The 57671-nt window shown below is 71.5% G+C and carries 43 protein-coding genes and 1 riboswitch (1 of these 44 running past the window's edge); of the genes, 27 read left to right on the forward strand and 16 right to left on the reverse strand.

Translation table 11 applies throughout. The annotated features are described in order from the left end of the window. Positions 1-109: 109 nt before the first annotated feature. Positions 110-1282, reverse strand: a complete 1173-nt coding sequence (locus tag ACWD4J_RS30840) for an NlpC/P60 family protein (protein ID WP_451398739.1) — start codon at positions 1280-1282, stop codon at positions 110-112. Positions 1283-1290: 8 nt separating this feature from the next. Continuing rightward, positions 1291-1483, reverse strand: a riboswitch (cyclic di-AMP (ydaO/yuaA leader). Positions 1484-1844: 361 nt separating this feature from the next. On the opposite strand from ACWD4J_RS30840, the gene pcrA reads away from it, so the two are divergent. Then, complete coding sequence (gene pcrA, locus ACWD4J_RS30845) at positions 1845-4307, forward strand: DNA helicase PcrA (RefSeq protein WP_451398740.1); 2463 nt, start codon at positions 1845-1847, stop codon at positions 4305-4307. A 28-nt stretch (positions 4308-4335) separates the two neighbouring features. On the opposite strand, the gene ACWD4J_RS30850 is transcribed toward pcrA, so the two are convergent. Together ACWD4J_RS30850 and ACWD4J_RS30855 are read right to left on the reverse strand one after the other, a co-directional pair. Beyond that, entirely contained in the window at positions 4336-5916 is a 1581-nt protein-coding gene (locus ACWD4J_RS30850; protein WP_451398741.1) for a M23 family metallopeptidase, read from the reverse strand. Positions 5917-6139: 223 nt separating this feature from the next. Then, positions 6140-7021, reverse strand: a complete 882-nt coding sequence (locus ACWD4J_RS30855) for an esterase/lipase family protein (RefSeq protein WP_451398742.1) — start codon at positions 7019-7021, stop codon at positions 6140-6142. A gap of 626 nt (positions 7022-7647) precedes the next feature. Between ACWD4J_RS30855 and ACWD4J_RS30860 the strand changes: the two genes are divergently transcribed. Next, positions 7648-8058: a cobalamin B12-binding domain-containing protein gene (locus ACWD4J_RS30860; protein WP_451398743.1), complete on the forward strand. Its 411-nt coding sequence runs from the start codon at positions 7648-7650 to the stop codon at positions 8056-8058. 248 nt (positions 8059-8306) lie between these two features. Here the strand turns inward: ACWD4J_RS30860 and ACWD4J_RS30865 are convergent, their stop codons facing one another. Next, positions 8307-9989, reverse strand: a complete 1683-nt coding sequence (locus ACWD4J_RS30865; protein ID WP_451398744.1) for a DUF5691 domain-containing protein — start codon at positions 9987-9989, stop codon at positions 8307-8309. 76 nt (positions 9990-10065) lie between these two features. Further along, the gene (locus ACWD4J_RS30870) at positions 10066-11415 is read right to left on the reverse strand and encodes an SWIM zinc finger family protein (RefSeq protein WP_451398745.1); all 1350 of its coding nucleotides are present in this window, start codon (positions 11413-11415) and stop codon (positions 10066-10068) included. 133 nt (positions 11416-11548) lie between these two features. Here ACWD4J_RS30870 and ACWD4J_RS30875 point away from each other — a divergent pair, with 133 nt between their 5' ends. From ACWD4J_RS30875 to sucD, 7 genes are all read left to right on the forward strand, one after another. After that, positions 11549-12700 carry an ATP-binding protein gene (locus tag ACWD4J_RS30875; protein WP_451398812.1) on the forward strand — a complete coding sequence of 384 codons (1152 nt, stop codon included), beginning with the start codon at positions 11549-11551 and terminating at the stop codon, positions 12698-12700. Beyond that, positions 12697-15318 (forward strand): DUF5682 family protein, encoded by a 2622-nt coding sequence (locus ACWD4J_RS30880; protein ID WP_451398746.1) that lies wholly within the window; start codon positions 12697-12699, stop codon positions 15316-15318. The genes ACWD4J_RS30875 and ACWD4J_RS30880 overlap by 4 nt, the downstream gene beginning before the upstream one ends. Then, positions 15315-16559 carry a VWA domain-containing protein gene (locus ACWD4J_RS30885; RefSeq protein ID WP_451398747.1) on the forward strand — a complete coding sequence of 415 codons (1245 nt, stop codon included), beginning with the start codon at positions 15315-15317 and terminating at the stop codon, positions 16557-16559. Before ACWD4J_RS30880 ends, ACWD4J_RS30885 begins: the two co-directional genes overlap by 4 nt. Positions 16560-16668: 109 nt before the next feature. Further along, complete coding sequence (locus ACWD4J_RS30890; protein WP_451398748.1) at positions 16669-17607, forward strand: hypothetical protein; 939 nt, start codon at positions 16669-16671, stop codon at positions 17605-17607. Between the two features lie 162 nt (positions 17608-17769). Then, a complete protein-coding gene (locus ACWD4J_RS30895; RefSeq protein WP_451398749.1) occupies positions 17770-19374 on the forward strand; it encodes a hypothetical protein in 1605 nt (534 codons plus the stop codon). 384 nt (positions 19375-19758) lie between these two features. Next, positions 19759-20937: an ADP-forming succinate--CoA ligase subunit beta gene (gene sucC, locus ACWD4J_RS30900; RefSeq protein WP_451398750.1), complete on the forward strand. Its 1179-nt coding sequence runs from the start codon at positions 19759-19761 to the stop codon at positions 20935-20937. Positions 20938-20958: 21 nt separating this feature from the next. After that, positions 20959-21840 (forward strand): succinate--CoA ligase subunit alpha, encoded by an 882-nt coding sequence (gene sucD / locus ACWD4J_RS30905; RefSeq protein WP_451398751.1) that lies wholly within the window; start codon positions 20959-20961, stop codon positions 21838-21840. 112 nt (positions 21841-21952) lie between these two features. Here the strand turns inward: sucD and ACWD4J_RS30910 are convergent, their stop codons facing one another. After that, positions 21953-23047, reverse strand: a complete 1095-nt coding sequence (locus ACWD4J_RS30910) for an RNA polymerase sigma factor (protein WP_451398813.1) — start codon at positions 23045-23047, stop codon at positions 21953-21955. A 2-nt stretch (positions 23048-23049) separates the two neighbouring features. On the opposite strand from ACWD4J_RS30910, the gene ACWD4J_RS30915 reads away from it, so the two are divergent. Beyond that, positions 23050-24813: a cell division protein PerM gene (locus ACWD4J_RS30915; RefSeq protein WP_451398752.1), complete on the forward strand. Its 1764-nt coding sequence runs from the start codon at positions 23050-23052 to the stop codon at positions 24811-24813. 102 nt (positions 24814-24915) lie between these two features. Here ACWD4J_RS30915 and ACWD4J_RS30920 read toward each other — a convergent pair whose 3' ends face one another. Beyond that, the gene (locus ACWD4J_RS30920) at positions 24916-25740 is read right to left on the reverse strand and encodes a hypothetical protein (protein WP_451398814.1); all 825 of its coding nucleotides are present in this window, start codon (positions 25738-25740) and stop codon (positions 24916-24918) included. A 282-nt stretch (positions 25741-26022) separates the two neighbouring features. Here ACWD4J_RS30920 and purN point away from each other — a divergent pair, with 282 nt between their 5' ends. Together purN and purH are read left to right on the forward strand one after the other, a co-directional pair. Then, positions 26023-26640 (forward strand): phosphoribosylglycinamide formyltransferase, encoded by a 618-nt coding sequence (gene purN / locus ACWD4J_RS30925; RefSeq protein ID WP_451398753.1) that lies wholly within the window; start codon positions 26023-26025, stop codon positions 26638-26640. Further along, on the forward strand, positions 26637-28217 hold the full coding sequence (purH, locus tag ACWD4J_RS30930) for a bifunctional phosphoribosylaminoimidazolecarboxamide formyltransferase/IMP cyclohydrolase (RefSeq protein WP_451398754.1): 1581 nt from the start codon (positions 26637-26639) through the stop codon (positions 28215-28217). Before purN ends, purH begins: the two co-directional genes overlap by 4 nt. Before the next feature lie 106 nt (positions 28218-28323). Here the strand turns inward: purH and ACWD4J_RS30935 are convergent, their stop codons facing one another. Continuing rightward, entirely contained in the window at positions 28324-28917 is a 594-nt protein-coding gene (locus ACWD4J_RS30935; protein WP_451398755.1) for a hypothetical protein, read from the reverse strand. 300 nt (positions 28918-29217) lie between these two features. On the opposite strand from ACWD4J_RS30935, the gene ACWD4J_RS30940 reads away from it, so the two are divergent. Continuing rightward, positions 29218-30075: a bifunctional methylenetetrahydrofolate dehydrogenase/methenyltetrahydrofolate cyclohydrolase gene (locus ACWD4J_RS30940; protein WP_451398756.1), complete on the forward strand. Its 858-nt coding sequence runs from the start codon at positions 29218-29220 to the stop codon at positions 30073-30075. Positions 30076-30673: 598 nt separating this feature from the next. Next, positions 30674-31108 carry a DUF3017 domain-containing protein gene (locus ACWD4J_RS30945; RefSeq protein ID WP_451398815.1) on the forward strand — a complete coding sequence of 145 codons (435 nt, stop codon included), beginning with the start codon at positions 30674-30676 and terminating at the stop codon, positions 31106-31108. A 76-nt stretch (positions 31109-31184) separates the two neighbouring features. On the opposite strand, the gene ACWD4J_RS30950 is transcribed toward ACWD4J_RS30945, so the two are convergent. Beyond that, positions 31185-31580, reverse strand: a complete 396-nt coding sequence (locus tag ACWD4J_RS30950; RefSeq protein ID WP_451398757.1) for a peptidoglycan-binding domain-containing protein — start codon at positions 31578-31580, stop codon at positions 31185-31187. A gap of 376 nt (positions 31581-31956) precedes the next feature. On the opposite strand from ACWD4J_RS30950, the gene ACWD4J_RS30955 reads away from it, so the two are divergent. The 5 genes from ACWD4J_RS30955 (at position 31957) to ACWD4J_RS30975 (ending at position 38710) form a co-directional block, all read left to right on the forward strand. After that, positions 31957-32772, forward strand: coding sequence for a helix-turn-helix domain-containing protein (locus tag ACWD4J_RS30955; RefSeq protein ID WP_451398758.1), 816 nt, complete (start codon positions 31957-31959; stop codon positions 32770-32772). Beyond that, positions 32769-33611, forward strand: coding sequence for a helix-turn-helix domain-containing protein (locus ACWD4J_RS30960; protein WP_451398759.1), 843 nt, complete (start codon positions 32769-32771; stop codon positions 33609-33611). Before ACWD4J_RS30955 ends, ACWD4J_RS30960 begins: the two co-directional genes overlap by 4 nt. Before the next feature lie 686 nt (positions 33612-34297). After that, positions 34298-35377 (forward strand): XRE family transcriptional regulator, encoded by a 1080-nt coding sequence (locus tag ACWD4J_RS30965; protein ID WP_451398760.1) that lies wholly within the window; start codon positions 34298-34300, stop codon positions 35375-35377. Positions 35378-35770: 393 nt separating this feature from the next. Continuing rightward, entirely contained in the window at positions 35771-36760 is a 990-nt protein-coding gene (locus ACWD4J_RS30970) for a malate dehydrogenase (protein WP_451398761.1), read from the forward strand. Positions 36761-36898: 138 nt separating this feature from the next. Further along, a complete protein-coding gene (locus tag ACWD4J_RS30975) occupies positions 36899-38710 on the forward strand; it encodes a sulfatase-like hydrolase/transferase (protein WP_451398762.1) in 1812 nt (603 codons plus the stop codon). Positions 38711-38798: 88 nt separating this feature from the next. Here ACWD4J_RS30975 and ACWD4J_RS30980 read toward each other — a convergent pair whose 3' ends face one another. Next, on the reverse strand, positions 38799-39275 hold the full coding sequence (locus tag ACWD4J_RS30980) for a MarR family winged helix-turn-helix transcriptional regulator (RefSeq protein WP_451398763.1): 477 nt from the start codon (positions 39273-39275) through the stop codon (positions 38799-38801). A 43-nt stretch (positions 39276-39318) separates the two neighbouring features. Here ACWD4J_RS30980 and ACWD4J_RS30985 point away from each other — a divergent pair, with 43 nt between their 5' ends. From ACWD4J_RS30985 to ACWD4J_RS31015, 7 genes are all read left to right on the forward strand, one after another. Further along, the gene (locus ACWD4J_RS30985) at positions 39319-40290 is read left to right on the forward strand and encodes an alpha/beta hydrolase (protein ID WP_451398764.1); all 972 of its coding nucleotides are present in this window, start codon (positions 39319-39321) and stop codon (positions 40288-40290) included. 9 nt (positions 40291-40299) lie between these two features. Continuing rightward, entirely contained in the window at positions 40300-41331 is a 1032-nt protein-coding gene (locus ACWD4J_RS30990) for a questin oxidase family protein (RefSeq protein WP_451398765.1), read from the forward strand. Positions 41332-41769: 438 nt separating this feature from the next. After that, complete coding sequence (locus ACWD4J_RS30995; protein WP_451398766.1) at positions 41770-43272, forward strand: aldehyde dehydrogenase family protein; 1503 nt, start codon at positions 41770-41772, stop codon at positions 43270-43272. 94 nt (positions 43273-43366) lie between these two features. Then, entirely contained in the window at positions 43367-44881 is a 1515-nt protein-coding gene (locus tag ACWD4J_RS31000) for a GMC family oxidoreductase (protein WP_451398767.1), read from the forward strand. Next, positions 44881-46011, forward strand: coding sequence for a quaternary amine ABC transporter ATP-binding protein (locus ACWD4J_RS31005; RefSeq protein WP_451398768.1), 1131 nt, complete (start codon positions 44881-44883; stop codon positions 46009-46011). Before ACWD4J_RS31000 ends, ACWD4J_RS31005 begins: the two co-directional genes overlap by 1 nt. A 1-nt stretch (position 46012) precedes the next feature. Further along, a complete protein-coding gene (locus tag ACWD4J_RS31010) occupies positions 46013-47986 on the forward strand; it encodes an ABC transporter permease (protein ID WP_451398769.1) in 1974 nt (657 codons plus the stop codon). A 1-nt stretch (position 47987) separates the two neighbouring features. After that, positions 47988-48989, forward strand: coding sequence for an ABC transporter substrate-binding protein (locus tag ACWD4J_RS31015; protein ID WP_451398770.1), 1002 nt, complete (start codon positions 47988-47990; stop codon positions 48987-48989). Positions 48990-49058: 69 nt separating this feature from the next. On the opposite strand, the gene ACWD4J_RS31020 is transcribed toward ACWD4J_RS31015, so the two are convergent. The 3 genes from ACWD4J_RS31020 to ACWD4J_RS31030 form a co-directional block, all read right to left on the reverse strand. Continuing rightward, on the reverse strand, positions 49059-49895 hold the full coding sequence (locus ACWD4J_RS31020) for a hypothetical protein (RefSeq protein ID WP_451398771.1): 837 nt from the start codon (positions 49893-49895) through the stop codon (positions 49059-49061). Between the two features lie 13 nt (positions 49896-49908). Next, positions 49909-50661, reverse strand: coding sequence for an isocitrate lyase/PEP mutase family protein (locus ACWD4J_RS31025; protein WP_451398772.1), 753 nt, complete (start codon positions 50659-50661; stop codon positions 49909-49911). Positions 50662-50733: 72 nt separating this feature from the next. Continuing rightward, on the reverse strand, positions 50734-51264 hold the full coding sequence (locus tag ACWD4J_RS31030; RefSeq protein WP_451398773.1) for a carboxymuconolactone decarboxylase family protein: 531 nt from the start codon (positions 51262-51264) through the stop codon (positions 50734-50736). A 47-nt stretch (positions 51265-51311) separates the two neighbouring features. On the opposite strand from ACWD4J_RS31030, the gene pdxR reads away from it, so the two are divergent. Continuing rightward, positions 51312-52727: a MocR-like pyridoxine biosynthesis transcription factor PdxR gene (gene pdxR, locus ACWD4J_RS31035; protein ID WP_451398774.1), complete on the forward strand. Its 1416-nt coding sequence runs from the start codon at positions 51312-51314 to the stop codon at positions 52725-52727. 67 nt (positions 52728-52794) lie between these two features. Here the strand turns inward: pdxR and ACWD4J_RS31040 are convergent, their stop codons facing one another. From ACWD4J_RS31040 to ACWD4J_RS31050, 3 genes are all read right to left on the reverse strand, one after another. Further along, positions 52795-54279 (reverse strand): amino acid permease, encoded by a 1485-nt coding sequence (locus tag ACWD4J_RS31040; RefSeq protein ID WP_451398775.1) that lies wholly within the window; start codon positions 54277-54279, stop codon positions 52795-52797. A 347-nt stretch (positions 54280-54626) separates the two neighbouring features. Continuing rightward, on the reverse strand, positions 54627-55976 hold the full coding sequence (locus tag ACWD4J_RS31045) for a diaminopimelate decarboxylase (RefSeq protein WP_451398776.1): 1350 nt from the start codon (positions 55974-55976) through the stop codon (positions 54627-54629). Positions 55977-56325: 349 nt separating this feature from the next. After that, positions 56326-57671 carry the 3' portion of a PucR family transcriptional regulator gene (locus ACWD4J_RS31050; RefSeq protein WP_451398777.1) on the reverse strand. 376 nt of this gene lie beyond the right edge of the window, so 1346 of the gene's 1722 nt are visible here — the last part of the coding sequence; the start codon falls outside the window, past its right edge — the gene reads right to left on this strand; it ends in the stop codon at positions 56326-56328.

The following is a 57671-nucleotide window of genomic DNA, read 5'->3' on the forward strand; positions in this document are numbered from 1 at the left end:
GTGTGGGGTTGTGCCATCTTGGTTTCCTGTTGCCCGGGGGGGGGGGGGGGGCGCCGGGGGGGGGGGGGGGGGGGCCCCCCCCCCCACCCCCTGCTCCAGGCCGCTGCGGCTACGCCGGCCGCACCACGCTGTGGATCGGCATGTAGTAGATCGACTCGACCCGCACGTACGCGCCCGGCTTGGGCGCGTGGATCATCTCGCCGTTGCCGATGTAGATTCCGACGTGGCTGATGTCGTCGTAGAAGAACACCAGGTCACCGGGCTGGGCATCGTCGACTGAGACGGTCGTGCCGACCTTCACCTGGTCCCAGGTGGTGCGCGGCAGTGACACCCCGGCGGACTTCCACGCGGCCTGGGTGAGGCCGGAGCAGTCGTACGAGTCCGGGCCCGTGGCCCCCCAGACGTACGGCTTGCCTATCTGGGCCTTGGCGAAGTCGATGACCTTGGCGGCCAGCGCGGCGTAGCTGGAGGAACCGGAGGAACCGGTGCTGCTGCCGGACTCGCTCCCGGTGCTCGTCCCGGAACCGGCGGCGGCCTCCTGCGCGGCCTGTTCCTGCTGCCGCTTCTCCTCGGCCTGCTTGGCGGCCAGCTCCTCGGCCTTGCGCCGGGCCTCTTCCTCCTTCTGCTTCTCGATCGCCGCGAGCCGTGCCTTCTCCTCGGCGGTCAGCTTCGACAGCAGCTCGCGCGCCTCGCTGAGCTTCTTCTGGACGTCCTGCTTGCTGGCCTTCAGGTCCGCCTGCGACTTGGTCAGCGTCTCGAGGGACTCCGTCGCCTCCTCGCGCTTCTTCGTCGTCTCGAGCTGCTGCGTCTGGTAGGCGTCGACCGCTTCCTTCTCCCGGCTGGTGAGCCGGTTCATCAGCTGGCTCTGGTCGAAGTACTCCTGGGGGTCGTCGGCGAGGAGCAGCGTGGCGGTGCCGGAGACGGCCGACCCGGTGCGGTACTGGGCGGCGGCGAACGAGCCGAGCTCCTGGCGGGCCTCGTTCATCTTCTCGGTGTGCCTGGCCACGTCGTCGAGCAGGCCGTCGACGGTCTTGCGCTGCTTGTCGGCGCTTTCCTTGGCCGCGTTGTACTTCTGGGTGGCGACACCCGCCTGACGGTAGAGGTCGTCCACCTTCTTCTGGACCTCTTCGAGGCTGGGGTTCGGCTCGGCGGGCGCGGCGATCGCCGTCTGGGACATGAGCGCCACGGAGGTGAGGGCGGCGGCGGTGAAGCCGACCGCGGGGGACGTACGGAGGCCGGCGACGAGCTGGCCGGTGGTCCGCGACTTGCGGTGCGACGCCAAGGGAGGCGACTCCTTCCGTGGACCGCCTACCGGGTTAGCTGTCGGGTTCGGGCGGGTGGTTCGGAAGGTTGCCCTACGGCCCGTCGCCTCCTGCGCGCGGCCTGCCGCGTGCAGTCGGTACGGGGCCGATTCACCCCAAGGTCAAAGTGGGTCCCCGGCTCCGGCTGCCGTGAGGCGCACCGGACTCGGCGCGGGCGACCCGTCCCGGCGTCGTTCGCCGGCGGGGGTACGGGCAGCCCGCCGGGCACGCTAGCCAACTCGTGTGGCCGCTGTGAAGGTTGATGTTCGATATGCCCGATACATTTTCGTGACCTTGACCGTTCGGCGGGGTCGTAGGGGTTGTTTCCCGGCAAAGCAGAAGAATCGCTGATGTCCGTATCTGAGGTGACCTACTCCACTTTTCCGGGCCGTGATCAGGGCCGGGCCGCGATCCGGACCATGATCCGGGCCGTGGAGTCCCGGATTCGGTTTCGCGAAGCGGCGGCCGAGTGCCCAAGGTTGCCGGGGCCGAGTTCCCGAGGCGGCCGTGGGTGTCGGTGCGGCGGCCTAGACTCGAGAAGCGATGAGCAGCCTCTTTGACGACAGCTTCCTGGCCGATCTCCAGCGCGCGCGGCACGCGGACGAGGAGCCCCCGCCGCCGCCCGAGGACAGTGTCCCGGAGGACATCCCGGACGACCTGTTCGAGGGCCGGTTCGACGCGCCTCCGCCGCCCCGCGACGCGTACTACCGGGACGGCGCGCCCCGCCCTGCCATCGATTCGGCGGCGCTGCTCCACGGGCTGAACGACCAGCAGGGCGCCGCCGTCGTGCACTCCGGCTCCCCGCTGCTCATCGTGGCCGGCGCCGGCTCCGGCAAGACGCGCGTGCTGACGCACCGCATCGCGTATCTGCTGGCCGAGCGCGGCGTGCACCCCGGGCAGATCCTGGCGATCACGTTCACGAACAAGGCCGCTGGCGAGATGAAGGAGCGTGTCGAGCAGCTCGTCGGCCCGCGCGCGGGCGCGATGTGGGTGATGACCTTCCACAGCGCGTGCGTGCGCATCCTGCGCCGCGAGTCGAAGAGGCTGGGCTTCACCTCGAGCTTCTCGATCTACGACGCCGCGGACTCCAAGCGCCTCATGGCCCTGGTCTGCCGGGATCTGGACCTCGACCCGAAGCGCTATCCGCCGAAGTCCTTCAGCGCCAAGATCTCCAACCTCAAGAACGAGCTCATCGACGAGGAGACCTTCGCGGGCCAGGCCGCCGACGGCTTCGAGAAGACCCTCGCGCAGGCCTATGCGCTGTACCAGTCGCGCCTGCGCGAGGCGAACGCGCTCGACTTCGACGACCTGATCATGACGACGGTCCATCTGCTCCAGGCGTTCCCGGACGTCGCCGAGCACTACCGCCGGCGCTTCCGCCACGTCCTGGTCGACGAGTACCAGGACACCAACCACGCGCAGTACGCGCTCGTGCGCGAGCTGGTCGGCCAGCCGGGCGGCGAAGGCGACCCCGAACCGGCCGAGCTGTGCGTCGTCGGTGACGCGGACCAGTCGATCTACGCCTTCCGCGGCGCCACCATCCGCAACATCCTCCAGTTCGAGGAGGACTACCCGGACGCGACGACGATCCTGCTCGAGCAGAACTACCGCTCCAGCCAGACGATCCTGAGCGCCGCCAACGCCGTCATCGAGCGCAACGAGAGCCGCCGCCCGAAGAACCTGTGGACGAACGCAGGCGCGGGCGCGATGATCACCGGCTATGTCGCCGACACCGAGCACGACGAGGCGCAGTTCGTCGCCGACGAGATCGACCGGCTGACGGACGCGGGCGACGCGACCTCGGGCGACGTCGCCGTCTTCTACCGCACCAACGCCCAGTCCCGTGTGTTCGAGGAAATCTTCATCCGCGTCGGGTTGCCGTACAAGGTCGTCGGCGGCGTCCGCTTCTACGAGCGCAAGGAGGTCCGGGACGTCCTCGCGTATCTGCGCGTGCTGTCGAACCCGGAGGACTCCGTCCCGCTGCGCCGCATCCTGAACGTCCCCAAGCGCGGCATCGGCGAACGCGCCGAGGCGATGATCGACGCCCTCGCACAGCGCGAGAAGATCAGCTTCGCGGGGGCCCTGCGCCGCGTCGACGAGGCGTACGGCATGGCGGCCCGCTCGACCAACGCCGTCAAGCGGTTCAACACGCTGATGGAGGAGCTGCACACCATCGCGGAGTCCGGCGCGGGCCCGGCGACCGTCCTCGAAGCCGTGCTCGAACGGACCGGATACCTCGCCGAGCTGCAGGCCTCCACCGACCCGCAGGACGAGACCCGCATCGAGAACCTGCAGGAACTCGCCGCCGTGGCGCTGGAGTTCGAGCAGGAGCGCGCCGAGGGCGAGGCGAGCTCGCTGTCCGACTTCCTGGAGCAGGTGGCGCTCGTCGCCGACTCCGACCAGATCCCGGACGAGGACGAGGAGGGCAGCGGCGTCATCACGCTCATGACCCTGCACACCGCCAAGGGCCTCGAATTCCCGGTCGTCTTCCTGACGGGCATGGAGGACGGCGTCTTCCCCCACATGCGCTCGCTCGGCCAGACCAAGGAGCTCGAGGAGGAGCGGCGCCTGGCGTACGTCGGGATCACGCGCGCACGGGAGCGCCTCTACCTGACGCGGTCCACGATGCGCAGCGCCTGGGGCCAGCCGGCGTACAACCCGCCGTCGCGCTTCCTGGAGGAGATCCCCGCCCACCACATGGAGTGGAAGCGGACGGGATCCACCGCCCCCATGTCCTCCGGCCCGGCCGCCGGTGTCGCCGCCTCCCTCTCCTCGTCGCGCTCGCGCAGCGCGGCCTCCGGAGCCTCCGGGTTCGCCACGCGCCGGGCATCGGAGAAGCCGGTGGTCTCGGTCGCGGTCGGGGACCGGGTCACACACGACCAGTTCGGCCTCGGCACGGTGGTCGCGGTGAAGGGGACGGGCGCGAACGCCGAGGCGACGATCGACTTCGGCGACACCAAGCCGAAGCGACTGCTGCTGCGGTACGCACCGGTGGAGAAGCTGTAGCGGGAGACGGGCGATCTCAACCCGACGGCTACGTCGGGTTGAGATCGTGACTCCGAAGCCACGGCAGCGGATCGATCGCCGCACCGCCACCGGGCCGCACCTCGAAGTGCAGGTGAGGACCGGTGGAGTTGCCGGAGTTCCCGGAGTACGCAATCACCTCACCGGCCTTGACCGGGCCGCTCGAGATCTTGTGGCTCGAGAGGTGGCAGTACCACGTCTCGGTGCCGTCCTTGGCGGTCACGATCGCCATGTTGCCGTAGGCGCTGTTCCACTGCACGCGTACGGTGCCGTCCGTCGCGGCCATCACGGGTGTGCCGTAGGAGACGGGGAAGTCGATGCCGGTGTGCACGGACATCCAGTTGACGCCGGCCTGACCGAAGTAGGCGCTGAGCCCGTGCTGGGTCACCGGCAGCGCGAACTTCGGCCGCAGCCGCTCCTTGCGCGCCGCTTCCTCCGCCGCCTTCTTGCGCTCGGCCTCCTGCTCGGCCTTGAGGTCGATGCGTTCCTGGGTGCGGCTCGCCCTGTCGGCGAAGTCGCCCGCGTCGGCGGAGAGGTTCTGCAGCTGCGTGTCGAGCTTGTTGTTGGCGACGGACGGCTTCACGGAGCCGGTGTCCGAGGCCGCGGCCGTCGTGCTGTCGTCGCCGCCCATGTTGCTCACGGATGCGGCGGCGATTCCCGCGACCCCCATCACGCACGCGGACGGCACAGCGACGGTGAGCAGTGCCGAACGCTTGGCGGGGGAGCGGCGCCGGGACCGCGCCCGGGGCACTCGGCCCTCGGATCGCACTGCACGCACCGGCGGTTCAGCCGCTTTCTCGCCCGACGGTGCCTCGTCGAGCGGCAGATCGCGATCACGGTCGGGGTCGGTGCCGGCGTCGCCGCCGTGATCGGACTCGTGGCCCCGGACGTCCTCCTCGGAGACCAACCCGGCTTCGGCGGAATCGTGTTGCTCGTACTCGTACGACGTCGAGCCGCCGTCGGAGTTCCACGCGGTGGCGTCGTACGTGCCCGTGTCGAAGCTCTGGTCCCCGAAGGCGCCGTTCGTGAAGGTCTGCGTCGCCTGCGTCTCCCACTGGCCGGTCTGGCCGCCGACGGCCCAGGCCGTCGAGTCCCACTGGCCCGTGCCGTCGGCGTCCGGGCTGGTGGCCTGCGCGGGGATGTGGGCGGCGAGCTGCTCATATCCGGCGGACGCCCAGACCGCGGTCGTGTCATAACTGCCGGTCTCGTACACGGCATGGTGCTGCGCCGCATACGGGTCGTAGTTCAGCGTCTCCTGCGCGGTGACCGTCTGGGTCTGATACGTGCCGGTGCCATCGGTACCGGCGGCGGCGCCCAGTCCGGACCACTGGCCGCTGTCGTACGCCCCGCCTGAGATGTCACCGAACAGCGGATCGGTCGCGAAACCGGGGCTGGTGTAGGTGCCGGTGTCGTAGGAGTCCGTGGCGTAGGAGCCCGTGGAGTACGTGTCGGTGGAATAGCCGTCGTACCCGGTGTAGCCGCCGTGCTGTGCGCTCTGCCCGTCGTAGGAGGCGTAGTCGTAGCGCGCATAGTCGGCGTCTGTGGCCGGTGTCGGGGGAGTTGCGGTCCCCGACGGGTGACGGTCGTTCACCAACTTCTCTTTCGCCTCGACAGCAGGAGCTGGGGTCTGAACCCGCGGCGCTGGCCGCTGAAGTCACACGGTCCCAGGGGCTGAGCAGTGCGGCGACTGTACCCGGCGGTATGCGGGCGCGACAATCTTCGGCAGGTTTCGCGCTCGCAAGAAACGGGCAATCAGGGCGCTTTCGGCGAACGGTGGGCAGAGCTTTGGGTCTGCGTTCGACTGGTGTTCGAGGTCAGGCCACTGTCAGACCACCAGCTCGGCCGGCCGGCTTGGTCTCCGTCGCTCCCGCTTCCGCCCCTGCTGTCGCCTCCGCGTCGAGCGCCTGCCGGATGCCGTTGGCCACTGCGGGGTGCACCGGCAGGGCGAGATGCCCGATTCCGCTCACCTGCACGTTGCGCGCGGTCAGATCCGGGTGGTCGAGGCAGGCTGTGTCGAGCGGGTCCATCATCTGGTCGAGGTCGCTCCAGAAGCTCACGAACTGCGTGTGGCAGTCGGGTGAAGGCTGCCTCAGCTCCTCGATGACCTCGGAACCCGGCCGCATCTGCCGGACGATCGGATGCGCGTCCAGCAGCGGCGCGATGCGGGTGCCCGAGTGCGGCGTACCCAGGGTGACCAGCGTGCGGACCCTTATGTCGCCGCCGAGCCGCTGCACGTAATAGCGGGCGATCAGTCCGCCGAGGCTGTGCCCCACGATGTCCACCTCGCGGTGGCCGGTGCGCTCGCAGATCTCCTCTATGTGGCGGCCGAGCAGTTCGGCCGCGGTGCGGATGTCGCAGGTCAGCGGGGAGTAGTTGAGGGACTCCACGTGCTGCCTGCCGTGCTGCGCCAGTGAGCGCCGCAGCAGGACGAAGACGGAGCGGTTGTCGATGAAGCCGTGCAGCAGGACGACGGGGAGTTTCCTCTCCGTCGGCAACTGGGGGGTGCCCGGCCGGGGCAGTGCGGGGGCGACTCTGCGCTCCTGAGTGATGCCCGAGGGGTACAGCAGGAGGTGGCCGGCCAGTATCGCGATCTCGAGGGCGGTCGCCTTCAGCAGGGTGATGGAGAGCCCCGCCAGCCTCCAGGGAAGGAGGCGCTGACAGAGCGGAAGAATGGGCAGAACCGTCGTGGCCTTCATGGTCGACCGACCTCCCGTCGGCACACGAAGGACGGCTCTGTCCCCCGTATGCCCTAGTGGGCAGCCGCGATGGAGGAGGCCGGCAGTGCACAGGCTGCGTCGTGGTGCTTTTGTCCCGTCTGTGGTGCGTGTAATTCCATTTTTTTCTGACTGATGCGGCTCTTGTGGTGGCTCTCTGTAGCGCTTCTGTGGCTCCCTGTGCGATAGCCGATGCGCTGCCTCGTCGCGCCGTGCGGCCGGGCGGCTGACGGCGTGAGGCCGGCGACCTCTCAGGCGGCTCCCCTGACGCCTGCCCCGGTTACGGCCTGTGTGACGCCGGATGCGGAGCAGTGCGCGGCGAACGTGTCCCACCGTGTGATTTCCCCCTCGGTGACCACCGTAAAACTGCCTGTTGCGGGATGCTGGCGATAACGTTCGTTCACTTCCTCGGGCCCACTCGGGTGAGGTCGGTGCCGGGCGGGGCGGCCGTAGCCGTTGATCTGTTCGCTCTCGCGTGCTCGTGCACTTGCGTCCGCGGGGCAACGGGGCATGGGTGGGCCGGGTGGGCGGTTGCAATCGGTGCCGCCGGTGCAGTCGGTGGTGCAGTGGGTACATGCCGGATGGCATGTCGGTACATGGAGGCAGTGATGGGTGTGGCAACGGGGCCGATCCGCGTGGTGGTCGCCAAGCCGGGGCTCGACGGCCATGATCGCGGGGCCAAGGTGATCGCGCGGGCGCTGCGTGACGCCGGTATGGAGGTCATCTACACCGGTCTGCACCAGACTCCCGAGCAGATCGTCGACACCGCGATCCAGGAGGATGCCGACGCGATCGGTCTGTCCATCCTGTCCGGCGCGCACAACACGCTCTTCGCGCGCGTGCTGGAGCTCCTCAAGGAGCGCGACGCGGAGGACATCAAGGTCTTCGGCGGCGGCATCATCCCCGAGGCGGACATCGCCCCGCTCAAGGAGAAGGGCGTCGCGGCGATCTTCACCCCTGGCGCCACGACGGCCTCGATCGTGGACTGGGTCCACGCGAACGTACGCCAGCCGGCCTAACGTCAGGGCCGCCGTGGAGGCCTGGGTCGCCAGGCCTCCACGGCGCCTTGCCGATCAGCGCGCCCTGCGGAGTACCGGCCCGTTCCGCGTGGGCTGTTCGAGTGACTGGGTCAGGCGCCCTGCGGCAGGCCGTCACCCCGAAGGGCCGTAGCGGTGGAACCGCTGCGGGCGGTGCGGTGTGTGTCGTCTGTCGCCAACGTCGCGGGACAGCACACCTTGGCCGTTGGCGTGACCGTGTATGCCCGAGCTCAGCGAGCCGTGAGCTCCTCCCGCATGGCTGCTCGCAGGCGAAGTGTGCCCACGAGGCGTTGGAAGGCTTCCGTCCAGTAGCCCACGGAGCCCGGGGACGCGTCCTCCGGCTCATCGGGTATGGACGTGAGTCCGTCAAGGCGGGCGGCCGTCGCCGGGTCCAGGCAGCGCTCCGCGAGCCCCATCACACCGCTGAAGCTCCACGGATAACTGCCGGCATCCCGTGCGATGTTCAGCGCGTCCACCACCGCGCGGCCCAACGGCTCGGCCCACGGGGTCGCGCACACCCCGAGCAGCTGGAACGCCTCCGACAGGCCGTGCGCCGAGACGAACCCCGCTACCCATTCGGCCCGTTCGCCCGCCGGCAGCGCGGCCAGCAGCTTCGCGCGCTCCGCGAGGGACACCGCGCCAGGACCACCCGCGCCCGGCGACGCCGGAGCGCCGAGCAGCGCCCGGGACCAGGCCGCATCCCGCTGCCGTACCGCGGCCCGGCACCACGCCCCGTGCAGCTCGCCCTGCCAGTCGTCGGCGACCGGCAACGCGACTGTCTCCTCCGGCGTACGCCCCCCGAGCCGCTCCGGCCAGACGGCGAGCGGTGCCGCCTCGGCCAGCTGGCCCAGCCACCACGACCGTTCCCCCCGGCCCGCAGGCGGCTTGGGCACCACACCGTCCCGCTCCATGTCCGCATCGCACTCGTGCGGAGCCTCGACCACGATCGTCGGTTGCCCCTGCGTGCGGTCGAGGGACACGCAGGAGGCGGCGCGTGCCGCCATGCGCGCGGCGAGCGCCGAGCGCGGCAGTGCGGACAGCAACTCGGCTGCAGTGGCCCGGACGTTGCGGCTGCGGTCGGTCAGCGCCGTCTCCAGGAACGGCTCGTCCGCGTCGCACAGCCCCGTGCGCAGTGAGTCGAGGAACATCAGCCTGTCCTCGGCGCGCTCCGTGGACCAGGTTGTGGCCAGAAGCTCGCGGGCCGCAGAGGGGTCGTGCGCCCTCATCGCGGCCAGCAGCGCGACCCGTTCGGCGAACAGCCCCTCCTGCCAGAGTCGTTCGACCTCCGCCGGGTCGCCGAGGGCGGGCAGTGCGGCGCCGCCGCCGGGGGCGGAGCGCAGTGCGAACCTCCAGTCCGGGTTCAGCCGCGCAAGCCATGTCGCACGCGGTCCCGCGAAGGCGAGCGCCTGCGGACGCAGATCCGTACGCCCCCTGGCCGCGTCGAGGAGCGCGGGCAGGAGCTCCGGCGGGGCTGCGTAGCCGTGCTGGTTCGCCGTGGCGAGCCACTGGGGCAGCAGCTCCATGAGGTCGGGGGCCGTTCCACGGCGGCCGCCGCTGCCCGTGCCCGGGCGGTCCGCGAGCAGCATCGCGAGCCGTCGCCTGGCCGCCGGCGGCAACGCGGGCCGGGGATCGCGCGCCGAGGGCTCGGGCAGCGCGGCGGCGGGCGCAGCCCGGAGCCCTGCTCTGCGCCGCACGGTCTGCACGGCAGCCGCGTCCAGCAGGGCGGTCGGCGCCTCTTTCCCGGCGCCGCCGACCGGAGGCGTGCGCCGCTCCGTACCGAGCAGTGCAGCCGTGACCAGCTCCTCCCAGGAGGACTGGGAGGGCCCGGAGGAACGGGAGGCCTGGGAGGACTGGGAGGACCGGGACGACGAGAGGGGCCAGGAGGCCTCCGTCATGCCGGGGTGCCTGTTCATGCGCGTCTCCTTCCGTTGGGGACGAGCTGGACCGGGGCGGGTGTGGGATTGCGTTGCGTCCGGGGCGGGTGTCGGCTCAGCACAGCGGCACCGGCTCTCCCGGCCCCTCCGGCCAGACCGCGAGCGGGGTGAAACCGCGGTGCCCGCACTCACCGAAGACCGTGATGGGAGCGCCGCCCGACACGGCGACAAGGCGCCACAGCCGGGAGCCGGACAGCGCGGGGGCCGCCAGAGGCAGCGCGAACTTTCCGTCGGTGTCGGCCAGTTGCCAGCCGTCTCCGTCCGGGGCCGGTATAACGCCCTCCAGCGTCACGGGCCAGGACTCCAGCCAGGGGTCGTCCCGCAGCGCCTCGCCGTACCGCGCCAACGCCTGCGCCGGGCCCACTCCTCCCGGCCGCACCGCCGTGGGCGCAGGAGGTGCGAACTGCTCACCGAGATCGGCCCTCAGCTGCCCGGCGCCCGGATACGAGGACACCTCCGCGTCGAGCGCCAGGCCCACCGGCAGAGCGAGCGCGGGCGCCCGCCCCGCTGCTCCGTACGACAGCAGCAGCACGGTGTGTCCGGACTCCTCGCCGTGCAGCCATATCCGACGGGTCGTCAGATGGTCGTCTGCCGTGTCGTACTGCGCGAGGACCAGCCAGCGGTCACGCACTGCCGTCCCGCTCGCCGCCGCCGACAGGCCGACGCGTGAACGGACCGTGGCCGCGAGGGACTCCGGCAGTCGCTCGCGGCGCAGCCAGCCCTGGTCGAGGAGATGGATGAGCGCACACTCCTCCAGCAGCCGCATTGGCCAGCCGGACCCGGAGGACGGTATGGCCCCCAGCTCCCGGACCCGCGCGGCCAGCCCGGGCGCCTGGGCGTCGACCATGCGGGCCGCGGTCTCCTCCCACAGGGCGTACCCGCCCTGCTCCGCCGAGGCGACCCCGGACCGCAGCAGATCCGCCAGGCGCTGCTCCAGCTCCACCGCGCCGGCGGTGATCCGCTCAGCCCGCTTCTCCGTGCGGCGCCGTGCCGCCTCCGGATCACCGGACCGGGCCGGTGCCGCCCCAGCTGTCCGTTTCCGCTCGGTCCGTTGTCTGCGACTCGCTGTCCACTGCTCCGCCCACTCCGGCGCCTGCGCATCCGGCACGCCGTCGTCCCCGCCCGCCCAGAGCAGCAGCAGCCCAAGCGCGTGCTTGCACGGGAACTTGCGGCTCGGACAACTGCACTTGTACGCCGGGCCGGCCGCGTCCGCGATGTCGACGACCGTCTGATACGGCTTGCTGCCGCTGCCCTTGCACAGCCCCCACACCGTCCCTTCGCCGGAACTGCCCGTCCCCGACCACGGCCCGGCCGCGCCGAGCCTGCTTCCCGCCTTGCGTGACGCCGCGTCAGGTGCCAGTGCCAGCACCTGGTCCGCCGTCCAGCGCACCCCCTGCTGAGTCATGTCGTCGAAGGTAGGTCCCGCCACTGACAATCGACCTTCGCCGGGCTGTCTGCGCAGGTCAGAGCCGATTGTCAGTGGCGTGGTGCACGGTGGGGACCAGATCGAGCAGGCCGAGCTGGAGGGGGACCACGCCATGTCCGTGTCCGTTGAACCGACGCCCGTCGACCCGAACTTGAACCAGTCCGCGAGCACATCGGCAGACGCGGCCGAGGCGCTGCGCCCGCATGCGGAGACCGCGTTCGCCGACGAGCTCGCGGCGCTCGCCGCACAGGACGACCGGCCGCGTCCGGCCCGCTGGCGTCTGTCGCCGTGGGCGGTCGCCACGTATCTGCTCGGCGGCACACTCGACGACGGCACGGTGATCACGCCGAAGTACGTGGGGCCGCGCCGCATCGTCGAGGTGGCCGTCACCACGCTCGCCACCGACCGCGCCCTGCTGCTGCTCGGTGTGCCCGGCACGGCGAAGACGTGGGTGTCCGAGCACCTGGCCGCCGCGATCAGCGGCGACTCCACACTGCTGGTGCAGGGCACGGCCGGGACACCGGAGGAGGCGATCCGCTACGGCTGGAACTACGCGCGGCTGCTGGCGCACGGGCCCAGCCGGGACGCGCTCGTTCCGAGCCCCGTCATGCGGGCCATGGCCGAAGGCATGACGGCGCGGGTCGAGGAGCTGACCCGCATCCCGGCCGACGTACAGGACACGCTGATCACGATCCTGTCGGAGAAGACCCTGCCGATACCGGAACTGGGTCAGGAGGTGCAGGCCGTCCGCGGCTTCAACCTGATCGCCACGGCCAACGACCGCGACCGCGGCGTCAACGACCTGTCCAGCGCGCTGCGCCGCCGTTTCAACACCGTGGTGCTGCCGCTGCCGGAGAGCGCCGACGCCGAGGTCGACATCGTGGCCCGCCGCGTCGACCAGATCGGGCGCTCGCTGGATCTGCCGTCCGCGCCCGACGGCATCGACGAGATCCGCCGGGTCGTCACGGTCTTCCGCGAGCTGCGCGACGGAGTCACGGCCGACGGGCGTACGAAGGTGAAGTCGCCCAGCGGCACGCTGTCGACCGCCGAGGCGATCTCGGTGGTGACGAACGGGCTGGCGCTGGCGGCGCACTTCGGCGACGGGGTGCTGCGGCCGTCGGACGTCGCGGCCGGAATCCTCGGCGCCGTCGTCCGCGACCCGGCTGCGGACCGTGTGATCTGGCAGGAGTACCTGGAGGCCGTGGTGCGCGAGCGCGACGGCTGGAAGGACTTCTACCGCGCATGCCGGGAGGTGAGCGTATGACCGCGCCCGACACCTCCCGCGCCGGGCGGGGAGGCGGCGGCAGCGGGCCCCTGCTCCTGGGTGTGCGGCACCACGGGCCCGGTTCGGCCCGGGGCGTGCGGGCAGCCCTGGAGGCGGCCCGCCCCCGGACGGTCCTGATCGAAGGCCCGCCCGAGGCGGACGCGCTGATCGCCCTGGCAGCCGACGAGGACATGCGGCCACCGGTCGCCCTCCTCGCCCACGCCGTGGACGAGCCCGGCCGCTCGGCGTTCTGGCCGTTCGCCGAGTTCTCCCCGGAATGGGTAGCCGTCCAGTGGGCCTTGGAGCACGACGTTCCGGCCCGCTTCATCGACCTCCCGGCGACGCACACGCTGGCCTGGCACGAGACGGCGGCCGACTCCCCGCCGCCCGAGCCGGCCGAGTCGCCCGGCCCGGCGGCTCCGCCCGGCACTTCCGGGACCCCCGCGGACCCGGACGCCGAGCAGACCGGGGCGCCGTCGGGCATCCCCGAGGCACGCGCGAGGGAGGACGCGCTGCGGATCGATCCGCTCGCCGTGCTCGCCGGCGTCGTCGGTTACGACGACCCCGAGCGATGGTGGGAGGACGTCGTCGAGCACCGGGCCGGGAGCACCTCCCGGGCCCTCAGAGGACGGGGACAGGGGGAGGACGATCACGCCTTCGCGCCGTTCGAGGCGCTGGCCGAGGCCATGGGAGCGCTGCGCGACGAGTACGGGTCCGGCGGCCATGACCGGGACCTGGTCCGCGAGGCGTACATGCGGATCCAGCTGCGCGCCGCACAGCGCGAGTTCGGAGACGACGTGGCGGTCGTCTGCGGAGCCTGGCACGTGCCCGCGCTGCGGCAGCGGACCACGGCGACCGCCGACCGGGCGCTGCTCAAGGGGCTGCCCAAGGTGAAGGCCGACATGACCTGGGTGCCCTGGACGCACCGGCGCCTGTCCCGCACCAGTGGGTACGGATCGGGGATCGAATCCCCGGGGTGGTACGGGCATCTGTTCAGCGCCCCCGACCGGCCCGTCGAGCGCTGGATGACCAAGGTCGCCGGGCTCCTCAGGGAAGAGGACAGGATCGTGTCGTCCGCGCACGTCATCGAGGCGGTTCGGCTCGCCGGCACGCTCGCGGCGATGCGCGGCCGCCCGCTCCCCGGCCTGTCGGAGACCACCGACGCGATACGGGCCGTCATGTGCGACGGCTCGGACGTACCGCTCGCGCTGGTCCACGACAAGCTGGTCGTCGGCGACGTCCTCGGGGAGGTGCCCGCTTCGGCGCCGGCCGTCCCGCTGCAACGCGACCTCACCCGTCTGCAGCGGAGACTGCGGCTCAAACCGGAGCCGCTGGAACGGGAGCTGGAGCTGGACCTGCGCAAGGAGACGGACGCGGCACGCAGCACGCTGCTGCACCGGCTCCGGCTGCTCGGCATCGACTGGGGCGAGCCCGCGAGGCCGACGCGCGCCGGCACCGGCACCTTCCGCGAGACCTGGCGGCTGCGCTGGGAACCGGAGCTGTCGGTGCGGGTCGCGGAGGCCGGGATATGGGGCACGACCGTGCTCGCCGCCGCCACGGCCAAGGCCGAGTCGGACGCCGTCGCCGCCGAACAGCTCGCCGACGTCACGGCGCTCGCCGAGCGGTGCCTCCTCGCGGAACTCCCCGACGCGCTCCCCGTGGCGATGCGTGTCCTCGCCGACCGGGCGGCCCTCGACACGGACGTCGGCCACCTCGCACAGGCACTCCCGGCACTGGTCCGCTCCCTGCGCTACGGCGACGTGCGCGGCACGGACACCCATGCGCTGGCCGAGGTCGCCGCGGGCCTCGCCGAGCGCGTCTTCGTCGGGCTGCCGCCCGCCTGCGCGTCCCTCGACGCCGATGCGGCGGCGGAGATGCGCCGCCACGTCGACGCCGTGCACGGCGCCGTCGGACTCCTCGACGAGCCCGGCGGAGCCCCGGCAGCGTACGACGGACCCGAGGCGGCGTACGACGGAACCGAAGTGGCGCACGGCGAAGCCGACGCGGCGCACGGCGGTGTCGAGCGGGCACATGGAGGCATACGGACGCGCTGGCACTCGGTGCTTCGCGTGCTCGCCCGGCGGGACACCGTGCCCGGAGTGATCCGCGGCCGCGGTACGAGACTGCTGCTCGACGACGCGCAGGTGGACGGCGACGAGGCCGGACGCCTCATGGCGCTCGCGCTCTCGCCGGGCACACCGCCGGCGGACGCGGCGGCATGGATCGAGGGGTTCGTCGGCGGCGGCTCGGGTGGCGGCATGCTCCTCGTGCACGACGAGCAGCTGCTGGCCCTCGTCGATGCATGGCTCACCGGAGTCTCCGCGGAGGCCTTCACGGACGTACTGCCGCTGCTGCGCCGTACGTTCTCGGCGTACGAACCGGGAGTGCGCCGCACCCTCGGTGAGCTGGTCCGCCGCGGGCCGGCTGGTGCTTCCGGCCCGGCCCACGGTGGCGGTGCGGCACCGCCCGGCTTCGCGCCGGAGCTCGATGGGCCGCGCGCGGACGCCGTGCTCCCGGTGCTGTCTCTGCTGCTCGGGCTGGACGACCCGGCAGAAGCAGACACGCCGATACCCGTGCCCGGCCCTGACGACGTTGCGTTCGCGGAGGCATCGAGATGAGTAAGGCTCTGAACACCGACACCGACACCGACACCGACACCGGTGCCGGCACCGGGACGATCACCGCTGTTGAGCGGACCGAAGAGCGGTTGCGGCGCTGGCGGCTCGTGCTGGGCGGGGATGCGGCGGACGGCACCGGCTGCGCGCTCACCGGGCAGGACGCGGCGATGGACGGCGCACTCGCCGCGCTGTACGGGAACGGTGAGCACCGGAACGGCAACAAGGCGCCCCGCGGCAGGGACCGTTCGGCGGGCCTCGGGGCGTCCGCGCCGTCCGTGGCCCGCTGGCTCGGCGACATCCGGACGTACTTCCCGTCCTCCGTGGTCCAGGTCATGCAGCGCGACGCGATCGACCGGCTGGGCCTGTCCACCCTGCTGCTCGAACCGGAGATGCTGGAGGCCGTGGAGGCCGACGTGCATCTCGTGGGGACCCTGCTCTCCCTCAACAAGGCCATGCCCGAGACGACGAAGGAGACGGCACGGGCCGTGGTGCGCAAGGTCGTCGAGGATCTCGAGAAGCGGCTCGCCACCCGCACCCGCGCCACCCTCACCGGGGCCCTCGACCGCAGCGCCCGGATCAGTCGGCCGCGCCACCACGACATCGACTGGAACCGCACCATCGCGGCCAACCTGAAGCACTATCTGCCGGAGTACCGGACGGTCGTGCCCGAGCGGCTGATCGGGTACGGGCGGGCCTCGCAGTCGGTCAAGAAGGAGGTGATCCTCTGCATCGACCAGTCGGGATCGATGGCGGCATCCGTGGTCTACGCCTCGGTGTTCGGCGCGGTGCTGGCGTCGATGCGGTCCATAGCGACCCGGCTCGTCGTCTTCGACACGGCCGTGGTCGACCTCACGGACCAGCTCGACGACCCCGTGGATGTCCTCTTCGGCACACAGCTCGGGGGCGGGACGGACATCAACAGGGCTCTTGCGTACTGCCAGTCGCAGATCACCCGGCCCCAGGACACGGTCGTCGTGCTCATCTCGGACCTCTACGAAGGGGGAATACGGAACGAGATGCTGAAGCGGGTCGCGGCGATGAAGGCGTCCGGAGTGCAGTTCGTCGCGCTGCTCGCGCTGTCCGACGAAGGGGCACCGGCGTACGACCGTGAGCATGCCGCCGCGCTCGCGGCCCTGGATGCGCCGGCCTTCGCCTGCACGCCCGATCTCTTCCCGGACGTGATGGCCGCGGCGATCGAAAGGCGCCCTCTTCCCATACCGGACATGACTACCCATCGGTAACGGGGGACTTGCGCAACCTCGGGAGTCCCGTGCGAGGATCGGCACATCGCCTGACGGAGCGTTGCGTTCCGGCCCGTCCCCTCGCACGGGAGGACCCTCCCCGATCTTGATGTCCCCAGCAGCTCTGCCCCTTGTCGCCCTGCGCGTTGTGCGCACGGCGGCTGGACGGCGTGCGCTGCGGGTGATGTTCCTGCTCGGGGGGTTGTTCGTGCTGGGTGTGATCTGCGGTGAGCGGGCGCATGCGGCGGAGTCCCGAACCGCCGCAGTCGTCAGCCCTGTTCGGGCACCCGAACAGGCGCTGTCTTCCGGACGAGCGGCGGAACCCGGACACATTCAAGTCTCCCACCAACCCCAGGTCTCCGAGCAGACGTCCTACCAGGCACATCGGGCCGTGCGCCCGGCCGTCAGGCCGGTCGCCGAGTCGGCCCTGGAGACGGTCGGCGGGGCAGTGGACAGGGCAGCCGACGTGCAGACCGGTGAAGGGGCCGGCGAGTCGGCCGCGCGGGCTGTCGGACGGCTGGTGGACACGGTCACGGGCGCGCTCTCCGCAGTGTCGCCGACGGCGGATCCCGACTGGCCGGACCTGCACGGGCTGCACGGGCTGCCTGGGCTCCCCGGGCTGCCGTCCCTGCCTGGTGGGGCGCTGCCCGGAGGCGACCTGGTACAGCCGCCGCAGAGTGGGGCTGCTGAGCAGCCCAGCAGCGAAGCCGCGGTGGAGGACGGCGCGGGGAAGTCGCCCGCGGCCGGGTATGGTCCGGCGTACGGCCCGCGCACCCAGGTCGGCGTTTCGGTCGGCTGTCTGACGGACCGCCACGACGGCGGTGCCGTGCGTCCTGAGCACGCTCCCGCCCGTACACCCGGTGGGGAACCGGCCGGGGCGATCGTCAACCAGTCGCTCTTCGACACCAGTTCACCGCGGCACGGCGATCTGCATGCCGCGTCGGTCGCGGAAGGCGCCCCGTTCCGGCTCGTGCCGGGCGGCATCGCGGCAACGGACGACGCGGACGTCCGCGACAGGCACCGCGACATCAACGAATTCCCCGGCTAGGGCAGCCCTTTCCCCGTTCGAGACCTGCCGCGCGGGGGCGGGACAGGTCTGCCCGCCGTCCGGACACCCCTCCCGTTCACCGGACGGATGCCGTCGGCCCGGTCCAGTTCAACTGACCGGGCCGGAAGAAGAATTCGACCTTCCGAAGGATCTGACGCAAGCATGCACAAGAACATCCGCCGTTCCATCGTGATAGCCGCCGGTGTCACGGGCGCGTGGGCTCTCGGCTCCGCCGTCGCCAGCGCCGACGAGCTGCCCGCGCACTCCCTCTCCGTGGCGGACACGCTCACCGACACGGTCGGGGAGGTCCAGGGCGAGGTCGCCGGTGTGCAGGACACGGTCTCCGATGTCACCTCCGGCACCGTCGCCAAGGCCGAGTCGACCGTGACGGACACCGCCGCCAAGGCGAAGTCCACCGCCGGTACGGCCACCGGTAAGGCGGCCGCTGCCCGGTCCGGCGCGACCGGTGCCGCTGCCGGTACGGCCGCCGGGGCCGAGTCCGCGGTCGCGGACACCGCCTCCCGGGCCGAGGCGAGCGCTCACGCCGAGGCCAAGGCGAAGACCAAGGCCGCCCACGCGGTGACGAACGCCGCGGACCGCGCCGAGCAGGCACGCGCGTACATCGACGCGCAGATCCCCGAGTACGACACGGCCACCTCGGCCGTTTCCCGGCAGGCGACCGCCGCGGAGGCTTCCGTGCACGCCACCGCGGAGGCCGCCACGACCGCGGTCGACGGCACACAGGACGACATCGACTACCTGTTCGGCCCGCTGTCCGCGTTCGCGCCGGAGCTCGAGAAGGCCCTCGCACTCACCCAGGCCCAGGCCCAGGCCCAGGTCCAGGGCAAGGCCGGGCAGGCCGTCTCCGCTGTGCAGAGCGCGGCCGGTCAGGTCGCCCACGAGGCCCAGGGCACTGCCGGGCACGCCGCGTACGAGGCCCGGGGTGCCGCCGGGCAGGTGACCTCCGGTGCGCAGAGCACCGCCGGTCAGGTGATCTACGGCGCCCAGGCCACCGCAGGCCAGGCGGCCCACACGGTCCGGACCACCGCAGGTCAGGCGGTCTACACCGCGCAGGCCACCGCCGCCCAGCTCCCCGCCGACGTGCAGGCCCGTGTCGACGGGGCTGTGGCGGCCGTTCCGGGTCACGTCCGCGGTGCGGTCGTGACCGCGACGCCGATCGTCGACGAGACCGCCGCGTCCGTGCTGCCGCCCGTCGCGGCCACCGCGGTGGACGGTGTGCTCCCGGTCGCCGGGCAGGCCGTCGGGGACGCGACCGTGCTGGCGGGCGGTGTCGTCGGCGACGTCCAGCCGTTCGCGAGCGGGGTCGTCGCCGAGGTCGCGCCGTTCGCGCAGGGTGTCGTGGGCGAGGTCGCGCCCTTCGCGCAGGGCGTCGTGAGCGACGACGTGCAGGCCTTCGTCGGCGGCGCCGTCGGCGCCGTGCGGCCGTTCGTGGAGACCGTCGTCGAGCAGGTGCAGCCCGTCGTGCACGGTGTCGGCAGCAGCGCCGACGGCCTCGCGTGGGGCGTCACGGGCGACGTTCACCCGTTCGCAGCAGGCATGGTCGACCAGGTGGATCCGTTCGCCACCGGCGTGGCCGGACAGGTCCAGCCGTTCGCGCAGGACCTGACGGCGACCGTCACCGCCGACGCGCAGCCGCTCGCCGGGAACGCGGCGACGGGCGCCCAGGGCCTCGCGGAGTCGGTCACCCCGGGCTGGGTGTCCTCCGCGTCCGAGGCCACCGCCGATTACTCCGACTACTCACTGTGATGTCCCGCTGGTACCCGAGTACGCGTCCGGCGCCTCACAGCACGTGACAGTCATGGACTGACCAGGAATTTACGTCCAGGAAACCAGCCTCAGCGGGCTGCGGGCGGCCCCCCGCGACACGGGAACGATGCGGGGGGACCGCCCTTTTTCCTGGCCCTGGGTTGCCTGACGGGCGCAGTCTGTGACCGGTATCACCGCTCGGGTGTGATCTGCGATTTATGGACAGCAGGCCTACGGCGATAACCTGCCAGACGGACATGCCGCGTGCCCGGACACCGTGTACGCCTCCCTAGTGACCCCTAGTGACAGCGGAAGTCACGTTGCCCTTCGCGGCACGCCCACGCAGAAAACGAACCGCGAGATCACTGATAGGGACGGACGCGCGTGGACCTGTTCGAGTACCAGGCGAGGGACCTCTTCGCCAAGCACGGTGTACCGGTGCTGGCCGGTGAAGTCATCGACACGCCTGAGGCGGCGCGCGCGGCGACTGAGCGCTTGGGCGGCAAGTCGGTAGTAAAGGCCCAGGTCAAGGTCGGTGGCCGTGGCAAGGCCGGCGGCGTGAAGCTGGCCGCCACCCCGGACGAGGCCGTCGCTCGCGCGACGGACATCCTCGGCATGGACATCAAGGGCCACACGGTCCACAAGGTCATGATCGCCGAGACGGCTCCGGAGATCGTCGAGGAGTACTACGTCTCCTTCCTCCTCGACCGTGCCAACCGCACCTTCCTCTCCATCGCCTCCGTCGAGGGCGGCATGGAGATCGAGGAGGTGGCGGCCACCCGCCCCGAGGCCGTGGCCAAGACCCCGATCGACGCCAACAAGGGTGTGACCCCCGAGGTCGCCCGCCAGATCGTCCAGGACGCCAAGTTCCCGGCCGCGGTCGCCGACAAGGTGGCCGACGTGCTGGTGACGCTGTGGGACGTCTTCGTCAAGGAGGACGCCCTCCTGGTCGAGGTCAACCCGCTGGCCAAGGTCGCCTCCGGTGACGTCATCGCCCTCGACGGCAAGGTGTCCCTGGACGCCAACGCAGAGTTCCGTCACGCGGAGCTGCACGCCGAGCTCGAGGACAAGGCCGCGGCCAACCCGCTCGAGGCGGCCGCCAAGGCCAAGGGCCTCAACTACGTCAAGCTGGACGGCGAGGTCGGCATCATCGGCAACGGCGCCGGCCTGGTCATGTCGACCCTGGACGTCGTCGCGTACGCCGGTGAGAACCACTCCGGCGTGAAGCCCGCCAACTTCCTCGACATCGGTGGCGGCGCCTCCGCCGAGGTCATGGCGAACGGCCTCGAGATCATCCTCGGCGACCCGGACGTCAAGTCCGTGTTCGTCAACGTCTTCGGCGGCATCACCGCGTGCGACGCGGTCGCCAACGGCATCGTGCAGGCCCTGGAGCTCCTCGAGTCCAAGGGCGAAGAGGTCACCAAGCCGCTGGTCGTGCGCCTCGACGGCAACAATGCCGAGCTGGGTCGCCAGATCCTGGACGACCGCAACCACCCGCTCGTGCAGCGTGTGGACACCATGGACGGTGCGGCCGACAAGGCCGCCGAGCTGGCTGCGAAGTAAGGGACGAGGGAAACCGACACCATGGCTATCTTCCTCACCAAGGAATCCAAGGTCATCGTCCAGGGCATGACCGGCTCCGAGGGCCAGAAGCACACCAAGCGCATGCTTGCTTCCGGCACGAACATCGTCGGTGGCGTGAACCCGCGCAAGGCGGGCACCACCGTCGACTTCGACGGCACCGAGATCCCGGTCTTCGGGTCGGTCGCCGAGGCGATCGAGAAGACCGGCGCCGACGTGACGGTCATCTTCGTCCCGGAGAAGTTCACCAAGGACGCGGTCCTCGAGGCGATCGACGCCGAGATCGAGCTCGCGGTCGTCATCACCGAGGGCGTCGCGGTCCACGACACCGCGCAGTTCTGGGCGTACGCGCAGTCCAAGGGCAACAAGACCCGCATCATCGGCCCGAACTGCCCGGGTCTGATCACGCCGGGTCAGTCGAACGCCGGCATCATCCCGGCCGACATCACCAAGCCCGGCCGTATCGGTCTCGTGTCCAAGTCCGGCACGCTGACCTACCAGATGATGTACGAGCTGCGTGACCTCGGCTTCTCGTCCTGCGTCGGCATCGGCGGTGACCCGATCATCGGCACCACCCACATCGACGCGCTGAAGGCGTTCCAGGACGACCCCGACACCGACCTGATCGTCATGATCGGCGAGATCGGCGGCGACGCCGAGGAGCGCGCGGCGGACTTCATCAAGGCCAACGTGACGAAGCCGGTCGTCGGCTACGTCGCCGGCTTCACCGCGCCGGAGGGCAAGACCATGGGTCACGCCGGCGCCATCGTCTCCGGTTCGTCGGGCACCGCCCAGGCGAAGAAGGAGGCGCTCGAGGCCGCGGGCGTCAAGGTCGGCAAGACGCCGACCGAGACGGCGAAGCTGGCTCGGGAGATCCTGGCGTAACGCTGGGCGCTGTGCCTTGGCTGTTGTGGCGGGCCCGTACCCCCTTGGGGGTGCGGGCCCGCCTGCTTATGCGGTCAGCCCACAGCGGTAGCGGCAGCTGTCCGCGCTGCTTTCAGTCCGGCTCGGGCGCGAGGCGTTGTGGGCCGTTGGCCGGGTTGGTGTGGAGGCGGTCGTGTAGGGATTTCTGGGCTTTTGTGAGGGGGGTCGGGCCCATGCGTGGGGGTACGCCGGTCACGGGCCTGCCGGGGGCCTGTGGGGGCTCGTAGTGGGTCGGTGCGGTCCACAGGGTGAGCGCCGTCGCGGCCGCGATGAGGGCTGTGGAAGCGATCGCCGCTCTCGTCCACAGGCAGGCCCGTCGCTCGCTGTCGGTGCGTACCTGCTCCGCCTTGGGCGTCTGCAGTTTCTCCGAGTCGGCCAGCTTGTTCAGGCGCCGGTGCAGCTCGGTGGGGGAGCTGAGTTCGGGAAGCTGTGAGGCGATCGCCTCGCGGGCGTGCAGCAGTCGGTTCGCCGTCGCCGGGGTGCTCGCCTCCGTCTCGGCAGCGGTCTCCGGCAGGTCGAGCCCGAGGCCGTCGTAGAGCAGAAGCGTGCGGCGGTACGACGGTGGCAGCTCCAGGAACGCGGCGAGCAGTCTGCGGTCGTCCGGGTCGGCGGGCGGTTCCTCGGGTCGGCGGTGGGAGCGGCGCAGCCGCAGCCGGTGCCACGGCGACACGGCGTACTCGTACGCCACAGCCCGCACCCATCCCGCGGGATCCGGGTCGACAGCGACCTCCGGCCAGCGGTACCAGGCCTGTTGGAAGGCCCACTCGACGGCCTCCCGCGCGAGGTCGCGCCGACCGCTGAGCAGGTACGCCTGGCGTACGAGGGAGGGGGCGCCGAACGCGTACAGGGCGTCGAAGGCGTCGGCCGGCCCGGTCCCGGTCCGGGTCGTGTCGGGGGCCGCGGTGTCGCCCTCACGGACGCTTCCGGACGGTGGAGGCAGGGTGTCAGGGTTCTGGCTCACCAGGCGCACCCCCGCCGTCCATAAAAATACATAAGCGTATTTTGAGCGACACATCCGGTATTGGCCTGTTACGCAGAGAAAGTGCGTGTCGTTGGCACCATGGGGCCGTGCCCCGTGTGACCGATCGCAGCCCGTCGCCGTCCCGGCGGCCGTTCTCGTCCGCGTCCTCGTCCCGCTTCCGGTCCTCCTCTTCCTCGCCGCCGCGATCCTTGTCTTCCTCTTCGGCGCTCTCCCGGGTGCTCGAGCGCTTTCCCGCGAGCCTGGGCGGGGCTCTCCTGGGCGGTGCCCTTGCGGCGGGGCTGAGCCTGGGTTCGCTCGCGGTGATCGTCACGTTGTTGTGGATCACCTCCCCTTATCCGGACAGCGGGCCCGGTGGAGCGCTGCATGTCGCCGCCGCGCTGTGGCTGCTCGCGCACGGCGTGGAACTGGTCAGGACCGACACGCTCTCGGGGGTGCCCGCGCCGGTGGGCGTCACGCCGCTGCTGCTGCTCGTCCTGCCGGTGTGGCTGGTGCACCGGGCGGCGCGGGATGCGGCGGAGCAGGATGCGGTGGAGGTGCAGCCGGTGCGGCAGGCGGTGCGGCAGCAGGCGCGCCAGCCGGCGCGGACGGCGAGGGTGCGGCTGCTGGTCGCATGGTGCGGTGTCGTTGTCGGATACCTGCTGGTCGGTGCGGGCGTCGCCGTGTATGCGGCGGGCGGGGAACTGCGTCCGTCGTGGGTGGGTCTCGCCCTCCGCCTTCCTGCGCTGGTCGGGGTGGCGAGTGGGGCCGGGGTCTGGACCGCGTGTGGCCGTCCCCGCGGGCCTTTGAGGGCTGCTGCGTGCCGGGCGCTGGGCCTGCTGGGGCTGCCCCGGGAGGCTGTGCGGCGGGCCGTCGACGGTGCTCTTCCCGATGCCGGTGCGGCGGCAGCGAACCGGTCGGGGATCGCGGTCGCCGCGCGCGCCGCCACCGCCGCGACGGTGGTGCTCGTCGGCGGTGGCGCACTGGTCGTCGCCCTGTCGCTGGGATGGCACGCGGGTGCGACCCGGGACTCGTTCCTGCAGCTCACGGACGTATGGTCCGGGCGGTTCGCGGTGCTGCTGCTGGTGGCCGCGCTGATGCCGAACGCCGCGGTGTGGGGGGCGGCGTACGGGCTGGGGCCGGGGTTCGTGCTCGGCGCCGGGAACGTCGTGGCGCCGCTGCCGGTGGGCTTGGTGGGCACGGTGGGCTTCTTGGCCGGACCTGCCGGTCCGGCTGGTCCTGCCGGTTCGCCTGGTTCGGCTGGTTCCACCGGTGTGCAGGCGTTGCTGCCGCCGTTTCCGCTGCTGGCCGCGGTGCCGCGCGAGTCGCCCGGGGGAGCGGCCGGACTCGCCGGGCTGGTCGGGACCCTGCTGGCCTGGGCGGTCGTGCTGGTGCCGGTGGCCGCCGGTGTCACGGTCGCCTGGTTCACGGTGGGGGCGGCTGCGCCTGCGAAGGGGGAACGGGGCGACGCGGGGCCCCCGGGGTGGACGGTGCTGACCGTCATGGGTGCCTCGGGGCTTTGCGGAGTGGCCATGGCGGGGCTGGCCGCCCTGGCCGGAGGGCCGATGGGGGTGAATGAGCTGGCCGAGTTCGGGCCCGTGTGGTGGCAGGTGGGGGCGGCGGGGGTGGTGTGGACTGCCGGAGTGGGGGTGCCGGTGGGGCTGGGCCTGCGGGCGTGGCGAACGCGACCGCCGAGGACGGCTTCGGCCGGGAGCCGGTGGCGAAGGGTCTGGCGAGCGCCGTGGGGTTGGGTTGCGCGGGTGCGGATGCCGCGGGCGCGGATGCCGCGGGTGCGGATGCCGCGGGCGCGGATGCCGCGGTGGGGGCGGAGGGTGCCGGGGGGCGAGGGCGCCGCGGAGGGTGCGGAGTTCGAGCCGTACGACTTTCTGCCCGTGGAGGAGGGGGAGCCGGTCTGGTACGACGATTCCGCGTGGGCCTCGGGGGCGCCGTCGCCGCCTCCGGATGGGTCCCGTTGACGGCGCCTTCGGGACGGTGGGGGCTGGGCGCCACGTCCCCTTCGGCACGTACGCGGCTTCCGGCCGGTGGCCGGTACCGCCTTTGCGGCAGCCCCGCGGGGCTCAGCCCCGCGTCCCCAGCAGCGGCCGGACCTGTTCCGGCAGCAACCGCTCGCACGACTGCTTCGCAGAGTTCGTGAGGGCATCGCTCACGCACGTGTAGTAGTCCCGGTACACGACCTGCGCCGCGAACATCGCCGCCACCATGGCCAGCGCCAGCGCCCCCGTCACCAGACCGCTGATCGCCGCCGTCGTCTGCGGCTTCGGGCCGGCGGCGGGCCCCGGTGCCGGTGCCGGAGCCGTCGGGTCCGGGGTGCGCGGCTTGGCGCGCAGGGAGCTGATCCCCCAGTACAGCGCCAGCACGCCGAGCAGCAGTGCCACGTACGGCCAGCTGAAAAGCGCGAAGAAGAAGGCCCACATGCCGGAGAGCAGCGCGTAGCGGGCGCGGCGCTGTACGGGGTCCGTGGGGTCCCAGCGCATGCCGGACGGGCCCTCGGGGCCGCCGCCCTGGCCGCCGGGCCGCTCGCCGAACCCGCCGGGGGAGCGGCCCGGCTGCTGGTCGCTCCACTGGCGGCCCCACGGGGAGCGCCCGGAGTCCTTCTGGCTCGAGTCCTGCCCGTTCGGGTTGTGGCGGGGCTGCCACGGGCGGTCCGGCGTGCCCTCTGCCGGTGGCGCGAAGGGATTGTCGTCCTGTGCGGGCTTCTGGCCGGCGCCCTGTGAGCCCTTCGCGTCCCCGCCCTCCGGCGAGGCCGGCGGCGGGGTGGGCCGGCGATCCCGCAGCAGCGTCGAGCCGTGCCGCTCCCCTCCCGTCGCGAACCCGTAGGCAGAGGGTCCCTGCGTGAGCCCGTACGCGATGGACAGCGGGAGGCGGAGGCTTCGGCCCGGCATCAGGTCCGGCATCAGGTGTGCGTCTTCCCCTTGGTCGATCTTGCGTCGATCTGGTGGCAGTTCTTCCGGGCGTCTTACCCGGTCCCTGGGCGCCCTGCGGCGTGTCGGGGTGCGGATCCTCCCCAGACGCTACCTTCCGGCCACGCCCCCGTCCCCCGGGGGCCGCCCCATGTGCCGGTATCGTTGCTGACGGTCGGCCGCTTCGTAGAGTTCCCCGTATCGAGGGACGCGAAGCTTTCGTACGACCGTACAAAGACAGCTCCTGTGAGAAAGGGCCCCGCCGTGGCCGCCAAGCGCCTCGTCGTGCTGGTCTCCGGATCAGGTACGAATCTGCAGGCTCTGCTCGATGCCATCGCGGCGCAGGGAGCGGAGGCTTATGGGGCGGAGGTCGTCGCCGTCGGCGCCGACCGCGACTCCATCGCCGGGCTCGAACGCGCCGAACGCGCCGGCCTGCCGACATTCGTGCGGAAGGTGAAGGACTACGAGGGCCGGGAGGCGTGGGACGCGGCGCTCACCGAGGCCGTCGCCGCGTACGAGCCGGATCTCGTGGTCTCCGCCGGATTCATGAAGATCGTGGGGAAGGAGTTCCTCGCGGCGTTCGGTGGCCGGTTCGTGAACACCCATCCCGCGCTGCTGCCCAGTTTTCCCGGAGCCCACGGTGTGCGCGACGCCCTCGCGCACGGCGTCAAGGTCACCGGATGCACCGTCCACTTCGTCGACGACGGCGTCGACACCGGCCCGATCATCGCTCAGGGCGTGGTCGAGATCCGGGACGAGGACGACGAGAGCGCTCTGCACGAGCGCATCAAGGAAGTCGAGCGAAGGCTGCTCGTCGAGGCCGTGGGGCGTCTGGCCCGCGACGGCTTTCGCATTGAGGGACGAAAGGTAGTTATCCCGTGACCGCCGAAGGTACGCAGGGGACCCAGGACACGAAGCGGGCCATCCGCCGGGCGCTGGTCAGCGTCTACGACAAGACGGGGCTGGAGGAGCTCGCGCGCGGGCTGCACGAGGCGGGCGTCGAGCTCGTCTCGACCGGGTCGACCGCGGCGAAGATCGCCGCGGCCGGGGTTCCGGTCACCAAGGTCGAGGAGCTGACGGGCTTCCCCGAGTGCCTCGACGGCCGGGTCAAGACGCTGCACCCGCGCGTGCACGCCGGGATCCTCGCCGACCTGCGGCTCGAGGACCACCAGCGGCAGCTCGCCGAGCTGGGCGTGGAGCCGTTCCAGCTGGTGATCGTCAACCTCTACCCGTTCCGCGAGACCGTCGCCTCCGGCGCCTCGCCCGACGAGTGCGTCGAGCAGATCGACATCGGCGGCCCGTCCATGGTCCGCGCCGCCGCCAAGAACCACCCGTCCGTGGCCGTGGTCACCAGCCCCGAGCGGTACGGCGACGTGCTCGCCGCCGTCCGCGACGGCGGCTTCGACCTGGGCGCCCGCAAGCGGCTCGCTGCTGAAGCGTTCCAGCACACGGCCGCGTACGACGTCGCGGTCGCCTCCTGGTTCGCGTCCGAGTACGCGCCGGTCGACGAGTCCCGCTTCCCCGACTTCCTCGGTGCCACCTTCGAGCGCAAGAACACCCTGCGCTACGGCGAGAACCCGCACCAGGAAGCCGCGCTGTACGTGGACGGCACGGGCGGTCTCGCCGAGGCCGAGCAGCTGCACGGCAAGGAGATGTCGTACAACAACTACACGGACACGGACGCCGCGCGCCGTGCCGCGTACGACCACGACGAGCCCTGCGTCGCGATCATCAAGCACGCCAACCCCTGCGGCATCGCGATCGGCGCGGACGTCGCCGAGGCGCACCGCAAGGCGCACGCCTGCGACCCGCTGTCCGCGTTCGGCGGCGTGATCGCCGTGAACCGGCCGGTGTCCAAGGAGATGGCCGAGCAGGTCGCCGAGATCTTCACCGAGGTCATCGTCGCGCCCGGGTACGAGGACGGCGCGCTCGAGGCCCTCACCAAGAAGAAGAACATCCGCGTCCTGCGCGCGGAGGGCTCCCCGGCCAACCCGGTCGAGATCAAGCACGTCGACGGCGGCGCGCTGCTGCAGGTCACCGACCGGCTCCAGGCCGACGGCGACGACCCGGCCACCTGGACCCTCGCCACCGGTGAGGAGCTGTCCGAGGCCGAGCTCGCCGAACTGGCCTTCGCCTGGCGGGCCTGCCGCGCGGTGAAGTCCAACGCGATCCTGCTCGCCAAGGACGGCGCATCCGTCGGCGTCGGCATGGGCCAGGTCAACCGCGTCGACTCCGCGAAGCTCGCCGTCGAGCGGGCCGGCGCAGAGCGGGCCCAGGGCTCGTACGCCGCGTCGGACGCGTTCTTCCCGTTCCCCGACGGCCTGGAGATCCTCACCGAGGCGGGCGTCAAGGCCGTTGTCCAGCCCGGCGGTTCGGTCCGCGACGAGCTGGTCGTCGAGGCCGCGCAGAAGGCGGGCGTGACGATGTACTTCACGGGTACGCGGCACTTCTTCCACTAAGGGTCAGGGCACCACATACGGCGAAGGGGCCCCGCGTCACGCGACGCGGGGCCCCTTCCGGGTGCCAGGGGCGACTCGGTCCCTGTGGCTCAGTGGCGCGTGCGGCTCAGTAGCGCGGGCGCTTGAACCAGGCGGCGCCGTCGGACTTGGCCACGAACACGACGATCAGGATGCCGGCGATCAGCGTCAGAATGCCGATCGGCAGCTGGAAGAGGCCACCCACGATGACGAACGAGCCGTAGATGATCGCGCACACGCGCGTGCCGTTGGCGCCGTTGCCGAACTTCAGCGCCAGCACGGCGCCGAGCGCGGCGAAGACGAAGGCCAGGACCGCGACGAACACCACGACGCCCTTGCCGATGCTGGAGATGGTGTCGGTGTCGGAGCTGGACAGGCCCGCGGAGCTCACCGCGTCGTCGATGGCACCGAGCTGCGTGAGGGCGTAGATGGCGCTGGCGATCTGGAGAGCGACCAGCACCCACAGGATGATGCGCGCGGCCTTGATGCCGCCGGGCATCGTCACGGGCGCGGCGGCGTAGCCGGCGCCGTACGGCTGCTGCACCGGCGGGGCCGCCGGGTAACCGCCGTAGCCCTGCTGGGGCGGGACACCCTGGGGAGCCTGCTGGGGATAGCCGTAGCCGGGCTGCGGCTGCTGCTGGGGCGGGGTCCCGTAGGGATTGTTCGGGTCGCCGAAACTCATGGCGGTATTTCCTCCGTTGCTAGCGCGGGGACGACGCGGCTCGCTCGGAGGAAGGTTGTACAGAGCGGTCCATCCCCCCGGCGCTGTCCGCGGCACTGTGTCGCTCATCGTTCTTCAGCCGTCGCGTAGTTGTCCAGCCGCATTCCGCATGTGTTGTGCAAGTGCAATCTCGCCGATCATGGAGAAAAGGTGCGGCTCACCGGTGTTCGGAGGTGCCGGGGCCGGAGCGGAGAGATGTCAGGGCCGGAAGGGAGGGGCCCGGATTGGAACCCGGACCCTGTCATCCGCGAGGATGGGGACATGACTGCCCAGATTCTCGATGGCAAGGCCACCGCTGCCGCGATCAAGTCCGACCTGGCCGCCCGTGTCGCGGCCCTGAAGGAGAAGGGCGTCACGCCCGGCCTCGGTACGCTGCTGGTCGGGGACGACCCGGGCAGCCAGAAGTACGTCGCGGGCAAGCACCGCGACTGCGCCCAGGTCGGCATCGCCTCCATCCAGCGTGAACTGCCCGCCTCCGCCACCCAGGAGGAGATCGAGGCGGTCGTACGCGAGCTCAACGACGACCCCGCCTGCACCGGCTACATCATCCAGCTGCCGCTGCCCAAGGGCATCGACGAGAACCGCGTCCTCGAGCTGATGGACCCGGCCAAGGACGCCGACGGACTGCACCCGATGAACCTCGGCCGTCTCGTCCTGAACGAGCCGGCCCCGCTGCCCTGCACCCCGTACGGCATCATCCGGCTGCTGCGCCAGCACGGCGTGGAGATCAAGGGCGCCGAGGTGGTCGTCGTCGGCCGCGGCGTCACCATCGGCCGGCCCATGCCGCTGCTGCTCACGCGCCGCTCGGAGAACGCGACGGTGACGCAGTGCCACACCGGTACGCGGGATCTGTCCGCGCACCTCCGGCGCGCGGACATCATCGTCGCCGCGGCCGGTGTGCCGCACCTGATCAAGCCCGAGGACGTCAAGCCCGGCGCGGCCGTCCTCGACGTCGGCGTCTCCCGCGACGAGAGCGGCAAGATCGTCGGGGACGTCCACCCGGGCGTCGCCGAGGTCGCCGGCTGGCTCTCGCCCAACCCGGGCGGCGTCGGCCCGATGACCCGGGCCCAGCTCCTCGTCAACGTCGTGGAGGCCGCGGAACGCTCCGTCGCCGGCTGACCGTCCCGTACGGTCGAACCGACGGGTGGCGGCACCTGGGAACGGAACGCAGGGCGAGCGGACGAGCGCAGAGGCAGACAGACGCATGAACGCAGAGGCGAGCGACGAGTCCCGGACCGCCGAGGACACCGGCACCGGGCACCCGGACCGGGCCGCCCGGCGGCCGGTGGAGGACGCTGGGCGGTCGGCGCGCGATGCCGGCCGGCCGGTGGCGGCGGAGCCCGCGTCGGCCGAGGACCGGGTGCGGGAGGCGCCGTCGGAGACGGCCGCGGGTCGGGTGCGGGACGCGGAGTTTCTTCTCGCGGGGGACGTGACGCGGGCTGCGGGGTCTGCTGCGTCTGCCGGGGCTGTCGCTGAGGCGGTGCCCGCCGTCCAGCAGGCGTCGGCCGTGGAGCCGTCGGGCGTGGATCCGGTGTCGGCCGTGGCGCCGTCGGGCGTGGCGGCCGTGTCTGATCCGGCTGCAGAGCGTTCGCAGGGCGAGGAGTGGGAACTGCGCGCCGAGCCGGCGCAGGGCGGTGAGCGTGTGCGCGACGCGAACTCCGGGTCCGACGCCCCGACCGGCGCGGTCGCCCGGCCCGCGGCAGACGGTGACGAGCCGATTGCCCCGGGAGCGGTCAGTGCCCCCGGCCCAGGCGGGCGGCCGCGGCGCGCCTCGCGGCGCTTCCCCCTGTTCACGCACGACACGGCCCGCCCTGAGGGCGGCGGCCGGGCGGCCTCCGGGGACGCCCCGGCCCCCGCCCGCCAGTGGCCCATGCTCTCCGTGCTGGCGTTGGTCGGTCTCGGCCTCCTGCTGACCGCGTTCGACGTGTTCCGCATCGGCACGATGGTGATCGGCGTCGCGCTGATCGCGGGCGCCGTCATGCGCTGGACGCTGCCCTCCGTGGGCATGCTGGCGGTGCGCTCGCGCTTCACGGACATGGTGACCTACGGCGTACTGGGCGTGGCCATCGTGCTGCTCGCGCTGATGGTGCAGCCGCATCCGGTGCTGGAGATCCCGTTCCTGGACGAGACGTTGCACTTCACGGTCAGCTGAAAAAGTCAGCGGACGGCGGCCCGTCCTCTCCCCGTGGAGAGGACGGGCCGCCGCGTTCACGCCTCGCCGACGCCGATCACCACCACACGCCCGCGCGCAGCTTCGCCCACGTGTGCGGGCCCACCTGGCCGTCCACGGAGATACCGGCCTCCTGCTGGACCTTCTTCACGGCCGTGTAGGTCTTCTGCCCGAACTTGCCGTCGGCCTCGAGCCAGGTCGGGTAGGAGGTGTTGTAGTTGATCAGGCACTGCACTTCCTTGATCCGCTGCTTTGCGGCGGCGCCGGTCTGACCGGCCTTGGTGAGCTTCGTCCCGTTGTAGTAGCCGCAGGAGTACCGCGCTCCTGCCTCCTGTCCGGCGGAGGCGGGTGCCTTCTGCGGGGTGGTGGCTCCGGCGGCCGGGCCGCTGAGGGCGAGGCCGGTGCCGAGGGCGACGGTGGCCGCGGCCAGGGCGAAGCGCTTGCGAGCGATCATGGTGGGGTCCTCCCGTTTCGACTGCCAGGGGCGGACGGATGATCCGCGCCGCCCGGTCTGGGAACCGAGATTGCTGAAGCCCGCAGCGGACTGCCAGCGTGACCGTCGGAGCGGGGAGATCGTTGGACGTCTCAGGCACTGACCTGCTGGGACACGCCGTCCCAGGACGTGGGTGTGGGACGAGGGGCACCGTCCTTGCCGGGCCTCTGTCAGGACTCTGCAGGGTCCGTCCCGGGTCCGCGCCCGGTCCCTGCCGGGTAACGGAGCCGACTGAGCCGCAACCGATTCGGGGGCGGGCACTCGTCCATAGATCTGACGGAATATCAGGTGCGTGGGTGCGTACGCGCGTACGCGCCGGGAAATCACGGGGGGTGACATGGCGCGCTGGAAGGAACTGCCTGACGCGATCGACCACCGCGAGCGGCAGCTCGTCGTTCAGCTGCGACGGCTGAAGGACCGCAGCGGTCTGAGCCTGGCCGCGCTGGCGGCCAAGACCACGTACAGCAGCTCGTCGTGGGAGCGCTACCTCAACGGCAAGAAGCCGGTGCCGAGGGACGCCGTCGAGCAGCTCGCACGGGTGTGTGACGCCGACGCGACGCGGCTCCTGGTGCTGCACGAGGTGGCGGCCGGTGCGCGGTCCTCCACGCAGGACACGGCGCCCGACGGGGACGGCGGCGCGGGGCCGGGCGGTGACGACAGCGGCTCCGGCGCCGGGGTGACGGCCGTACCGGACGACGGCGTTCGGGCAGACCGCGTTCAGGCGCCGGCCCCCCGCTTCCCGCGTCGGCTTCTCGCCGCCGCCGCGCTCGTCGTGGCGGTGTCCTTCCTTGCCGGAGCCGCCACCGGCGTTCTCTGGCAGCGGGAGACGAGCACCGACGCCCGCCCGGGGACGGCGCCGGTCCCTGGCGGCTACCGGCTCGGCCAGTCCTACACCTGCGACGTCAGCCGCGAGGACGGCAAGCTGTACGCGGGCCACGGCACCAGCAGCGCGGTGTTGCTCGACATCAACAGCACCGGCTGGGACGTCGTCGAGGCGCAGTGCCTGCTCCGCCACCACGGGCAGGACCCGGGGGAGACCGACGGCCGCTACGGGCAGCGGACCAGGGAATCGGTCGTCGCGTTCCAGAAGGAGCGAGGGCTGGTCCCCGACGGGATCGTGGGACCGGACACCTGGGGGGAGCTGCGCAAGTGAACAGCACCCCCGAGTCGTCGCCCGAGGCCGTCCAGCTCGTCCGTGAACTGCGCAGGTTGCGGGAGTCCGCAGGGCTGAGCCTCGCCGGGCTCGCGGCACGCACGGCCTACAGCAAGTCCTCCTGGGCGCGCTATCTGGGCGGCGATCAGCCGGTGCCGCGCGGTGCGGTCGAGGCGCTGTGCCGGGTTGCGGGCGAGCGGCCCGGACGTCTGATCGCGCTCTGGGAGCTCGCCGACGCGGAGTGGAGCGGCCGGGCCCGCACGACCGCCCCACGGGATCAGGGGGCGGCGCAGCCGCGGACGGCCGCGGCACAGGACTCCGCCGACCCGCCGGCCCGGTCGCGGGCCTGGCCGCGGCCGGGCCCGAAGGGCGTACTCCTCGCCGTCGTCGCGGCGGCGACGCTTGCGGCGGCAGGAGCAGGCGTGGCTCTGGTGCGGGGAGGCAAGGCGCCGGGGGAGCCCGCGCAGGACACGGCCCCTGCCACGTACATGCCTGGCTGCACGGGGCGGACGTGCGAGGGCAAGAGTCCCGTGGCCATGGGGTGCGGCGGTGCGGCGGCCATGGTGAAGTCGCTGGTCGTGCACACCGCGGGCGGCGGGCAGCGGGTGGAGATCCGCTACGGCACGGTGTGCCGGGCCGTGTGGGCGCGGGCGTCGCATCTGCGCAGGGGAGACCGGGTGGAGCTGACCGTGCGAGGCGGCCCCGCGAAGGCGATCCGGGCTCGCCCGGAGGACGAGGACGAGTACGTCTCCACGACGATGACGCCGGTCGGCGACCCGCAGGGGACCCGCGTCTGTCTGCTGCCGGCGCGAGGTGCCAGGGAGTGTGTCGAGGTCTGAGCCTCCTCCTGCGGTCCCCGGCCCGCGCCTCCTGCGGTCCCCGGCCCGCGCCTCCTGCGGTCCCCGGCCCGCTCCTTCCGCGGCTCCTGGTTCGCTCCTCCCGCGGCTCCCAAATCCCTTTCCGCGGGCGGCGTCCGTCCCCTCCCCCGAGGGAGGACGGACGCCTGTCCCTGCGCTCAGAGTCATGGACGCGACAGGAAGGATCAAGGGATGCCTGGTGGCTGTGGCACGGAAGTGACGCTTCCGCAACGGTGTTCGCATGCGGCGGCTTGTCCGGGTGCGGCACCCGAATGTGGATCGCCCAGGCCCACTTGCGGCCCCACATGCATTCTGTGTGACGATGTGCCGACAAGTTCAAGGATTTACGACCATCGCTCACGACAGCGGCGCTAACGTGAGCAATCGGACGCCTTGTGGGCCCTCGGGGTCCACCAGGATGTCCCCGACTCGAACAAGGATTTTGTCCATTAGTTCGGGGTACCGATGGAAAATTGGACCGGAGACCATCGGGAGTGCAACGGTGCACGCCGGTGGCTCGAATGCTCCGGTGCGCCCCCATTCCGGGAACTGAGATCCCGGCCCGGCGCATCTCTCTGGGTAGTGAGAACGAGGGCCGGGCAGAGGCAGCACCGGCGGGGCGAGTGCGGGGGGACAGGGCACGTTTCGGGGGTAAGAGGGGGGAAGCAATGCCTCGTTGGAGGGAGCTGCCGCAGGAGCTCGATCCGCAGGTCAGGGAGTTTGCCAGCCAGCTGCGCAGGCTCGTCGACCGGAGCGGATTGAGCATCGCCGCGGTGGCGGACCGCACGGGCTACAGCAAAACGTCGTGGGAGCGATATCTGAACGGCCGGCTGCTCGCGCCCAAGGGCGCGATCGTCGCGCTGGCCGAGGTGACCGGCACCAATCCCATCCATCTGACGACCATGTGGGAGCTCGCGGAGCGCGCCTGGAGCCGCTCCGAGATGCGCCACGACATGACCATGGAGGCGATCCGGATATCCCAGGCGCGCGCCGCGCTCGGGGAGTTCGGGCCGACCCCGGTCAAGAGCAAGAACGGCCGTACGGCGCAGAAGAGCGCCACTGTCGGGGCGGCAGGCACGGTCGCGGGCGTGGCCGGCCCCGCCGGGGTGGCGCCCAGCGTCCCGCCTCAGCCCTCCGCGCCTGACGTGGAGGGAGTCGCGGCGGGAGACGGCCGCGGTTCCGTCGTCGCGCCGCCAGGGCACCCCGGCGGCCCGGTGGGCACGGGGCCCGGCCCCGGCGGCTCGCCCGACCGGCAGCGGCGGGGGCGCAAGCTGACGATGTTCCTCGCGGGCGTCGTGGGCGCGCTCATAGTGATCGCGGCGGCCGTCCTGCTCGTCAATCCCGGCGACGACAGCAAGGGCGGCAGCGAAGCCAAGGCGCCCTCGGCGACGCCGACCACCAGCAACGCGAACCTGCCGGAAGGCGTCCAGTGCAGCGGCAAGGGCTGTGCGGGCAAGGACCCGGAGGTCATGGGCTGCGGCGGCGAACTGGCCAGGACCACCACCAGCGTCACGGTGGGCACGGCCCTCGTCGAGGTCCGCTACAGCAAGACCTGCGGTGCGGCCTGGGCGCGCATCACCCAGGCGGCCGCCGGCGACAAGGTCCAGATCACGTCCGGATCCGCCAAGCAGAACGGCACGGTCGACGCCGACGCCGACGCGTACACACCGATGGTGGCCGTCAAGGACGCCACCGACGCGAAGGCCTGCGCCACCCTGAAGTCGGGTCAGGAGGGCTGCACCAACTAGGACTTCACGCTGAAGACTTCACACGGAGAGGCGCATCGTGACGTCGTCAGCGCAGGTCCGCGGAAAGTAAGCCGAACGAGTTCAGGGAATGGGGGCATGCCTGCCGCGGTCCGGGGCAGGCGGACAGTACCCCCACGGGAGTGCGGTGCTGTCAGGGAAACACCCCTCGCACCTCCGGCACCCCCACGGCGGCCGCCATCGCCCAGCTCTCCCGGGGCGCAGGCGGCCGCCGTTTCTCTGTGCGGCGGCGTGTCGCAGAGGTGCCCGTATCGGTGTATGTGTGCCGGGCCACAGGGGTGTGGGGGGCCAGCGCGCCCGGGGCGCGATAGCCTGACCGATGGATCTCTTGATGCCAAGAGATCGATCAAAAACCGCTGTCCTACGGAGATCGCCATGACCCGCACTCCCGTGAATGTCACCGTCACCGGCGCGGCCGGCCAGATCGGCTACGCGCTGCTCTTCCGCATCGCCTCCGGTCAGCTGCTCGGCGCGGACGTGCCGGTCAAGCTGCGTCTGCTCGAGATCACCCCGGCGCTGAAGGCCGCCGAGGGCACCGCCATGGAGCTGGACGACTGCGCGTTCCCGCTCCTCCAGGGCATCGACATCTCGGACGACCCGAACGTCGCCTTCGACGGTGCGAACGTGGCCCTGCTCGTCGGCGCCCGCCCCCGCACCAAGGGCATGGAGCGCGGCGACCTCCTCTCGGCCAACGGCGGCATCTTCAAGCCCCAGGGCAAGGCCATCAACGACCACGCCGCGGACGACATCAAGGTCCTCGTCGTGGGCAACCCGGCCAACACCAACGCCCTCATCGCCCAGGCCGCCGCTCCGGACGTACCGGCCGAGCGCTTCACCGCGATGACCCGCCTCGACCACAACCGCGCGCTCACCCAGCTCGCGAAGAAGACGGGCACCACGGTCGCCGACATCAAGCGCCTGACCATCTGGGGCAACCACTCCGCGACCCAGTACCCGGACATCTTCCACGCCACGGTCGCCGGCAAGAACGCCGCCGAGGTCGTGAACGACGAGAAGTGGCTGGCCGAGGACTTCATCCCGACCGTCGCCAAGCGCGGCGCCGCGATCATCGAGGCCCGTGGCGCGTCGTCGGCCGCCTCCGCCGCCAACGCCGCCATCGACCACGTCCACACCTGGGTCAACGGCACCGCCGAGGGCGACTGGACCTCCATGGGCATCCCGTCGGACGGCTCCTACGGCGTCCCGGAGGGCCTGATCTCCTCCTTCCCGGTCACCACCAAGGACGGCAAGTACGAGATCGTCCAGGGCCTGGACATCAACGAGTTCTCCCGCGCCCGCATCGACGCCTCCGTCAAGGAGCTCGAGGAGGAGCGCGAGGCGGTCCGTTCGCTCGGCCTCATCTGAGCCGCGCCACCGCTGACCAGCACCGACGGAAGGCCTCGGTCCGTTACAGGACCGAGGCCTTCCGCGTACGGGGTTGTCACAGGACTGCAATGCGGTGTGCATGGATGTAACGGCACAGAGCCATGGATGATCAATAACATGACCGATCGCCGCAGATTTCTTGCCGGTTCGGCCGCGACCCTCGGGCTCGCCACACTGGCCGGGTGCTCATCGGAGGGGAAGGACACCGCCACCGGCGGGGACTCCGGCACCGGCCCCGCCCCTGCTTCCGCGAAGCCCGCCGTCGCACGCCGCGAGGGCCGCCCGAACCTCGTCGTCATCCTCGCCGACGATCTCGGGTACGGCGAGGTCGGAGCGTACGGTCAGAAGATCATCAGCACCCCGCGGATCGACCGGCTTGCCGCCGAGGGCCTTCGCTTCACCTCGGCCTACTCACCGGCACCGGTCTGCGCCCCCTCGCGCTGCTCGCTGCTCACCGGTCTGCACAGCGGCCATGCGACAGTACGCCAGAACCCGTTCCACGGGCCGCAGGGGTCCCTCACCGCGACCGACACCACCTTCGCCGAGGTGCTGCGCGCCCGCGGCTACCGCACCGCCGTCATCGGCAAGTGGGGGTTCGGCCCGGAGGAGGCCGGTCAGCCCAGCCACCCCAACTCCCGCGGGTTCGAGGAGTTCTACGGCTATATCGGCCACCGCCACGCCCACGACTACTTCCCGGCGTATCTCTGGCACAACGGCGAAAAGGTGGCTCTGGACGGGCGGACGTACAGCCCCGATCTCATCCAGGCACGCGCGCTCGAATTCATCGCGCGCCACGCGGACGAGCCGTTCCTGCTGTATCTGGCGCCCACCGTGCCGCATGCGCCGAGCGTCGTGCCGGACTTCGGGGAGTACGCCGGCAAGCCCTGGCCGGACGCGGACAAGGGGCACGCCGCGCAGGTCACGTACTTCGACACCCTCGTCGGCCATGTCACCGACAAGCTGACCGCGCTGGGCATCGCCCGCGACACCGTCGTGCTCGTGGCCAGCGACAACGGCCCGCACGAGGAGGGCGGCGTCGACCCGGACCTGTTCGACGCCAACGGCCCGCTGCGCGGCTACAAGCGGAACCTGTACGAGGGCGGCATCCGCACGCCGCTGATCGCCTGGGGCCCCGGCCGTATCGCCGCGGGCACGACGGACCGGCCGACCCCGCTCACCGATCTCCTGCCCACGCTCGCCGAACTGGCCGGTGCGCCCGCCCCGACCGACATCGACGGGCTGTCGGCCGCCCCGCTGCTGACCGGCGACGCCGCGGCCGCCGCCCGTCACGACGCGCTGTACTTCTACCGCCACGACCCCGCGGCGACGCGCCGCGCCAACGCCGAGGACAAGGGCCGTATCCGCCGGGTCGCCGAGGCCGTGCGCCAGGACGAGTGGAAGCTGGTCCGCTTCGCCCCCGGTCAGGACCGGACGGCCCCCGACGCGCAGTGGAGCGCGGAGCTGTACCGCCTCTCCACGGACCTCGGGGAGACCCGCGACCTGGCCGCGACGCACCCCCGCAAGGTCGCGGAGCTGGTCGCCACCGCCCGCTCCTCATGGGTCGACGACTACCGTCGCAAGCCCTTCGGTGTACGGATCGGCCGTATGCCCGAGCGGGCCCACGCCGGCGAGGAGTTCACCCTGGAAGCGGTCCTCGGCAACGCCTCGGCCCGCGTCTGGACGGACGCCCGCCTGACCCTGACCGCGCCCGAGGGCTGGCAGGTGCAGGCCCTGACGGAGACCGGCGCCTCTCGCCTGCCGGCCGGCGCGTCCCTCACCGTGCGCTGGCGTATCACGCCCCCGGCCACCGCCCCCGCCGACGCCTGGCAGCTGACGGCGGTGGGCACGGCCCGCACGACGGGCAATGTGTCCCTGCGCTATGAGAGGACGCGGACACTGGGGGCGCCGCGGAAGGCGGGTTCTGCGTAAGGGGGCCGCAGCGATGAGCTCTTCCCGGCCGTTCGTCGTACCCGTGCAGGCCGGGCGCCGCCGCCCGCCCGGACCGAGGTGATGTCCGTCAGCCTGTGGGCATGCCGATCTGGTTGCGTTCGAGCACGGAGCGCAGCTTCGAGAGGGCGCGGACGGCGGCCGAGGCCGAGGAGCCGTCGAGCGTATCTCCGATCAGCGCGGCGAGTCCGTTGGTGAATGTCTTCTCCGCCGCGTCGACGAGCTGTGAGCCGTCGTCGGTCAGGGCCAGCAGAGAGGACCGGCGATCGGATGGATTCGGCTGCCGGACGACCCATCCCTGTTTCTCCAGACGGTCGACGCCCTTGCTGGTCGCCCCGATGCCGACGGCGAACTCGGCGGCGAGGTCCGCCACGCGAGATCCGGGGCGGTCGCGCAGGTAGCGCAGGAACTCGAACTGCGAGGTGACGATCCCGTGCCGCTCACGGAGACGGTCGTTGAGGGCGTTGTACAGACGCGTCTCGCATCGGACCAGATCGGCGAAGAAGCCCGCGAGGTCGACCTCGCCACCGCTCGATTTAGATTCCATGGCATATAGTGTAGTGGAAGCTACTTGCGGCAGGAGTACAGCCATGAGCAAGGAACAACGGGCCCAGGTCGATGCGATGCTGCGACAGCCGAGGCCCGAGGGCCCCCGGTCGGTCGAAGAGCTCCGCGCCGGATTCAAGGCGCTGATGGCCCAGATGATCGTGCCCGACGCCATCTGCACCACGCAGACAACGCTCGGCAACCGACCCGCACTGCATGTCGAGCCGGACAACGGGCCCCGCGCCGGGACGATCCTGTACTTCCACGGCGGCGGCTTTGTGTTCGGCTCCCCCGAGACGGCCCTGTCGCTGACGGGACACCTCGTGGCCAAGACCGGCTTCGAGGCACACTCGCTGGACTACCGACTTGCCCCCGAGCACCCGTACCCGGCCGCGATCGAAGACACCCTGAGCGCCTACCGCGCCCTCCTCGACAGCGGCAGAGACCCCTCGGCCATCGCGTTCGCCGGCGACTCCGCCGGCGGCGGCCTCACCGTCACCACCTGCCTCGCCGCCCGTGACGCGGGCCTCCCACTGCCCGCCGCCATCGTGGCGTTCTCCCCCGGCCTCGACGCCACCCGCACGGGCGAGAGCATGGACACCAAGGAAGGCATCGACCCGATCTTCACCCGAAAGGCCGTCGAACACACCGGGGCCATGTACCTCGCCGGAGCCGACCCGCACCAGCCCCTGCTCAGCCCGGCAGTCCTCGCCGACCTGACCGGATTCCCTCCCCTGCTGATCCAGGTGGGCACCAACGAGATCCTGCTGGACGACTCCACACGCCTTGCCGCGCATGCGAGGGAGGTGGGAGTGGACGTCATCCTGGACATCACCGCCGACGTGCCGCACGTGTTCCAGTCGTTCGCCGGCGTTCTGGACGAGGCGGACGAGGCACTGGACCGCGCGGCTCTCTTCCTCACCCAGCGCATTCGCGCTCCGTCCTCGGTCGTAGGTCCTGGTCAGGGCGAGGCCTCGGTCCCGGGCCTGATACGGAGCCGTACGACGGCCGACTAGCGTGCTTGCATGGACACAACACGAGATTCGAGTGGTGTGCTCGAGGAGGCTCTGGAGCGGTTGCATGCCGCGGGTCCCGAGCGGCTCGGGCGGCTCACCAACCACGCTCCCATGGTGGTCGAGGCGCTCGCCGCGCATGGGCAGTCGGGTGCCGTGCACCGCTGGCTGGATCTCTACGAGGCGAAGCTCGAGGAGTTCCCCAGCGCTGTGGAGCCCGTGACCGACGCCAACTGGCCTGCCGCGCTGGGCGATCCGCGCAGGGTCGCCGACTGGATCGCCTACTTCACGCGAGCCGTCGGCCAGCGCTCCTGGAAGGGCGTACTCGCCGAGTGGTGGCCGCGTCTGCTGCCCGGGATGTGCGGGGGATCCACCCACCCCGTGATCCGGGTGGGTCACGCCGTGCGTTCGCTCGTCGAGGGCGGGGAGAGCGCGCCGCGTCTCGCCGAACTCGCCCATGGGCTCGGCTACTGGGCCGCCAGGCACCATCCGCTCTCCGGCATCGAACTGTTGCCCGGTGCCCATGAGGCCGGTGAGGCCGTCGAGGCGCTGGATGCCGTGCCCGCGATCCATGAACCGAGCGGCGGATTCCCCGCCCGGCTGGCACTCGTCGAGCGGCTGCCCGCCTGGGCCGGCGGGGTGACCGACCCGGACGCGGCCAGGCAGCGGCTCACCGAGCTGGTGCGTGCCGCGACCCATCGCTACGCCACCCATGGCCACGGCGACGAGATCATGCTGGTCCACGCGGCGACGGCCCCCAGTGCCGTGCTGCGCGCCCTTCCCGCTCTGCCCCGCGCCCTGTGGGCGCCGAGCCTCCACGCGGCGTGGCTGGCGTCGGCGGCCGTGACGGCGATGTACGCGCCGAGCGAGCCCGTGCCCTATGTGCCACCTGGCCGCATCACCGCCGAAGAGGTCCTCGAGCGTGCCCTGGCGCACGGCGACGAACACGTCATCAAGCTGACCGACACCGCACTGGACATCGGCGACGAACAGGCGCTCGCGGCCGCGCTGCGCGCCATCGAGCTGGGCGAGCCACTGTCCTGAGCGCTTTCTTGACCGGACGTCACCGAAGAACTCCGCTGCGTTCTTCCGGAGCGGCCCTCGGAATGACCGTGAAATAGTCCGCCGACGCCGCATTTCTGTGCATTGCATCACCTTCAGGGATTCATGGCTACTGAGCGTACTTTTCGCCTGAATAACCCGCTTGTGCAGTGACACCCTGCACTTTTGTCAGTGAAAACGCATGCTTTCCGGGCCTCCGGGCAGGTTTCGCGGTTGCGATGAGTGACCGCGGGCTCCGGCGCAGCTATTACGGTCGCTAGAGGCGTAGGGCCGCATTGGCTGCATTTGCAGTGACATGACGCACTTTCGCGATCGAATATGCATGTTTCTTGATTTCCAGGGCAGGCCCCTCGGTCGCAGAGAGTGACGATATCGGTCACGGCTCACAGAGTCCGAACGGAAGGCAAGCACGACGTGTCAGTGTCAGCACAGAAGACCATTCACGTGGACGGAGAGTGGCGCAGCGCCCTCTCCGGTGCCACGCGAGAGATCCTCGACCCCGCGGACGCGAAGCCGTTCACGGTGGTCGCCGAGGGTGCTGCTGAGGACGCGGACGCCGCCATCGCTGCCGCCCGTGCCGCATTCGACCAGGGGCCGTGGCCCGGAACGCCCGTAGCCGAGCGGGCCGCGCTGCTGCGCCGGGTCGCCGGGCTGCTGCGCCGCGACCGCGAGGAGCTCGGCCTGCTGGAGAGCCGCGACGCGGGCAAGACGGTGGAGGAGGGGCGCGTCGACATCGACTGCGTCGCCGACGCCTTCGTCTATTTCGCCGACCTGGTGGCGGCGGAGGGCGGTGGCCGGGTCGTCGACGCCGGGACGGACACCGTCCACAGTGTCGTCGTGCACGAGCCCGTCGGCGTCTGCGCGCTCATCACGCCCTGGAACTACCCGCTGCTGCAGGCGAGTTGGAAGATCGCGCCCGCGCTGGCCGCGGGCAACACCTTCGTCGTCAAGCCGAGCGAGATCACGCCGATGACGACCATCGCGCTGATCGGCCTCCTCGCCGAGGCCGGGCTGCCCGCAGGGGTGGCCAACATCGTGACGGGCCCCGGCCATTCGGTCGGTGCGCGGCTCGCCGAGCATCCGGACGTCGACCTGGTGTCGTTCACGGGCGGGCTTGTCAGCGGTACGAAGGTGGCGCAGGCCGCGGCTGTCGGCGTCAAGAAGGTCGCCCTGGAGCTGGGCGGCAAGAACCCCAACGTCGTGTTCGCCGACGCCTGCGCGACCGACGAGGGCTTCGACACCGCCGTCGACCAGGCGCTCAACGCCGCCTTCATCCACAGCGGCCAGGTGTGCTCCGCGGGCTCCCGGCTCATCATCGAGGAGTCGGTGCGCGAGCGCTTCGTCGCCGAACTCGCCCGCCGGGCCGCGAAGATCCGGCTCGGCCGCGGCACCGAGGACGGCGTCGAGTGCGGACCGCTCGTATCCGAGCAGCAGCGCGCGAAGACCGAGAGCTACGTGGCCTCCGCGCTGGAAGAGGGCGCGGTCCTGCGTACCGGTGGGCAGCGGCCCGAGCCGTCCGATATCCGGCCCGCCACCGGGTACTTCTACGAGCCGACCGTCCTCGACCAGTGCCACCGCGAGATGCGGGTCGTGCGCGAGGAGGTCTTCGGTCCTGTGCTGACCGTCGAGACCTTCCGCACCGAGGACGAGGCCGTCGCCCTCGCCAACGACACCGAGTACGGACTCGCGGGCGCCGTGTGGACCGCGGACGCGGGACGCGCCCGGCGCGTCGCAGGCCGTCTGCGGCACGGCACCGTGTGGATCAACGACTTCCACCCCTACCTTCCGCAGGCCGAGTGGGGCGGCTTCGGCAAGAGCGGGGTCGGCCGCGAACTCGGGCCCTCCGGGCTCGCCGAGTACCGCGAGAGCAAGCACGTCTACCAGAACCTGGACCCGCGCCCGGTGCGGTGGTTCGCGGGCTGAGCCCGTCTTCGTGTCCATCGGTACGACCACGCGAACCACATATGCGCTGACCACATACGCGCAGCACCTTGCACGACAGAGGAGCAACACATTCATGTCTGAGTACGACTACGTCGTCATCGGCGGCGGCACCGCGGGATCCGTGATCGCGTCCCGGCTGACCGAGAACCCCGACGTCCGCGTCGCCGTCGTCGAGGGCGGCCCCAGCGACGTCGACCGCGACGACGTCCTCACCCTGCGCCGCTGGATGGGACTGCTCGGCGGAGAGCTGGACTACGACTACCCGACGACCGAGCAGCCGCGCGGCAACTCGCACATCCGGCACAGCCGCGCCCGTGTCCTCGGCGGCTGCTCCTCGCACAACACCCTCATCTCCTTCAAGCCGCTGCCGTCCGACTGGGACGAGTGGGAGCAGGCCGGCGCCAAGGGCTGGGGCGCCGTGCAGATGGAGGCGTACTTCGCGCGGCTGCTCAACAACATCGTTCCCGTGGACGAGACGGACCGGAACGCGATCGCCCGCGACTTCGTCGACGCCGCGCAGGCCGCGCTCGGCGTTCCGCGCATCGAGGGCTTCAACAAGAAGCCGTTCGACGAGGGCGTCGGCTTCTTCGACCTCGCCTACCACCCGGAGAACAACAAGCGGTCGAGCGCCTCGGTCGCGTATCTGCACCCCTTCCTCGACCGGCCCAATCTCGACATCTGGCTGGAGACCTGGGCGTGCAGGCTGGAGTTCGACGGCACGCGCGTGACGGGTGTGCACGTCCGCACCAAGGACGGCGAGGAGATCCTCGTCGAGGCGAAGCACGAAGTGCTGCTGTGTGCGGGCGCGGTGGACTCGCCGCGGCTGCTGATGCACTCCGGCGTGGGCCCGAAGGCGGACCTGGAGCGGCTCGGCATACCCGTCGTGCACGATCTGCAGGGCGTCGGCGAGAACCTGCTCGACCACCCGGAGTCCGTCATCGTGTGGGAGACGAACGGGCCCATCCCGGAGAACTCCGCGATGGACTCCGACGCCGGTCTTTTCGTGCGGCGCGATCCCGAACACCAGGGCCCTGACCTGATGTTCCACTTCTACCAGATCCCCTTCACGGACAACCCGGAGCGCCTCGGCTACGAACGGCCCGAGCACGGCGTCTCGATGACCCCGAACATCCCCAAGCCCAAGAGCCGCGGCCGGATCTACCTGACCAGCGCCGACCCGGAGGTCAAGCCCGCGCTCGACTTCCGCTACTTCACGGACGAGGACGACTACGACGGTCGCACCCTCGTCGACGGCATCAAGATCGCCCGCGAGATCGCCAAGACCGAACCGCTCGCGAACTGGCTGAAGCGCGAGGTGTGCCCCGGCCCGGAGATCACCGGCGACGAGGAGCTCAGCGAGTACGCGCGCAAGGTCGCGCACACCGTGTACCACCCGGCGGGCACCTGCCGCATGGGGGCCGTCGACGACGAACTCGCCGTCGTCGACCCGGAGCTGCGCATCCGCGGCCTCGACGGCATCCGGATCGCCGACGCGTCCGTCTTCCCGACGATGCCCGCGGTCAACCCGATGATCGGGGTGCTCATGGTCGGGGAGAAGGCCGCCGAGCTGCTGCGGGGTGATGCGTGATGAGTACGACTGCGGTTGCCCCCGCCACCACCGAGTCGCCCGCCGACGCTCCCGTCTTCTCCGTCGACGGTCTGTGGAAGGTCTTCGGCCCCAAGGCCGAGCGCGTGCCCGCCGACCCCGAGCTCGCCGCCCTCACCCCGGCCGAACTGCGGCAGCGCACCGGCTGCAACGCCGCCGTCCGGGACGTGAGCTTCGACGTCCGCAAGGGCGAGGTCTTCGTCGTCATGGGCCTGTCGGGCTCCGGCAAGTCCACGCTCGTCCGCTGTCTGACGCGGCTGATCGAGCCCACGTACGGGAAGATCGCCATCGAGGGCGAGGACGTGCTCGGCATGGACAAGTCCCGGCTGCGCGAACTGCGCCGGCACCGGGCGGCCATGGTCTTCCAGCACTTCGGGCTGCTGCCGCACCGGTCCGTGCTCGACAACGTCGCGTACGGCCTGGAGATCCAGGGCGTCGGGAAGGCCGAGCGCCGCGCGAAGGCCGAGGAGGTCGTCGCCAAGGTCGGCCTCGAGGGCATGGAGCAGCGCCGTCCGGGCCAGCTCTCCGGCGGTCAGCAGCAGCGCGTCGGCCTGGCGCGGGCGCTCGCCGTCGATCCCGAGGTGCTGCTCTTCGACGAGCCGTTCAGCGCGCTCGACCCGCTGATCCGGCGCGACATGCAGGAGGAGGTCATCCGCCTGCACGACGAAGAGGGCCGCACGATGGTCTTCATCACCCACGATCTGAACGAGGCGCTGCGCCTCGGCGACCGCATCGCGCTGATGCGCGACGGCCGCATCGTGCAGCTCGGCACGCCCGAGGAGATCGTCGGGTCGCCCGCCGACGACTACGTACGGGAGTTCGTGCGGGACGTGCCGCGCGAGCAGGTCATGACCGTGCGGACCGCGATGCGTCCCGCGGGCGCGGGCGAGGCGGGCCACGGCCCGGCCGTCGCGCCGGAGGCGACCGTGTCGGAGGCCATCGAGGCCGTCGCGCGCTCGGGGTGCCCGGCGCGCGTGATGGACGACGGGCGGTGCGTGGGGGTCGTCGACTCCGAGGCGCTGCTCGAGGTGGTGGCCGGGACGGGTGAGCACGGCGAGGGGCAGGTGGATGAGCCCGGCCGTCCGGCCGCTCCCGGCGAGGAGGTGGCCTGATATGGCTACCGCCACCGCACCCGTTCCCCATACGGGGATCGCGGGCCTCGTCAGAGGCCTGTTCCGGCACCGTGCCGTCGGCAAGCTCCTGCTGCTCGCCGTCGTCGCGGCCGTGCTCGTGCCCATCGTCGACGCCCGCTGGGCGAGCGGAGCCTGGCCCGACGCGCTGACCGTCGACCTGTCCGGGCCGCTCGGCAGGGCCAGCGAGTGGATCATCGACAACCGCGACAGCCACCCGCTGTTCCTGTACTTCTTCGGGCACATCGCGAACGCCGTCACCCTGTCCGTGCGCGCGGTGTATCTCGCACTGCTCGCCGTCGGCTGGGCCGGTGTCACGGCCGCCGCCGGGCTCATCGCCTGGCGCGTCGCCGGGGTGCGGCTCGCCCTCTCCACCGCCGTCGCCTTCCTCGTCTGCGGGCTGCTCGGCATGTGGGTGCCTACTATGCAGACGCTGGCGCTCATGGTGGTGGCGGTGGTCGCCTCCGTGGCGCTCGGGGCGCTGCTCGGGCTCGCGGCGGGGCTCTCCGACCGTACGTACCGCGCGTTGCGGCCCGTCCTCGACACCATGCAGGTGCTGCCCGCCTTCGCGTATCTGCTGCCGGTCGTCCTCGTCTTCGGCATCGGTGTCCCCGCGGCCGTCCTCGCCACCGTCGTGTACGCCGCGCCGCCCATGGCCCGGCTCACCGCGCTCGGGCTGCGCGGCGCCGACGAGGGCGTGATGGAGGCCGTGGACTCCCTCGGCGCCACGGCCCGCCAGCGGCTGCTGACTGCCCGGCTGCCGCTGGCCCGCAAGGAGCTGCTGCTCGGCCTCAACCAGACGATCATGATGGCTCTGTCCATGGCCGTGATCGCCTCGGTGATCGGCGCGGGCGGTCTCGGTGACCGCGTCTACCAGGCCCTCGCCTCGGTCGACGTGGGCGCGGCCCTCGCCGCGGGCATCCCGATCGTGCTGCTCGCCGTGGTCCTGGACCGTACGACGGGGGCGGCAGGCGCCCGGCTCGGCGCGTCCGAGCCGGAGCAGGGCGCCCTGCGGGGCGGGCGCGGCTGGGCGGCCGCCGCCGTCCTCACCGTCGTCGTCGCCCTCGCCGGACGCTTCGCGGACGGCCTCGAGTGGCCCGGCGGCTGGACCGTCTCCATCGCCGAGCCCGTCGACAACGCGGTCGACTGGATGACCGACCACCTCTACACCGGCGTGCCCCTCGTCGGCGGCACCGCCGACTGGGCCGGCCACTTCACGACCTGGATCCTCGACCCGGTCCGCGACGGACTGCAGTGGCTGCCCTGGTGGTCCGTCCTGCTGATCGTCGCCGCGCTCGCCTGGCTGATCGGCACCTGGCGCACCGCGCTCACCGCGGTCGTCGCCATGGCCGCGATCGGTGTCCTCGGCGTGTGGAAGCCGTCGCTGGACACGCTGTCGCAGGTCCTCGCGGCCGTCGCCGTCACCCTCGTCCTGGGCGTCGCGACCGGTGTCGCGGCCGCGCGCAGCGCCCGCGTGGACCGGATGCTCCGGCCCGTACTGGACGTGTTCCAGACGATGCCGCAGTTCGTGTATCTGATCCCGGTGGTGGCGCTGTTCGGCGTGGGCCGCGCGCCCGCCGTCGCCGCGGCGGTCGTGTACGCGCTGCCCGCCGTCGTCCGCATCACCGCGCAGGGCCTGCGCCAGGTCGACCAGGGCGCACTGGAGTCCGCGCGCTCACTGGGCGCCACCAGCGGGCAGCAACTGCGCCAGGTGCAGCTCCCGTTGGCCCGCAGCGCCCTGCTGCTCGCGGTCAACCAGGGCGTCGTGCTCGTCCTCGCCGTCGTCATCATCGGCGGCCTGGTCGGCGGCGGAGCGCTCGGCTACGACGTCGTGTTCGGGCTCGCCCAGGGCGACCTGGCGACCGGTCTGGTGGCCGGTGCCGCGATCGTCTGCCTGGGCCTGATGCTCGACCGGGTGACCCAGCCGGTCGAGCGCCACGCGAAGAAGGGAGCGTGACATGCGATTCCGTACCAAGCCGTTTCGTACCAAGCGATTCCGTACGCGGACGACGACCGCGGTCGCGGCCGGGTCGGCGCTGCTCGTGCTGGCGCTGACCGGCTGCAGCGCCGCCGACATGACCAAGCAGGCATCGCCCTTCGCGGGCGCGCGGGGCGCCAAGACCGTGACGCTCTCCGTGCAGTCCTGGGTGGGCGCCCAGGCCAACGTGGGCGTGGCGAAGTACCTGCTGGAGCACGAGCTCGGCTACCGCGTCGACACCGTCCAGGTCGACGAGGTCCCCGCGTGGGACGCGCTCAGCCAGGGCCGGGTCGACGCGATCCTGGAGGACTGGGGCCACCCGGACCAGGAGAAGCGGTACGTCGAGGAGAAGAAGACCATCGCGAGCGGCGGCGACCTCGGGGTCACCGGCCACATCGGCTGGTTCGTCCCGACGTACTTCGCCAAGCAGCACCCGGACGTCACGGACTGGAAGAACCTGAACAAGTACGCCGACCAGCTGCGCACCGCGGAGAGCGGCGGCAAGGGCCAGTTGCTCGACGGCTCGCCGTCGTACGTCACCAACGACAAGGCGCTGGTGGACAACCTGGACCTGAACCTCCAGGTGGTGTTCGCCGGTTCGGAGGCGGCACAGATCACGCAGATGAAGCAGTTCGCCAAGGAGCAGAAGCCGTTCCTCACCTACTGGTACGAGCCGCAGTGGCTCTTCGAGAAGGTGCCGATGACAGAGGTGAAGCTGCCCGCGTACAAGGAGGGCTGCGACGCCGACGCGGACAAGGTCGCGTGCGCCTACCCGCACACGCCGCTGCAGAAGTACCTCAACGCGGACTTCGCGAAGACCGGCGGCAAGGCGGCTCAGTTCCTGAAGAACTTCAAGTGGACGACCGAGGACCAGAACGAGGTCTCCCTGATGATCGCCGACCAGAAGATGTCGCCGGAGCAGGCGGCGAAGAAGTGGGTCGAGGGCCACGAGTCGACGTGGAAGGCGTGGCTGCCGCAGTGACGCGGTGAACGGACCGGAACGGCATCCCGTGCCGGGCGCCCCCCTCGCCGGGCGCCCGGTACGGGTGTGTCAGAAGGCGTTCGGCGCCTCCTGGCGCAGCTTCGAGACGTCCACCGACTCGTTCGCCGACGGGGTCTGGGACGGCACGGGCTTGTTGTAGTTCCCGAACGTCGCCGTCACATCGGCGCCGTGGCCCTGCTTGGTCATCTTCAGCGGATACGGCGTGCCCTCGGTGGCGACGTACACGGTGTGCGTCGCGCCGCTCCTCGTGCTCAGCACGGGGATGGTCCGCATCCCGTCGACCGTCGTCGGGTCGCCCTTCCGCAGGTTCGTGGCATTGCGGGTTTCCTTGACGGCTTCCTGCTGGATCTGCTGCAGGTTGCAGACGCCGGCCAGGTTCTTCATCGGGGAGTCACTCGTGGTGCCGTGGATGTAGCTGTTCTTGAAGAGTTCCGCGACCCTCTCACCCCTGCTGCCGGAGATCTGGGCCTTCCAGTAGGCCGCGTCCCCCTTCAGCCAGACCTCGCTGCCGTGCTTGACGAGCGTCACGCCGCCGCCGTCCCTGAACTGCAGGGAACCGGCGCAGTTGCCGGCGCGGTCGAGGGTCAGGTCCGCGGACATGATGTCGCCGCGGCCGACGTTTCTGTCGGTGGCCGTCGCATGGACGGACTGCGCGCTCGTGAAGGCGGCGAGTGTCTTGTCGCTGATCTCCTGCGCGCTCAGGTTCTCGATGCCGTTCCCGTCGGTCGCCGTCGCGGTGTACGAGGAGAGCGGGACGGCGAGCAGCGCCGTGGTGCAGCCGGTGACCGCCAGCAGGCGGCGGGCGCGGTGCGCCCCGGAGGCCCTGGGTCGACCCGCGGACATCTTCGTGTGCATCGCGTACACCTCCAGGAACTCCAGGCGCATATCACCACATATTTTACTTCTGGGGCTCCTGGGGCGCATGGTGATCAGTGGCTGCCAGCAGCTCTCGCGCCACGCCGGACAGCGCGGCGGCAGCCAGGCGTTGAAGGCCGGGACCGAACGTGACGCGGGTGGCGCCGAGCTCGCCCAGTTCGCGCACCGATGCGCCGTCCGGCTTCGCGAACACGTTGACCGGCCCCTGAATGCCCGCACGCAGCAGCGGAAGTACACCGGCCGGCGCGCCGATCGGATACACGCAGTCCGCGCCCGCGGCCACATACAGCGCGGCCCGCTCGATCGCCTGCTCCGGCTCCGGGACTCCGCGTACGAACGTGTCCACGCGCGCGTTGAGGAAGAGCCGGTCGCCCGCGGCCTGCCGCACCTCGGCGAGCCAGTCGGCGTGCTGCCGCGGGTCCTTGAGGACGCCACGGTGTGAGTCCTCGAGGTTGCAGCCGACCGCGCCCGTCTCCAGGAGCCGCTCCACCAGTTCCTTCGGCGGCAGCCCGTAGCCGTCCTCGATGTCCGCGGAGACGGGGACGTCGACCGACCGTACGATCCGGGCGACCGCCGCGAACATCTCGTCCGCGGGGGTCGCGCCGTCCTCGTAGCCGAGTGACGCGGCGACGCCTGCGCTGGGTGTCGCGAGGGCCGGGAAGCCGGCCTCCGCGAACGTGCGGGCGCTGGCGGCGTCCCATGGTCCGGGGAGGACCAGAGGATCGCCGGGCCGGCGGCCGTGGTGCAGGGAACGGAATGTCTCGACGGGGCTCACGATGTGGGACCTCCAGGGGGAAGCGGTGGGCGCAGGCCGTTCACGAGGTGCCGTACGTCGCGCGGCCCCGACTCACCCGTGGTCGCCCGGCCGGTAATGCCCCGGCACCATCCGCGTGGTCACAGCGAAGCGGTTCCACGCGTTGATCACCGTGATCGCCGCGATCAGCTGCGCCAGCTCGGCCTCCTCGAAGTGCTTCGCGGCCTTCTCGTACACCTCGTCCGGCACGAAGCCGTCCGTGAGGACGGTGACCGCCTCGGTCAGTTCGATCGCGGCGAGCTCCCGCTCGGTGTAGAAGTGCTTCGACTCCTCCCAGGCGCTGAGCTGGATGACGCGCTCCACCGACTCGCCCGCCGCGAGCGCGTCCTTCGTGTGCATGTCCAGGCAGAACGCGCAGTGGTTGAGCTGCGAGGCGCGGATCTTCACCAGCTCCAGCAGCGTGGGGTCCACGCCCCGGCGGGCCGCGGCGTCCAGCCGGACCATGGCCTTGTAGACGTCGGGCGCGTGCTTCGCCCACTGCAGCCGCGGGGTGTGCTCGGGGGCGTACGCGGCGTCGGCGGCGGTGTCCTTGCGGGGGTTCTCGGTGCTCTCGTTGCTCGTCATGCCGTTGACACTATGGGCGGAGTAGCCCAGGAGTATGGTCCATTTCCATGGCGGAAACCTGGGCCAATCTCGGAGTGGACCTGCATCTCGAACCGGTCCGCAAGGGCAGCGGCTCCGGCCTGCGGAAAAGCCTGACAGACGCCCTGCGCGACGCGGTCCGCACCGGACGGCTCGCCCCCGGTACGCGCCTGCCGTCGTCCCGTTCGCTCGCCACCGACCTGGACATCGCCCGCAACACGGTCGCCGACGCTTACGCGGACCTGGTGGCGGAGGGCTGGCTCACCGCCCGGCAGGGCTCGGGCACCCGGGTCGCCGAGCGGCCCGTCCCGGCGCCGAGCAGCCCGGCGCCGCGGCGCAGGGCGGCGGGCCGCCCGACGTACGACCTGACGCCCGGCAGCCCCGACCTCGGCGCCTTCCCGCGCGCCGAGTGGCTCAGGGCCGCCCGCCGCGCCCTGGCCGCCGCACCGAACGAAGCCCTCGGCTACAGCGACCCGCGAGGCCGCGTCGAACTGCGTACCGCCCTCGCCGGTTATCTGGCACGCGCGCGTGGCGTGCACGCGGACCCCGAACGGATCATGGTCTGCGCGGGGTTCGCGCACGGGCTGATGCTGCTCGGTGCCGTGCTGCGGCGCCGCGGCGCCCGGGACGTGGCCGTCGAGTCGTACGGCCTGGACGTCCACTGGAACCTGCTGACCGGAGCCGGGCTGCGCACGAGACCGCTGCCGTTCGACGAACTCGGCACGAACACAGGTGAGTTGGAGGGTCTGGGCCCGGCCGTGGTGCTGATGACGCCCGCGCACCAGTTCCCCATGGGTGTGCCGCTGCACCCCGACCGGCGGGCCGCCGCCGTCGACTGGGCGCGGCGCAGCGGCGGGCTGATCCTGGAGGACGACTACGACGGGGAGTTCCGCTACGACAGACAGCCGGTCGGCGCGCTCCAGGGACTCGACCCGGACCGCGTCGTCTATCTCGGCACCGCCAGCAAGTCCCTCGCGCCGGGGCTGCGCCTGGGCTGGCTGGTGCTGCCTCCCTCGCTGACCGCCGAGGTCGCGGAGGTGAAAGGCATCAGCGACTGGTCGTGCGGCGCCCTCGACCAGCTGACCCTCGCGGAGTTCATCGAATCAGGGGCGTACGACCGGCAGGTGCGATCCATGCGGCTGCGCTACCGGCGCCGCCGCGACCAGCTCGTGGCCGCACTGGCGGAGAAGGCGCCGGGCGTGCGGGCCACCGGCATCGCAGCCGGGCTGCACGCCGTCCTCGAACTCCCGCCCGGCACCGAGGAGTCGGTGGTACGGGCCGCCGCGTGGCAGGGACTGGGCGTACACGGCCTGGCCCGTTTCACCCACCCGGACGCCGCCACCGAACCGAGGGATGCGCTGGTCGTGGGGTACGGGACGCCGCCGGACCATGCGTGGTCAGGGGCCTTGGACGCCCTGTGCGGGACGCTGCAGGCGGTGGCCTGAGCCCCGAGCCCGAAGCGCCCCGCAGGCCGGCCCTTCAGTCAGTCTTCGCGGACCTGGAGGGCTCCGCCTATTCGGCCGACTCGGCCGCGACGGCCCGCCGCTCCTGCCCGGCCAGCGCGTCGACCTTCCCGCGCACCAGGAACCAGCCGCCCACCAGCGCGAGCGCGATCAGCGGCACACAGGCCACGGACCAGGCCGCGTCACCGCCGCCGACGCACATCAGCACGACGACCGCGACCAGGAACACGATGGTCAGCCAGGAGGTGAACGGTGCGCCCGGCAGCTTGAACGACGGCTGCTCGACCTCGCCGCGCGCGGCCCGGCGACGCAGCACCATCTGGCAGATCATGATCATCACCCAGGTGCCGATCATCGTGATGGCCGAGAAGTTCAGCACGATGCTGAAGGCGCGCTCCGGCACGAGGTAGTTGAGGACGATGCCGAGGATGTAGCAGGACGCGGTCAGGAGGATGCCGCCGAAGGGCACGCCGCGCTTGTTCATCACGGTCGTGAACTTGGGGGCGGAGCCCGCGAGGCCCATGGAGCGCAGCACGCGGCCGGTCGAGTACAGACCGGAGTTGCAGCTGGACAGGGCCGCGGTGAGGATCACGAAGTTCATGATGCCGCTGATGCCGGGCACGCCCAGCTTGCCGAGCAGCGTCACGAACGGGGACTCGCCCGCCTTGTACGCGGTCCAGGGCAGCAGCAGGACCAGCAGCAGCACGGAACCGACGTAGAAGACGACGATGCGCCAGGAGACGGAGTTGATCGCGCGCGGGATGACCTTGCGCGGGTTCTCGGTCTCGCCGGCCGCGATGCCGACCATCTCGATCGCCGCGTAGGCGAAGACCACGCCCTGCATCACCACGAGCGAGGCGAGCAGGCCGCCGGGCATGATGCCGCCGTTGTCGGTGATGAGCTGCGGGCCGCCCGCGTGCCCCTCGATCGGGTGGCGCGAGGCGAGCAGCCAGCAGCCGATGGCGAGGAACGCGAGGATTGCGGCGACCTTGATGATGGCGAACCAGAACTCGAACTCGCCGAACCAGCGCACCGAGATCAGGTTCGCGGCCAGCACCACGACCAGGGCGAACAGCGCGAGCACCCACTGCGGGATGTCCCGGAAAGCCGCCCAGTAGTGCATATACATGGCGACCGCGGTGATCTCCGCGATGCCGCTGCACACCCAGTGCAGGAAGTAGACCCAGCCGGCCGTGTACGCGGCCTTCTCGCCGAGGAACTCGCGCGAGTACGACACGAAGGACCCGGACGTGGGGCGGTGCATCACCAGTTCGCCCATGGCGCGGGTGATGAAGAAGGCGACCAGGCCGGTGACCGCGAAGATCACGACCAGCATCGGGCCCGCCTTGTGCAGACGCTCACCCGCGCCCAGGAACAGGCCGGTGCCGATGGCGCCGCCGACCGCGATCATCTGGACCTGCCGGTTGCGCAGGCCGGCGGCGTAGCCGCCCTCGCGGATCGGCTCGGAGGTGCCCTTGGCCGCGGTCGCGGTGTCCGGGCGCACCGCGGTGGCGGTGTCTGCTGTGTGCTCCATGGGGTGCTCCGTGCTCTGGGGCATGCCGAGGCAGCCCATGTGGGCGTGCGTACGCGCTTGCCAGGGCGAGCGCGCGGTGGCGTGCCTGTTGGACAGGACCGGACCGTCGGGCGGTGCCGGCGAGGGGGATGACAGCGGACGTGCCGCCGCGCCCGGTCCCGGACCTGGGGGGTCCGTGTGATCCGGGGCGTCCCGGTGGAGTGCCGCGGGCAGACCACGCGGCGATACGTCACCTTAATCCGGTTGACCGAGGCAACCGTCCACGGGCGGTTGGAAGCGGAGGGTTCAACTCCGCTTTTTGTCCCGTTTCGTGAATTTCGTTCCGTGCAAACGCAAAGTGACCTATGTCACGTGCGAGGCAGTCCGGTGAGGGCGGACACCTGCCCCGCGCCGCTCTCGGCCAGCACTTCCGCGAGCGTCTGCGCCCGCCTGACCTCGGCGAACGTCACGGCACCCGCGTCGTCCACGACGAATCCGGCCACGGCGGGCCGCGGCAGGCTGTTGTAGTGGAAGTGGGTGGAGAAGTAATAGGCGCCCGTGTCGTACAGCGCGATCAGATCGCCCGGCTCCAGCTCCGGCAGCTCACGTCCGCGCGCCACCAGGTCGCCCGCGAAGCAGCAGGGCCCCGCCACGTCCTGAACCAGGGCCGGGGTCTGCTTGGGCCGGCCCTTCGCGTCGAACGCGCCGACCCGCAGCGGCCATGACTCGGGCACGAACGCGGTGCGGGTGGCGACCTGCGCGCCCGCGTGGGTCACGGCGATCCTGCGGCCGCCCGACGTCTTCGTGTACTCGACGTGCGCGGCGATCAGCCCCTGCTTGGCGAGCAGCGAGCGCCCGAACTCGGTGACGAGCGTGTAGCGCCCGTCGAACAGGCCGGGCACGGCACGGCGCAGCACGTCCGCGTAGTCGGCGAAGCGGGGCGTGACCTCCTCGCCCGCGAAGTTCACGGGCAGTCCGCCGCCGATGTCGATCGTGTCGACCTGCTGACGGCCCGCCCGCTCGTTGATGCGCTCGGCCAGCTCGTAGACGGCCTTCACACCCTCGGCCATCAGCTCCAGCGGGACGCCCTGCGAGCCGGTGTGCGTGTGCAGCCGGGTGAGCCACGGGCGGTCGCGGTAGGCGTCGAGGACCCACTGCTCGGCACCCTCGTCGCGCAGCGCCACACCGAACTTCGAGGTCGCGGTCGCCGTACTCATCGCGCCGATCGACCCGGTCCCGACCTGCGGGTTGATCCGGATGCCGAGGGGCGATCCGGTCAGGCCCTGCTGGACGAGCGCGTCGATCCTGGCGAGCTCCTGCGGGTTGTCCGCGTTGACGGCGATGCCGTGGGCGAGCGCGTCGCGCAGCTCCGCGACCGTCTTGGCGGGCGAGTCGAAGACGATGCGGTCCGCGGGCACGCCGGCCGCGCGGGCCAGCTCCAGCTCGCCGGGGCTCGCGACCTCGGCGCCCACGCCCTCCTCGTGGAGCAGGGCGAGAACCGGGGCGAGGGAAGCGGCCTTCACCGCGAAGGTGTGCAGGACGCGGGCGCTGCGCCCCGGCTGCCCGTCGGGGGCGAAGGCCGTGTGCAGGTCGCGGGCGGCGGCGCGGATTCCCTCGACGTCGAGCAGTCCCAGCACGGGCGCGTGCTCCCCGACGAGACCCTGCTCGACGGCGGCCCACAGGGCCGCTTCCCTCCGGGTGACGGAATCGAGAGCCATGGACCGGGACCTGCCTTCGGTGGTACGGGGGCGACAACTCGCTCACTCTGCAGGACCGTCAGGGGCGGAGTCTGCGTGCGTCCGTACGAAGATCTGGCCGGGCCCGGTGGCGGGACGCACAACCGGGGGCGGTGGGGCGGGTTCCATGGTGCGGATGGACAACGTCGGCGGGGGAGGCGTGGTGCGAGTGCACAGGGGCGGGCCGGGGAGGTGACGAGCGTATGCGGCGCAGAGGAGGCGCGCAGAGGAGGCGCGCAGAGGAGGCGCGCAGAGGAGGCGCACAGACGGGGCCTCCTCGCTCCTTGGTCGCGATCTCGCCGTCAGCCCTCAGCCCTCAGCCGATCAGCGATCAGACAGGCGGCGGCGGAGGGATGAGCCCTGCGTGCCTGAGCCCCAGCTCGGTCAGCAGCCGGATGTCCGGATCGTCCAGGTCGAGGCCGAACAGTTCGCGGACGCGGCGCAGCCGGTAGCGCAGGGTGTTGGGGTGGATGCCGAGGTCGCGTGAGGCCGCGGCGACGTCGCCGAAGCGCGTGAGGTGGACCGCGAGGGTGCGCGGCAGGTCGGTGCGGTGTTCCGCGTCGTACGCGAGCAGGTCGCGGGTCGCATCGGTCACGGACGGGGTCAGCGCGGCCACCGCGTCGGTCACTCGCAGGGCGTCGAGCGCCGGGCGGACGTCGGCGGCGTCGGCGGCATCCGGGCCGCCCTTGGCGCGCAGCACCCGCAGGATCAGGGCGGCCGCCGCACGGGAGCGGGGCGCGTCGCTCAGCACGGGGACGGCCGGGCCGACCGCGACGTACGGGGTGAAGCCCGCGCCGCGCAGGACCGCGGCCAGCTCGGCGCCGAGGCGGCGCGCGGCGGCCGCAAGCGGATCGGACTGCCCTTCGCGGTCTGCGCGGGGTTTACCGGCCCCTGCCGGGCTCGGGCCCGTGCCCGGCTCGGACGTGGCGCGCGGGGCCGGTACGAGCACGTCAAGCCGGTCCCCGTCCCGGTGCGGGAACGCGGGCGGCGTGGGGGTGCCCCCTGGTCGAGCGAGCCCGAGAGTTTGGGGGAGGGTCGCGGCGCGCAGCGACGCGAGGTGGAAGGCGCGGTCGAGGCCGCCCTCGCTCTCCCGCACGGTTGCGGTGACGACGGCGCACGCGGTGTCCGGGGCGAGGCCGAGTGCGGCGGCGGCCGCGGGCACGTCGGGATGCCCGTCCAGCAGGGCCCGTACCGCCTGGCCCCGGCGGGCCGCCGCCGAGCGCGTCCGCAGCCGGTGGTGCAGCAGATGCGGTACGGCGGTGCGGGCGGCCTCGCGCAGGGCGTCGCGGGCGTGCGGCGGCAGCGGGGCGCCGTCGGCGGCGGCCCACAGCGAACCGAGGACCTCCCCGCCCGCCCGCACAGCGATGGCGAGCCGCTCGGGGAACCGGTCGTCGGCAGGCCGGTGCACCACGTCCGGGGTCGCCCACAGGGTCCCCAGGAACCCGCTCTCGGTGAGCTCGGCGAGTCGCCACTCGGGGACCTTGCCGCCCAGGATCGTCAGACGGCGCAGGGGATCGGCGGTGCCGTCGGTCGGGGAGTGGGCGAGGACGCGCGACTCGGGGTCCTCGATGGTGAGGGCGCCGCCCACGAGCGCGGCCAGGGCCAGGGCGAGCGCGTTGAGATCCCCGAGCGGCACCTCGACCGACGACGGCCGGCCACGCTCCTGCGCCAGGGCTG

Source organism: Streptomyces sp. NPDC002577 (assembly GCF_053594815.1).

Excerpts from the sequence above, each read along its gene's own strand:
- pcrA (WP_451398740.1), top strand. The coding sequence starts at position 1,845 with ATGAGCAGCCTCTTTGACGACAGCTTCCTGGCCGATCTCCAGCGCGCG.
- ACWD4J_RS30855 (WP_451398742.1), bottom strand. The coding sequence starts at position 7,021 with ATGAAGGCCACGACGGTTCTGCCCATTCTTCCGCTCTGTCAGCGCCTC.
- ACWD4J_RS30860 (WP_451398743.1), top strand. The coding sequence starts at position 7,648 with ATGGGTGTGGCAACGGGGCCGATCCGCGTGGTGGTCGCCAAGCCGGGG.
- ACWD4J_RS30865 (WP_451398744.1), bottom strand. The coding sequence starts at position 9,989 with ATGAACAGGCACCCCGGCATGACGGAGGCCTCCTGGCCCCTCTCGTCG.
- ACWD4J_RS30870 (WP_451398745.1), bottom strand. The coding sequence starts at position 11,415 with ATGACTCAGCAGGGGGTGCGCTGGACGGCGGACCAGGTGCTGGCACTG.
- ACWD4J_RS30875 (WP_451398812.1), top strand. The coding sequence starts at position 11,549 with ATGTCCGTGTCCGTTGAACCGACGCCCGTCGACCCGAACTTGAACCAG.
- ACWD4J_RS30880 (WP_451398746.1), top strand. The coding sequence starts at position 12,697 with ATGACCGCGCCCGACACCTCCCGCGCCGGGCGGGGAGGCGGCGGCAGC.
- ACWD4J_RS30885 (WP_451398747.1), top strand. The coding sequence starts at position 15,315 with ATGAGTAAGGCTCTGAACACCGACACCGACACCGACACCGACACCGGT.
- ACWD4J_RS30890 (WP_451398748.1), top strand. The coding sequence starts at position 16,669 with ATGTCCCCAGCAGCTCTGCCCCTTGTCGCCCTGCGCGTTGTGCGCACG.
- ACWD4J_RS30895 (WP_451398749.1), top strand. The coding sequence starts at position 17,770 with ATGCACAAGAACATCCGCCGTTCCATCGTGATAGCCGCCGGTGTCACG.
- sucD (WP_451398751.1), top strand. The coding sequence starts at position 20,959 with ATGGCTATCTTCCTCACCAAGGAATCCAAGGTCATCGTCCAGGGCATG.
- ACWD4J_RS30920 (WP_451398814.1), bottom strand. The coding sequence starts at position 25,740 with ATGCCGGGCCGAAGCCTCCGCCTCCCGCTGTCCATCGCGTACGGGCTC.
- ACWD4J_RS30935 (WP_451398755.1), bottom strand. The coding sequence starts at position 28,917 with ATGAGTTTCGGCGACCCGAACAATCCCTACGGGACCCCGCCCCAGCAG.
- ACWD4J_RS30940 (WP_451398756.1), top strand. The coding sequence starts at position 29,218 with ATGACTGCCCAGATTCTCGATGGCAAGGCCACCGCTGCCGCGATCAAG.
- ACWD4J_RS30950 (WP_451398757.1), bottom strand. The coding sequence starts at position 31,580 with ATGATCGCTCGCAAGCGCTTCGCCCTGGCCGCGGCCACCGTCGCCCTC.
- ACWD4J_RS30955 (WP_451398758.1), top strand. The coding sequence starts at position 31,957 with ATGGCGCGCTGGAAGGAACTGCCTGACGCGATCGACCACCGCGAGCGG.
- ACWD4J_RS30965 (WP_451398760.1), top strand. The coding sequence starts at position 34,298 with ATGCCTCGTTGGAGGGAGCTGCCGCAGGAGCTCGATCCGCAGGTCAGG.
- ACWD4J_RS30970 (WP_451398761.1), top strand. The coding sequence starts at position 35,771 with ATGACCCGCACTCCCGTGAATGTCACCGTCACCGGCGCGGCCGGCCAG.
- ACWD4J_RS30975 (WP_451398762.1), top strand. The coding sequence starts at position 36,899 with ATGACCGATCGCCGCAGATTTCTTGCCGGTTCGGCCGCGACCCTCGGG.
- ACWD4J_RS30980 (WP_451398763.1), bottom strand. The coding sequence starts at position 39,275 with ATGGAATCTAAATCGAGCGGTGGCGAGGTCGACCTCGCGGGCTTCTTC.
- ACWD4J_RS30985 (WP_451398764.1), top strand. The coding sequence starts at position 39,319 with ATGAGCAAGGAACAACGGGCCCAGGTCGATGCGATGCTGCGACAGCCG.
- ACWD4J_RS30990 (WP_451398765.1), top strand. The coding sequence starts at position 40,300 with ATGGACACAACACGAGATTCGAGTGGTGTGCTCGAGGAGGCTCTGGAG.
- ACWD4J_RS31000 (WP_451398767.1), top strand. The coding sequence starts at position 43,367 with ATGTCTGAGTACGACTACGTCGTCATCGGCGGCGGCACCGCGGGATCC.
- ACWD4J_RS31005 (WP_451398768.1), top strand. The coding sequence starts at position 44,881 with ATGAGTACGACTGCGGTTGCCCCCGCCACCACCGAGTCGCCCGCCGAC.
- ACWD4J_RS31010 (WP_451398769.1), top strand. The coding sequence starts at position 46,013 with ATGGCTACCGCCACCGCACCCGTTCCCCATACGGGGATCGCGGGCCTC.
- ACWD4J_RS31015 (WP_451398770.1), top strand. The coding sequence starts at position 47,988 with ATGCGATTCCGTACCAAGCCGTTTCGTACCAAGCGATTCCGTACGCGG.
- ACWD4J_RS31020 (WP_451398771.1), bottom strand. The coding sequence starts at position 49,895 with ATGCGCCTGGAGTTCCTGGAGGTGTACGCGATGCACACGAAGATGTCC.
- ACWD4J_RS31030 (WP_451398773.1), bottom strand. The coding sequence starts at position 51,264 with ATGACGAGCAACGAGAGCACCGAGAACCCCCGCAAGGACACCGCCGCC.
- pdxR (WP_451398774.1), top strand. The coding sequence starts at position 51,312 with ATGGCGGAAACCTGGGCCAATCTCGGAGTGGACCTGCATCTCGAACCG.
- ACWD4J_RS31040 (WP_451398775.1), bottom strand. The coding sequence starts at position 54,279 with ATGGAGCACACAGCAGACACCGCCACCGCGGTGCGCCCGGACACCGCG.
- ACWD4J_RS31045 (WP_451398776.1), bottom strand. The coding sequence starts at position 55,976 with ATGGCTCTCGATTCCGTCACCCGGAGGGAAGCGGCCCTGTGGGCCGCC.